Below are 44,882 nucleotides of genomic sequence, written 5' to 3' on the forward strand. Positions count from 1 at the left end.
AAACAGAATCTCGACGACATCTTTGTAGCCCGATATCGTCCCCAAGCTGGTTTTGCCAAAGGAAGGGGTATAAACGTTCAATTGATTCTGGTGACTTTTTCGTCCATCACTCGGGTTGTACTCTTCCTTGTTGACACCCTGAATCGAATAGGTAGCGCCATTAGGAGCAGTAACCTTGCCGCCAAAACCAAACTTATCGACGATAGCCATCTTGTCTCCGGTCAAGCCTAGGGCGTACCAGTAGGAGACCAAGCCCATGGAAGAAATGAGTTCATCGTCTTTCATGACAATACCAAACGGCGCTCCCCGCTTCGACATGTTAAAAAAGTCGGCATTGATCGCTGCTACAGCTCCGGTTTCACGCGCCATTTGTGTAACCGTCTGCCTGTCTGTCAGCTTGCCTTTCGTCCCGTATACCGGTTTGACCTCAACGTAAGGATTATTCATGTCAACCTTGGTCACCATGATCGTGACGACTTGGTTGGCAAATGATTTCGTATATTTCTGCAAAGTGGTCCCCTCACCAATTGGGGTTTGCCACATCATATTCAATGCACTGGTCTCCGCTCTGGCGTGTGCGACATTGGTCGCAAACGGCACAAACGGAACAAAAGCTCCCCAGGCCATGGTCGTGGCCGTGAGCAGCGTCACTATCCTTTGCGCTCTCATGTTGGTAACTCCTCTCCGTATTCCAAACTCTATCTTTTTTCCATCTAAGCCAAGCAACTAAATATTAGACGCAAAAAATCATGGATAGTTTCGCCAATTCTCTCGATTCCCCATTAGAAAAACATACCAAATCGTCAGTCTTCGAAACCAAAAAAATTCCCGTTACCAACAAGAAACCCGCCCGGTTTTGACGAACGGTACCTGGCGGGTTTTCCTAGCTGTATGTTACTGACCTGGTTGGAAAGGCTCTGGCTGTTCAGCTCGCAAACCAAAATGATAGAGGATTGCTTCTACGATACGACGGGAAGCCTCGCCATCCCCGTACGGGTTGACAGCGTGCGCCATTGCATCGTAAGCCGCTTGGTTGGTCAGCAATTCTTTTGCCATTGCATAAACTTGCTCTTCGTCAGTTCCCACGAGCTTCAACGTGCCTGCTTCAATCCCCTCAGGACGTTCTGTCGTATCGCGCAGAACCAGGACTGGTACGCCAAGAGACGGCGCTTCCTCCTGCACCCCGCCAGAATCGGTCAGGATGAGATGGGCACGACGAGCGAAGTTGTGGAAATCAAGGGCATCCAATGGTTCGATCAACGAAATGCGATCGTGGTTTCCGAGAATCTCCTGCGCTACTTCTTGTACAGCAGGATTCAAGTGAACCGGATACACAACAGCAATCTCAGGATGCTCGTCCACTAGTCTTCGAACTGCACGGAAAATACGGCGCATCGGCTCGCCCAAATTTTCGCGGCGGTGTGCCGTCATCAGCACCAGCTTCTGACCAGCTACGCGATCAAGTACCGGATGCGTGTAATCCTCGCGAACCGTTGTTTTCAGCGCGTCAATTGCTGTGTTTCCTGTCACGTAGATGCTCTCTTCCGGCTTTGCTTCGCGACGAAGATTGTCAGCCGATCCATCGGTCGGAGAGAAGTGCAGGTCAGCCATTACACCTGTCAACTGACGGTTCATCTCTTCCGGGAACGGCGAGTACTTGTCCCATGTGCGCAAGCCCGCTTCCACGTGTCCGATCGCGACTTGATTATAAAAAGCAGCCAGACTCGCCACAAAAGTGGTTGTCGTATCCCCGTGTACGAGGACAATGTCCGGTTTTACTTCCTTCATCGTTTCATCCAGGCTCTCCAATGCGCGAGTGGTCACACCCACCAGCGTTTGGCGATCCTTCATGATGTTCAAATCAATGTCTGGTTGAATATCAAAAATGTCCAAAACCTGATCGAGCATTTGACGATGTTGGGCCGTCACGCAAACGACCGATTCGATCTGTTCACTGTGCTTGTTCAATTCATGGACAAGCGGCGCCATTTTGATCGCTTCTGGACGTGTTCCGAATACCGTCATTACTTTTACAGTTTTCATACGTTTTTCCCTCTCCGACTACTTCGTGCCGTACAAGCGGTCACCCGCATCGCCCAATCCTGGCACGATGTATCCATGGTCGTTTAAATATTCATCAACAGCTGCTACGTAAATATCTACATCAGGATGCTCGTCCTGAACCAGCTTGATGCCTTCTGGAGCAGCAATGAGGCACATCAGCTTCAAGTTTTTCGCTCCACGTTTTTTCAAAGCAGTAAGAGCAGCAACAGCAGAGCCCCCAGTCGCCAGCATTGGGTCAGTTACGATCAACTCACGCTCAGCAACATCGGATGGCAGCTTCACATAATACTCAACAGGCTGTAGGGTTTCCGGATCACGGTAAAGACCTACGTGTCCTACTTTGGCAGCAGGGATCAGCCTCATCAGGCCATCCACCATACCAAGACCAGCGCGCAGAATCGGTACCAGCCCTACTTTTTTACCAGCAATTACGTTCGACTGACAGGTAGCCACTGGCGTTTCGATGGTGGTTTGCTCCAACGGCATATCACGAGTAATTTCATAGCCCATCAGAGTCGTCACTTCATCTACCAGTTCGCGAAATTCCTTGGTCCCTGTATTCTTGTCACGAATATACGTAACTTTATGCTGAATCAGCGGATGGTCAAACACATATACACGGCTCATGTCATTTCCTCCGTTTCCCTATCAATGCATCCTTTCTATAATAGCGGGTGAGAGTGGCGCCGTCAATTTGCCTAATCTTCGTACTTTTTCGCATCCTCGATCCCTAGGTACAGCCGGGAAGTGGAAAAAAAGCAGACCCGAATGGGAAAATTTCCACTGGGTCTGCTTCTCGTTGGCTTGCTTAGATATTCAATCCTTCGTACATCGGGAAACGTTGGCACAAAGCTGCCACACGTTGGCGTGCTTCTTCGTGCTTCGCAGCATCCTCTGGGTTTTTCAATGTCAGAGCGATAATTGCTGCTACTTCTTTCATCGCTTCCTCATCAAAACCGCGGCTCGTTACTGCTGGCGTACCCATGCGCACACCACTTGTAACAAACGGGCTTTGTGTATCGTAAGGAATGGTATTTTTGTTTGTGGTAATGCTTACTTCGTCCAACAAATGCTCAGCTACTTTACCTGTCAGGCCGATTTTGCTTACATCAACCAATACGAGGTGGTTATCCGTTCCGCCGGAAACGAGCGTCAGACCTTCAGCAGTCAAGCTTTCCGCAAATGCACGTGCATTCTTGATGATGCGAGCTGCGTAATCCTTGAACTCTGGTTGCAGGTTTTCGCCGAAGGCAACCGCTTTTGCTGCGATGACGTGCATCAACGGACCACCCTGAACGCCTGGGAATACGGATTTGTCGATGCCTTTCGCGAATTCTTCCTTGCACAAAATCAAACCGCCACGTGGTCCACGCAGAGTCTTGTGCGTCGTAGAAGTAACGAAATGCGCGTGTGGTACTGGGTTTGGATGCAGACCTGCCGCAACCAGACCAGCGATATGCGCCATATCCACCATAAAGTACGCGCCCACTTCATCTGCGATCTCACGGAACTTGGCAAAATCAATCGTACGCGGATAGGCACTCGCACCGCAAACGATCAGTTTTGGCTTGTGCTCCAACGCTTTTGCACGAACAACTTCATAGTTGATCAGGTGCGTATCTTCGTCTACACCGTAATCAACGAAATTGTACAGAGTACCGGAGAAGTTTACTGCACTACCATGCGTCAAGTGACCACCGTGGGACAGGTTCATTCCCAACACAGTGTCGCCTGGCTGAAGAATGGTGAAGTATACAGCCATGTTCGCCTGAGCACCGGAGTGTGGTTGTACGTTTGCATGCTCAGCGCCAAAAATTTCTTTTACGCGGTCGCGCGCGATGTTTTCCACGATATCCACATACTCGCAACCACCGTAATAGCGGCGACCTGGATATCCTTCTGCGTATTTATTTGTCAAAACGGTTCCCATTGCTTCCATAACTGCGCGGCTTACGAAGTTCTCAGAAGCAATCAGCTCAATCTTGTCGCGTTGTCTTCCGAGCTCCAGTTGAACGGCTTCCATGACTTGCGGGTCTTGATTACGCAAAAAATCTAGCATAATAGTTTCTCCTCCTTAAAAGTTCGTGATCATAAAGTGGGCTTGTCCCACATTCTTTTTACGTGCTTGTTCAAAAAGTCGGCTTTTTGAACTACCTCTTTTACGTGCAGCTTTCATTCGACGATGTCTTCTCATACACGGCACGCGGTCCGCCAATCAGCTTAGGACGCGTACGCGCTGCCGTAACATGGGCTTGTCCAACGAGACGCAGTGTTGGACGCACCGGTACTGCCACATGCTTCAGATGCATGCCGATCAGCGTATGGCCGATATCAATGCCTGCGTGCGCGCGAATGTGCTCCACAACGGCTGCATCCGTGAACTGTGTAAACGCATGCGCAGCCATAGAGCCTCCAGCAGTCGGAACGGGAACAACCGAGACCTCTTCCAGTCCGTATCGCAATGCAACATCACGCTCGACGACCAGAGCCCTGTTCAAATGTTCACAACATTGGAAGGCAACAGCAAAGCCGCGCTTTTCTACAACAGATTGAATCCCACGATACAGAGCTTTCGCTACATCTTGGCTGCCAGCTTTACCGATATGCTCCCCGAGCACCTCGCTGGTACTGCACCCAATCACCATGAGTTGCCCGGCTTTCAGCTCTGCCATATCAGCTACTTCTTCGACAATGTCACTGATTTGTTTTTCGATAGCGGATAAATCCACTTACTTCACTCCCGCATGCTTCGCTTCAATTTGGGAAATCTTTTCCACACGACGCTCGTGGCGACCACCTTGAAACTCTGTTTCCAACCAAATTTTCACGATATCAAGCGCAAGACCCGGTCCAATGACACGCTCACCCATCGCCAACACATTGGTGTTGTTATGCTCACGGGTAGCGCGTGCAGAAAACGTATCATGCACAAGTGCACAACGGATGCCTGGAACCTTGTTGGCTGCGATCGACATGCCGATACCTGTTCCGCAAACGAGAATGCCTCGATCAAACTCCCCCGCTGCCACCTTTTCCGCTACTGGCAAAGCATAATCGGGATAATCAACCGATTCCTCGCAGGTGCAGCCGAAGTCTTCCGTCTGGATGTTCATGGAGGCCAGCAGAGTCTTGATCTCCTCTTTTAGCTTGTATCCACCGTGATCAGCAGCAAGTGCTACTTTCATCTGTCATCCCTCGCTTGTCTCATAATCTTCGTCTAGTATACATCAAAAAACAATAAGTAAAAAGTGAACATTTTTATCAAATGACTAAAAATCGTTCGTACTCTCGCAAAAAACAAGGCCCTGGCTATATACCAGCACCCTATTCATCCAATGATTTACGAAGACCTGGGTCCTTGAGCATCAATGAGAGCCTTTCCAGTGACTCTTCGATTTCTTCGGCACACCTGCGATAATCCATCAGTGATCCCCCATACGGATCAGCAATATCACTAAAGCCTTCTATCCCAACGAACTCCTGCAGGGTATGCACCTTTTCAGCCGCTGAGGGGAAATACGTCAGGATCGCTCGCTTGTGACCGTGCGTCATCGTCAAAATGACATCAGACCATTCAATCAACCCTTCGTCTACCTTGCTGGCCTTATGATCGTGGGCAACTCCTCGTTCTTCTAATACTTGTTTGGCGTGCAAGGAGGCATCCTGACCGGCAAATGCCGCCACTCCTGCTGAGCGTATCTCAAGCCCCTGTCCATCTGTCTTCGAACGGAACATCGCTTCTGCCATTGGGCTTCGGCACGTATTTCCCGTACAGACGAAAAGTATCCGTTTCACGTATCGTTCCTCCTCTCCTATTAATTAGTCCGGTTATATCATAAATTTTAACCCAAAACCAAACAAAATAAGTCCACCTACTAATTCGCTATAATCCCCAAGCCACCCTCCCACACTCCTGCCTAACAATAAACCGAAGTAGGACATGGTGGCACCCATTATTCCAAAAAGGGAGATGGCCAAAATTCTATTGACCTCGATCAAGCCGAACGAGAAACCGACGGTGAAAGCATCCAGACTGACACTTAATGCGAAGAGCATAAGTCCGAACCCTTTTGTCTTCAATACACTTTTTTGATCCCCTTGGACGAAGCCATTCCATAGCATATGCAAGCCGATGATCATCAGGACACCGCCGCCAATAAACACGGCTATATCTCCAACCAAATCGGACAAGTACGCTCCAACAACAATCCCGATGATCGGCATCATAATGTGAAACAGTCCGATGGTGATACTCACTTTGATAATCTCTCGTAACCGAATCCCAACCATCCCTACGCCAATTCCCAACGAAAAGGCATCCATACTTAAGGCGAAAGCAATAATGAGCAACGTCAAAAATTGCCCCCATTGAAATAACACCTGGTCCAAGCAGCTCCCCTCCCGTCTCTTCACCTTATGCGGACAAGGGGGAGTTTAGGACAGGTTTACACGGACAAGACTCGGCCTCCAGCAGCCTTTTCCAAGCGATTCATTACGGCCATACCCAACCCGTTTCGCGGGAAAGTCTCACCGACTATATACTGCACCTCTTGATCGTCGAATTCTCGCAGCACAGCATAAAGCTGTTGGGCAACCATTTCCAGATCCGCTTGTGATCCGACCACAAGAACGACATCTGCCGCCGCGTGACTTTGCCAAAAAGGAGCTGTTTCTTCCGTTGCCAGCACACCCGTTTTTTGACCGTGCTGCTTCGCCTGTTGCAGCATGTCTTCCATTTTCGCCCGAACTTTTTCACTCTCTCCTGACACGAGCCACATTTCGCCTTCAGGAGCGTAATGCGTATATTTCATCCCTGGAGAGCGTGGTGCCTCGGCTGCTCCCACTTGAAAAGAAGGGTCGAGCTCCACGTAGCCAATCACTGGTTCCATTTGCTCCCGTGTAATGCCGCCTGGGCGCAGAATCATGGGCGGGTCCTGCGTAACATCAATAACCGTAGATTCTACCCCAACACCTGTTGCCCCACCATCGACCACACCTGCTACGCGTCCATCCAAGTCAGCCAATACATGCGCCGCTGTCGTTGGACTCGGACGTCCAGAGCGATTGGCACTTGGAGCTGCAATCGGTACCCCCGCTTCCTTGATCAAAGCCAAGGCAATCGGATGATCAGGCATGCGAACCCCGACTGATTCCAGACCTGCCGTTACCAGCGAAGCTACTTGATCGGTTTTTGGCAAAATCACCGTCAACGGTCCAGGCCAAAACGCCTCCATCAGCTTTTTCCCTTTCTCCGGAACCTCACTTGCTACTGTGGACAACTGGTCCCACGCCCCAATATGTACAATCAGCGGATTATCGCTGGGTCTGCCTTTTGCTGTAAATATTTTTTCCACTGCTTCATTTGATAATGCATTCGCTCCCAAGCCGTAAACCGTCTCCGTGGGAAACGCGACAACTGCCCCTTCTCGAAGAAAACGGGCTGCATCCACAATCTGTGCACAACTATGCTGATTTTCCACATCGTTATCCACAGACCAGGCTTTTGTCACAAAATTCATTTCCATCGTTAAAAAATCCTTTCTCTAGCTCGTTTCTTGGTAAGGAGTGCCTTAAGTATAGATGTGCACCAAAAAGTTTTCAACAGGCTGTGGGTAACTTGTGAATAACTTTTCTGAACAGCGTGGAAAAGAGAACATTGTTACCTTTTTTTAACTTCATCCGTCTCAACCGTGTAGTAGAATGAACACGAAAACAAAACAATAACTTTCCCTTTATCGAAAGGACCGTGAATGATATGTCATCTTTTAAATCCTTAGCTTCCAGCCTGCTTGGCACAGCTGTATTGTTAACAGCTGTCGCTGCTCCAGTATTTGCAGCACCAGCTACACCTGCAACCTCCACAAAGCCTGCTGTACAAGCGCCAAAGCCACAAGCTAACGGTGTCGTGTTCACACCAAAAACCATTACGGTCGATACGAAAGAATTTCAAGGTAAAGTATCCATCCCAGTGATTAGCGGGATGAAGGATAAAGCTTTTGAAGCAAAACTGAACGCTACTCTGCTGAAAGAAGCACAAACAGGCTTGGCGGAAGGACAAAAAGCCGGCAAAGAAGATGCAGCAGAAGCGAAAAAGAACGGATGGGAACCACGCCCTCATGCGCTCGACATCTCCTATGAGGTATACAATGCTGGTAATCTCGTTTCTTTCTCCGTACAGACGTACATTTATACAGGCGGAGCACATGGCATGACGGATGTTTCGTATTACAACATCGATAATCAAGCCAAATCAAAACAATTGAAGCTGGCTGACCTGTTCCAGTCTGGCCATGACTACCGTACCATTTTCAATCAAATCATTTTGCAACAAATAAAAGAAGAAACCGAGGCGGATGGCTTTAATCCTTACGATGGATTCGAAAGCATCAGAGAGGATCAAGGCTTCTCCTTTAAAGATGGCAACCTGATGATCCATTTTAGTCAATACGAAATTGCCGCCTATGCAGCGGGAATGCCAGAGTTCGCGATCCCTGCTCAGCGTTACCAAGATTTGTTGAAGTCTGAGATTCGTGAGGCTTTGTTCAAAAAGTAATAGAGCCATTCAAAACGACACCTGCACATGCGGCGGGTGTCGTTTTTTATGTCCAGCTTAGGAGAGCCAGCTCTCGATTTTTTCCCATAAGTAAAATCTCACTTCTACTTCAGGAGCAGAGGCAGTTGTTTCTTCTACTTTTTCTATCTCTTCGGACTTTTCTACCTCTACTTTTGTTTGTTCAGCGTCCACTTTATTTGATTCGGAATGTTGCCCTACTTCGTTCTCTTCTAGGGGTGCAACCGCTACTTGCTTTCTATCAAGTCGATCGTAGTTTTCATCTTCCTCGGATACAGCTGCTGTCGGTTGCTCTGATTCTTCAGGCTCTGGAGTTGGCTCTGCTTGTACAGCGTCACCATTGGACATGTCAATAAAGCAGAGCGGTGGGAACAGGACACACCACCAGTTTTGGCCTTTTGCCTCTCCAATTTGTACACGGACTGCTCGGTAATTACCTGCAGGATACACATAAGAGCCGTACAGCTTCGTCGGAAAAGGGACTTCGCCGAAATCGACTACAGCTTTATACGAAAAACCGCGTTCCTTGATCGTCTTGTCTACGACTTGTTGCAGGACAGGCAATTGTGATTGAATCACTTGCTCTGCTTCCTCCAAAGTCTCGATATCGTCCGCCCATGTATTCATTTGAGCGATAATGGCATCTCTGACTTCGCGCTTCAACCATTGGTCTTGGACAGAATCGCTGTTCGAAATAATACGCAAGCGAACGGATTCCTGAGGGATCGGCCCATTATCCAACACATTGGCCGAAGTAAGCTGCCCCTCCCAGCTCATCATAAGCACAAACAGGCTAAATGCCATCAATAACATCCGTTTCATTGTTATCCGTCTCCCTCTATACTGATCTTCTCTCTTTAGCAATCAGTATGGACGGATTCACACGATTTCAAACATTCATTCCATATGTAAAAAAGGCGAGACGAGCAAGTGCTATCGTCTCACTCCGATAACGACCCGCTCGATCCCCGCCAAATCCGGAACAATCTCTACCTCATCCATGACACCGGATGCCCTCATCAATGCCGCTACATCCCCAGCCTGATAAATGCCTACCTCAAACGCTGCGACCGCTCTTTCTTTCAATAGATTCGGCAGCGCCTCACACAGTCGACGGTAGCAATCCAGACCATCTTCACCGCCATCCAAAGCCAAGCGAGGTTCATGTACGCGTACTTCATCGTCCAGCTCCTCGACATCGCGACTCGGGATATAAGGTGGATTGGACACGAGGATGTCTACCTTTTCGCCTGTTTCCAAAAGCGGTTGCACCAAATCCCCTTGTAGAAAGCGGACATCTGCACCAAGACGACTTGCATTTTCCCGTGCGATTGCCGTTGCCTCAGGAGACAGGTCCACCGTAGTCACGTGCCATTGCGGTTTTTCTAACGCGAGCGTAATGCAGATGGCTCCGCTCCCTGTGCCGATATCCACCACCGCTAGCTCTTCCCGCTCAGGCCAGAGCTTTGCTGCAGCAGCCATCACTTGCTCCACCAGGATTTCTGTTTCCGGTCTTGGGATCAGCACACCTGGTCGTACCGTAAAAGGACGACCGTAAAACTCCTGTTCGCCAAACATATATTGCAGTGGCTCGTTACTCGCCCGGCGCACGCACAGTCCGTCCAGCTTCACCAATGTTTCTGCATCGATTGAATCCGTCATCGCCATTAAAAAGCGCGTCCGATCCCAGTCGAGACAATGACGAATCATTAGCTCCGCTTCGAACAAAGGATCCTTTGTCCCTTTTTCCCGCAAAAAGGAAGAAGCCCGTAATAGGGCTTCTCGAATCGTCGTGACATCAGACCAATCAAGCTGAGTGTGCATGGCTTTTCAAAAGCTCCGTTTGTTCATGCAGGATCAGGTTGTCGATCACTTCATCCAATTCGCCTTCCAATACCGATTCCAGTCGGTGCAGGGTCAGACCGATGCGGTGGTCGGTCACGCGGCTTTGTGGATAGTTGTAAGTGCGGATGCGCTCGCTTCGGTCACCAGTACCCACCAAGCTTTTGCGCGTAGCATCTGCTTCCGCATTTTGTTGTTGCATGTAGAAATCATACAGACGTGCGCGCAATACACGCAGCGCCTTGTCTTTGTTGGAATGCTGGGATTTCTCGTCCTGACAAGAAACCATGATCCCTGTAGGAATATGCGTTACGCGAACCGCAGACTTGGTCGTGTTAACGCTCTGACCGCCCGCACCACTGGAGCAGAACGTATCGATGCGGATATCTTTTTCGTGTACTTCCACTTCCACGTCTTCTGCTTCTGGCAGAACCAGTACAGTCGCAGTAGAAGTATGGATGCGTCCACCGGACTCAGTAGCCGGGATGCGTTGCACACGATGCGCGCCGCTTTCGAATTTCATTTTGCTGTAAGCACCGCGGCCAGACAGCGAGAAGACAATTTCTTTGTATCCACCGATATCGGTTGGGCTTGCCTCCAGCACTTCAATTTTAAAAGCGTTGCGCTCCGCAAAGCGAGTGTACATACGGAAAAGCACCGCTGCAAACAGTGCAGCTTCATCGCCGCCCGCAGCACCGCGGATTTCCACAATGACGTTTTTCTCATCGTTCGGGTCTTTTGGAAGCAACAGGATCTTCAAGCGATCTTCCAGTTGTTCCTTGCGTGATGACAATTCATTGAGCTCGAGCTTGACCATTTCACGCATCTCGTCATCCAGTTTTTCTTCGAGCATCGCTTTGGCGTCATCGATTTGACTCACCACTGATTTATATTCACGGTATGTCGTTACCGTCTCTTCCAACGAAGATTGTTCCTTAGACAGTTCACGCAAGCGTTTTGTATCACTAATGACGTCGGGGTCACATAGGAGATTCGTTACTTCTTCAAAACGCTCTTCGACTGCAGATAAGCGTGTAAACATTTTTATTTCACCCCATCGCAAAGAATAATAGCCTTTTGGCGCAGGCGAAGCCTTGGTAGCATGTATGTTAGATATGAATTGCGATAAAATGCTATCTACCATAAAAACGGTTATAACAGATAAATTATAGGAGGAATGTCGCAAGAAGTCAAAGCGCATTATTACTGGAAATGTTTTACCGATGCCAAACAGGCTCGGCTATGCCGAGCCTTGCTACATACGTCCTGCTCACCTGTCAGCGATGGTAACCGTCATGCGAGGTTAAGTGAAAATCGTAGTTTGGAATTCTTTCTCGTAGAAGTGAAATCACCTGCTGCTCGATGGTACGCGCTTGATTCGCAGTGATGTTATGCACAAGGTCAAGAGTAACATATGCATTGGCATCGCTGAGTGTGATGCGTGCATTTTCCACACCTTTCACCGACATAGCGGTCCTCTCCATATTCGTCACTTCGACTGGCGTATTGCGCACATTCGTTTGACCAGTAACCATGTTCGGGTTTTGATTGCGCCCCATTAGCGAGTCGCGATCAGCAGCAACAGGGGTACGGCCTTGCAGCGTATTTCCGCTTTGATCCCCTCTGATCTTCATATTGTGCTGCGTATTCCTCATATCCGTACGATAGCCCTGTTGCTTAGCCGTATTTCCACCGCAGCCGACGGTGAGAGCAGAAGTCAGTGTCACCACGCCCAGTATGACCAACGCGCTTCGCCAAATAGGCTGTGTCCGCATGAAAAAGCCACCTCCTGTTTTGCTTAGTCTGCGCATCGCCTCTTGGGCTCATGCACGGGACAAACAGGGGGTGGCTTCTGCTTTCTTTATTCGACAACTGGAGGCGTATAGTAATGCTTGCGACAGACGCTGCTGTACGTATCATTTCCAGCAATTTCAATCGTCTCGCCAGCGTAGACGGGTTGTCCATTTTTGAACTTGAGAATATGCGTCGCCTTTTTATTGCAGTAAACACAGACGGTTTTAATCTCTTCTACCTTGTCAGCCTCGCACAACAGGGCGGCGCTGCCAGGGAAGAGCTCATTCTTGAAGTTTTTCAACAAGCCATAAACGATTACAGGGATGCCCAGCTTGTCTACAATCCTGACGAGCTGATCCACATGGTGGCGGCTGATGAACTGAGCCTCGTCAACCAACACGCAATGCGGCTTGACTGACTCTGCCTCTACGATTTGATACAGATCGGTCTCTTCGCTAATCGGAATCGCTTCTCGGCTAATCCCAACACGCGAAGCAACTTTTCCCACGCCATAGCGATCATCCACTGCTGGAGTAAACACTACTACTTTTTTCCCCGATTGCTCGTAGTTGTGGGCAACGGTCAATAATTGAATGGATTTGGAAGCATTCATCGCTCCATACCGAAAATATAGTTGTGCCACGTCTCTATCTCCCTTTGCCTAAAAGTCATTACTCAGTCTTTTGATGGCGGTCTTTTGCCTCTTGAAACAAGGCCATGGCCAGCTTTCTTCTTTGTGCATGGTCCACACAAGGAATCGGATAGTCGAAGCCAATCTTACAGCCTGCTTGCTCTTGGATATGCTCCGGCATGTCCCACGGTTTATGAATATATTGTAGAGGTACTTCACGCAATACGGGAAGATATTTTTTGACGAAAATGCCGTCTGGATCAAACTTTTCCCCTTGTGTGACAGGATGAAAGATCCGAAAATACGGTTGCGCATCGGTACCAGTCGAAGCACTCCACTGCCAGCCCCCGATGTTTGCCGCTTCATCGAAATCGATCAACTGCTGTGCAAAATAGGCCATTCCCCAACGCCAATCCACGAGCAAATCCTTTGTCAAAAAAGAAGCGGTAATCATCCGCAGCCGATTGTGCATCCAACCCGTCTCATTCAACTGCTTCATGGCAGCGTCGACAATCGGGTAGCCCGTCTCCCCATGACACCACTGGGTAAATAGGTCCTTCCTATTTTCCCAAGCGACCGTTTCAAATTGTGGCAGGTAGGCATGGTCAATCGTGTGCGGATGGAAATAAAGCACCTGCTGATAAAATTCTCTCCAAATGAGTTCCGTAAGAAAAGCTTCGATCGAGGTAACCTGCTCACCCCGCGCGGAAGCAAGCACTTCCTGTACGCTATGATACACCGTTCGTATAGACAGCGTACCTGCGTTTAGGGCAAAAGACAGCCGGGAGGTCGCATTTACCCCTGGCATGTCGCGTTGTTCTTTATACGTATAAATGTCTCCATCTAAAAATTGCTGCAATCGTTTACGTGCCGCCAGCTCCCCGAACTGCTCCATTTCCCACTCGGGGCCGATCGGTCGTTTCCGTCCAAACGCTTCCATAGTAGGAACTGGCTCACTCGCCAACTCCTTCAACCGCTCAAATAGATTCCATCTTGTCGGCTGAGAGAACGGTCTATCTTTGGCCAGCGTCTGCCAAACGCGGCGATAAGGTGTAAAAACGGCATACGGTGTCCGCTGCTTCGTCATAATTTCCCCGGGCTCATGCAAAACCAGATCCTTGCATGTATGTACAAACACGCCTAGACGGCTCAACACTTCAGACACGAGCTCGTCTCGCTTGCGAGCCTCTGGCGTATAATCCCGATTGAAAAACAACTTTTCTGCACCCGTCTCTTGCGCTAATTGACAGAGCACTTGCTGTGGGTTGCCGTGGCGAATCAAGAGGCGTCCTCCCAGTTGAGCCAAAGTATCGCCGAGTGCAGCTATCGCGGCAAAACTCGCATGTAGTCGCTTATCTCCTACAACCGCAGAACGACAAAGCGAATCCTCCACTATATAAACAGGAATAATCGGATCGCCTGTGAGCATAGCTGCGTGCAGAGCAGCATGGTCATGCAAGCGCAGATCCCGACGGAACCAGACGATAGCAGTCATCGTTTGTCCTCCCGAAAAAATTAGTGCCAGAAAAAGACAAAACCAGGCAGATTGCTCTACCTGGTTGTTCCCATACATTCTGATTATTACAGATTGTATTTGCGTTTGAAACGGTCTACACGGCCGCCTGCATCAACGAATTTTTGTTTTCCTGTGAAGAAAGGATGGCAGTTGGAGCAGATCTCCACTTTCAACGCTTGTTTCACGGAACCGGATTCAAATTCGTTACCGCATGCGCAGCTAACTGTAACTACGTTGTACTTAGGATGAATGTTTTGTTTCATCTCTTCTACACCTCTTTCCGCCCTGAATCGTTTGCCGAAACAGAGTTATATAAACACATATCAGATAGTAGCATGAAACACTGCCGAAATGCAACTGGTTGGCCGATTACGCCATGTTTTTCCTGCGCTGGAGTTGATCTGGAGGAATATGTGTAAACGAACCGATTACAACATCGGGCAGTTCCTGCTGATAAATTTCGATGGCTTGCTTCATACCGAATACTTCGCCTTGCGCTTTTGGAATCATCGCCAGATAACTCTCTGGATCGATATTCAGATTCCGCAGCTGAATCAGCTTAATGCCTGTTCTGCGGATGAACTCGATCATCGCTTCCATTTCCTCTTCGCGGTCAAATACACCAGGGAAGCACAGGTAGTTAATGGACGTATACACACCCTTGGATGCAGCGTACTCAGCAGAACGCGCTACATTTTCCAACGTGTAGTTGCGCGGGCGGTAGTAAGCATTATAGTGTTCGTCAATCGCACTGATAATACTCACGCGCATCAGATCAAGACCAGCATCGACAATGCCTTTGATGTGATCCGTCAAGCCCGCATTCGTATTGATGTTGATAAAGCCCATGTCTGTCGTTTCCCGTACGCGACGCATAGCAGGAACAATGATGGAAGCCATCGTAGAAGGCTCACCCTCACAACCCTGTCCAAAGCTGATGATGCTCTCCGGTGTCTTCAGATGGTGCAGCATGACTTCCACCAGCTCGTCCTCTGTCGGCTTGAAATTCATCCGCGTCTGTGGAGAAGGGAATCCACTGTCATCTGGTTGCTCGGAAATACAGCCGTAGCAACCGGCATTACAGGTATAGGAAACAGGCAAGCTGCCTTCCCAGCGGTTGAAAAAGTTATTGGAGGCCGTTAAGCATTCGTATTCCAACGCACAGTGGGACAAGTGGTTCAAAATGCGGTTTTGCGGAAACGTCTCCAACGTCTTTGCCACTCGCTGGCGCAGTTCATCCATCGGGAAGTTCAACGGGTCCCATTTGTAAATATCGTCACTCGCCCGACCCGTTACCCAGAAACGGTTATCCTTCCAGACAACTGCGGAGTAGCCGAACAATGGTAGCTTGCTTTCCTTGTTCGTTTTCACGTAACCTGGCAGCAAGAGCCTTGTAATTCCTTGTGGCACAAGTGCGCCTACTGCTGTACAGCCATCCAACTTAACCATTTCCCCTGTGTCAGGGTCCATTCCGATCGGCTCGGTGTCCGGCAAACTAACCAACGTCGATCCTTCTGGGAGTGGGATCAGTTCTTCTTCCAGAATTTCTGTCAATATATCTCCGTTACGAGCCACTGCAAAAAGACCTGGGTGGTCGTATACATTGCCTTTTTCATCTGCGTAAACTAAATACATGGGAAAATCGCCTCGCTTCTTTGCTTTGCCCATTGTATCGCATTGAAAAAGCAATGTAAATTGTATAGGGTTACCTGCCAAGATAGGGAAGTGGATTGATCGGCACATCATCCTGTCGCACTTCAAAGTGCAAATGGTAGCCCGTAGAATTACCTGTTTGCCCCATGTATCCCAATATCTCACCCGCTTCTACGTTTTGACCAGGTGACACCAGCAACAGACGCATATGGGCATAAAAGGTTTGCAAACCATCGCCGTGATCAATCACGACCATCCGCCCGTACCCTGACCGGTTGGCGCCTGCCTCCACAACAACTCCTGCCCTCGCTGCCAAGATCGGGGTCTTTGATTCCTGTTCATTCCACAAATCCACACCCTTGTGTGTTTTTCCCCAACGCGCTCCAAATCCGCTTGTAATCGTAGCTTCTCTGACAGGCCAACTTAGACCGGCGCGAATCCTCGTGATGACTTGCCGACTTGCCGCTTGAACGGCACTTCGCTTCTGCTGAGGATCGTTGCCCAACATCGGATTGCCTTTAGCGATGGGGACATACACGACCTGTCCTACATACAGGTTGTCCGACAGCCATTTTAGCAGCGGATTTCGTTCGATTAACGATTCCCGACTCACACCGTACCGCCTTGCTATGTAATCCAGTGTTTCTCCGCGTTTCACCATATGTCCGACTTCATCACGCTTGATGATTAGCTTCATGCCCACGCTTAAAAGATGGGGGTTCGTAATGCTATTAGCCTCTACCAGATTTTTTAAAGAAAGACCGTAGCGCTGGGCAATACCGGATAGCGTATCTCCTTGCCGAACAGCGTACATCACTGAATTTCCTTTTGTCGCTGGTGCAGGTGAAGCCAGACTGGCATAGGGATTAAACGCTTGAAATAGCGCCTGCTCCACGACTGCTTTTTTTGCTTCCATCTGTGACTCCACCGGAGCGCTAACTTGCACGTACTCCACAAAGCATCTCCTCCTTCTTTTCCAGCTCCCTTCCTAACGGTATGCCAACGCCACAAAAAAAATGACGGTGAGTCATCATGAACTCACCGTCGTGCTAGCCGCTTTCCCTCTGCCCTGTTGCTTAGACTCAAGGGTTTGCAAAAATTCTTCGTTTGTTTTTGTATCTGCCAACTTTTTAATAAAGGAGTCGACAAACTCATTTGTTTCATTCATGTTCTTCCGGATCATCCACAGCTTATCCAGCTCTTCTTTGGTGAGCAAAAGCTCTTCGCGACGCGTACCCGAACGGCGGATATCGATCGCCGGGAAAATTCTGCGCTCCGCCAGCTTGCGATCCAAATGAAGCTCCATGTTTCCGGTTCCTTTGAACTCCTCATAGATCACATCGTCCATACGTGAGCCGGTCTCAACCAAAGCAGTCGCCAAAATGGTCAAGCTGCCGCCTTCTTCAATGTTCCGCGCAGAACCAAAAAAGCGCTTCGGACGATGGAAGGCTGCCGGATCAATACCACCGGACAATGTTCGACCACTTGGAGGAATAACCAAGTTGTAAGCACGAGCGAGACGTGTAATGGAATCCAGCAGGATCACCACGTCTTTTTTGTGCTCAACCAATCGCTTTGCACGCTCCAAGACAAGCTCAGCAACTTTGATGTGATTCTCAGGCAACTCGTCAAAAGTCGAGGCAACCACCTCTCCTTTGACAGATCGCTGCATATCCGTCACCTCTTCCGGACGCTCATCAATGAGCAAGACAAACAAGTGGATATCCGGGCGGCTTTCGGTAATGCTGTTGGCAATCTCTTTGATCAGCATGGTTTTCCCCGCTTTTGGCGGAGCCACAATCAATCCACGCTGACCCAGTCCAACAGGAGAGAGAAGATCCATCAGGCGAGTGGAAACACGTGCAGGAGCTGTCTCCAGTACAAGCTTGGTTTGAGGATACAACGGTGTCAATGCGGGGAAATGAAGACGCTCTGCGGCTGTCTCAGGGTCTTCTCCGTTCACTGCCTCTACTTGAAGGAGTCCAAAGTAACGTTCATTCTCCTTCGGTGGTCTTGCTTTTCCTGATACCACATCCCCCATCCGCAGATCAAAACGGCGAATCTGCGATTGGGAGATGTAGATATCTTCCGAGCTAGGGAGATAGTTAATGGGGCGGAGGAAGCCGTATCCCTCCGGCAATATTTCGAGAACCCCCTCCATAAACATGAGACCATCCCGCTCCGCCCGTGCTCGAAGAATCGCGAAAATCAATTCCTTCTTCTTCAGCTGGGAGTAGTACGGAATATGGTATTCCTTGGCCAGCTTATAGAGATCGGTCAGCTTCTTTTCTTCTAGTTCAGAAAGTAACATACATCCACCACTCTTTATTTACTCTTAAAAAACCTAGCTCAACATATAAATGCGAAAATTGTTTTCTTACAAACCGTTACTCGAATTGCGTTCTAAGCGGTGGTTCCCTTCAATGAAACGTACCGTTCCGGTTTTCGCACGCATAACAACGGAATTAGTCGTCGCACGAGTTCCTTGGAAGCGAACCCCTTTGAGCAACTCGCCATCCGTCACACCTGTCGCTGCAAAAATGGCGTCATCACCTTTCACCAAGTCGTCCATGAATAGGACTTGATGAGGGTTAGTCAATCCCATTTTAACACAGCGTTTAATCTCTTCTTCATTTTGCGGCAAGAGCTTACCCTGGATTTCTCCCCCGAGGCATTTCAGGGCAACTGCTGCCAGAACACCTTCCGGAGCTCCTCCAGAACCGAACAAAATGTCTACACCTGTATCAGGGAATGCAGTGTTGATCGCAGCGGCTACGTCTCCGTCTGAGATGAGTCGAATACGCGCGCCTGCCTCACGAATTTCGTGGATCACCTTAGAGTGACGATCACGGTCAAGCACAATAGCGACCAAATCGCTGATATCTTTCCCCTGTGCCTGCGCTACCGCTTTCAGGTTATCACGAACCGGTGCGTTGATATCGACTTTGCCGACTGCTTTAGGCCCTACTGCCATTTTCTCCATATACATGTCAGGAGCATGCAACAAATTTCCTCGGTCTGCAATGGCAATGACCGAAATCGCTCCCCATGTACCTTTTGCGAGGATATTTGTTCCCTCCAAAGGGTCAACAGCCACATCGACTGCCGGAGCCACTCCCTGGCCCAGACGCTCACCGATGTACAGCATTGGCGCTTCGTCCATTTCGCCCTCACCAATTACTACGACGCCATCCATCGGCACTTTCATAAATTCATTGCGCATTGCGGTCGTTGCCGCATCATCAGCCTCATCTTTTTTTCCGAGACCCATCCAACTGGCAGAAGCCAAAGCAGCGGCTTCAGTCACACGTACCAGTTCAAGTGTTAAACTGCGTTCCATTCTGGAAGACTCCTCTCCTGGTGATTGGTTAACGCTGGTGGTTTTCCATGCTCTGCAGACCTACCCGAGTAATATCGGCTCCCAAGGCTTGCAGCTTGCCCACCAAGTTTTCGTAGCCACGATCTATATGTTCGAGTCCTTCTAATTCTGTCGTGCCGTTCGTTGCCAAACCGGCAATGAACAGAGCTGCTCCCGCACGCAAATCCGAAGCTACCACTTTGGCACCATTCAGTTTGCTTCCGCCTTCGATGACAGCGGATCTTCCTTCAATCTTTAAGGAAGCTCCCATACGGCGCAGTTCATCTACATGACGAAAACGCGAGCTGTAAATATTGTCCGTCACGATGCTTGAGCCTTTGGCAAGAGTCAGCAAGGTCGTGATCGGCTGCTGGAGATCCGTTGGAAATCCCGGATACGGACTCGTTTTCACGTCGATTGATCGATAAGAATCATGTCCGATGACTTGGATACTGTCATCCTCTTCTACCACTTGCGCACCGATTTCGCGCAGCTTGGCCGTTACAGACTCCAAATGCTTTGGAATGACATTCTCCACCATCACATTGCCGTTGGTAGCTGCTGCCGCAATCATGTACGTCCCCGCTTCGATCCGATCGGGGATAATCGTATGACGGCATCCGCGCAAGCGTTCTACGCCTTGAATGCGGATCATGTCCGTTCCGGCGCCTTTGATGTTTGCTCCCATATTATTGAGCAAGGTTGCTACATCGACGATCTCAGGCTCACGGGCAGCGTTTTCAATAATGGTCACACCGTCTGCTTTGGCAGCAGCCAGCATGATGTTAATGGTGGCACCAACACTGACCAGATCGAGATAGATTCGCGCACCCTGCAAGCGTCCATTTTGGGCACGGATAGTCATGACGCCGTTTTTGTTCTCCACCTCGGCGCCCATCGCTTCAAAGCCTTTGATATGCAAATCTACTGGACGCGGGCCCAAATCACAGCCACCCGGCAAGCCAACCTGGGCTTCACCGAACTTGGCGAGCAAGGCTCCCCACAAATAGTACGAGGCACGGAGCTTTTTGATGCGACCATTTGGCATGAGCATCAGCCTCATACTACGTCCGTCGATTTCCATCCAATCTTCTTCGAACAGCACGTCAGCTCCCATTTCCCGCAAGAGCTCGTGATAGATACCTACATCCTGAATACGGGGGAGATTCTCAATAACAACGGGTCCATCTGCCAGCAACGCTGCTGGGATGAGTGCGACTGCGCTGTTTTTTGCTCCGCTGATGGTCACCGTCCCCGTGAGCGGTTTTCCACCGTTGATGATCAGCTTATCCATGCTTTGCTCTCCTCAGGCGTAATCGGGAAAGAAGCACCTTCCCCAATGGAAAAGGTGCTTGGACTTTCAACACGTGTCCTTATTTTTGCATACTTGCCCAGTCAGCGAGGAATTTCTCCAAGCCACTATCTGTCAGTGGATGGGCAATGAGTTGTTTAAATACTTTCGCTGGAATGGTAGCGAAGTGAGAACCACGGCGTGCTGCCTCCGTTACGTGAACAGGGTGGCGCACAGATGCCGCAATGATCTCGGTGTCGATACCGTGAACAGAAAAGATTTCAGCAATATCTTCGATCAATTGCATGCCATCTTGACCAATATCATCCAGGCGTCCCAAGAACGGAGACACGAAGCTCGCACCTGCGCGCGCAGCCAAAAGTGCCTGGTTCGCGGAGAACACCAGTGTTACGTTTGTTCTGATTTTGCGTTTAGCAAAATACTTGGTTGCCTTCAAACCTTCTGCGGTCATTGGCAGCTTGATGACGATGTTTTTCGAAAGAGCAGCGAGCTTATCTCCCTCTTCGATCATGCCTTTTGCATCTGTACTGATGACTTCGGCACTGATCGGACCGTCAACAATATCGAGAATTTCTTTCAGGGTTTCTACAAAATCGCGTCCTTCTTTGGCAACCAGAGACGGATTTGTCGTTACGCCCGCCAGAACTCCCCATTCGTGAATCTCGCGGATTTCTTCAACGTTTGCTGTATCAATCAAAAAACGCATGATTATCCTCCCAGTTACGCGCGGTTGCTACTTCCGAACAAGCGCATTTTTCCTTTTACTACTTCCTTGATCGCATCGCGAGCAGGGCTCAGGTATTTGCGTGGATCGATCTCATTCGGCTTGGCAGCTAGCACTTTGCGAACTGTTTCCGTGCATGCGACTTGGCTTTCTGTATTTACATTGATTTTTCCTACGCCCAAACGGATGGATTCGATGATCGCTTCGTCTGGTACGCCGGAACCACCGTGAAGAACGATCGGCGCTCCAATGTTGCTCGCTACTTTTTCGATAATGTCGTAGCGGATTTTTGGAACTCCTTTGTACATACCGTGTGCTGTACCTACAGCAATCGCTACATAGTCTACTTTTGTTTCTTCCCAGAAGCGGATTGCTTCCTCAGGATTTGCCAGGGTAGCATCTTCCTCGTCAACAGACAGGTCGTCTTCTACCCCACCGATGGTACCGAGTTCACCTTCTACCGATACGCCAACAGCGTGAGCAGCCTCAACAACCTGTTTGGTCAGGCGAAGGTTATCTTCAAACGAATGATGGGAACCATCGAACATAACAGAAGAGAACCCAGCGCGAATGCACTTCATTACCATGTCGAAATTGCTACCATGGTCAAGATGCAATGCTACAGGGACTCCTGCGCGTTCAGCAGCCACTTTTGCAATCGCTACTGTATAATCGATCCCCATGTATTTCAGTGCACCCTCAGAAACACCAAAGATCACAGGCGATTTTTCTTCCATCGCAGCTTCAGTAATCGCTTGAGTAAACTCCAGATTGTTCAGGTTAAATTGTCCGACGGCGTATTTATGCTTTTTGACGTCTTCGGTAAAAGCGGTCATAGGTACCAGTGGCATTTTGTAAATCCTCCTCTAGCAGACTTCAGTCATGTGGCTTATTATACCACAGACAAGCATTTGTTAACAGGGACGCTTGTACCCTGACCTTAGCAGTCAGTTCTTAACAAGCTAATTGCTGATGCACTGCCATTCGTAGTTCATCGATATCAAACGGCTTTGTAAAATGAGTCAATGCTCCCAGTTGTGTTGCTTCTTTGATCATGTCCAGCTCTCCGTAAGCTGTCATCATGATGACTTTGATTTCCTGATTGATTTTCTTGATGTGTTTCAAGATCTCAATACCATCCATCCCAGGGATCTTCATGTCGAGGATAACCAAATCTGGCGATTCTTTTTCCACGATTTCCAATGCCATTTTCCCGTTTGCTGCCTGAAAGGTCTTGTACCCTTCTTTTCCCAGCACCTCATACAGTAAAATGCGAATCCCATACTGGTCATCCACAACCAGTACCTTTTTATCTTGCTTGTCGAACATTCTGATTCCCCCCTGACGAATGCGTTTTCTTAATTATTATGGGTTCGCCTAAAATCAGGAAACTCCTTCACCTTTTTTGCTGAACGTCTGCTTAAAATTTCCCATAGGCCTCATTTCGAGTATAATGGGAAAAACCAATTTCCCCTACACACAAGGAGCCAGATACTTACTATGGATGCTCTGTGGCTGATTTGCTTGTTAACATTTATTATCCATACGACAGAGACACTTACCTACGGAATCCGTTTTGCAGGGGTACAAACGGGCAGGATTGCTGTAGCGATGTCTCTGGTCGGGATCGTATTGCTCCTCTCCCGTACTTCCAACCTGATTCAAGGACCATTCACTGGGGGATTGATGGATCAAGCTGCGATCGAGCATATTGACCCTAGCACACAATTGCACGTGATTATTGCAGCGTCCTCGCTCGGAACCTTGGCGGCTATCGTACTGTTTCCCACTTTCGTCCAAATATCGAAACGAATGATCTCGCACTTGGAGTTAGCGGGCTCGATTCCGCAAATGATTCGCACGGCAGTTACTGTTGAAACCATCCGACGTGTTCACCATCATGTCCGGATTCCTAGCTGGCAAGCCATCTCTCGTTTTCGAATCAAAGGCATTCCCAAACGATTACTGTTATTAAATGCATTGGGGACAGCTATCTACACAAGCAGCGTACTGTCCGTGTTATACGCGACATTACTAGCCCCGGATTACAAAGCAACCGTTTTGATGTCTTCTGGATTAATCAACGGATTTGCCACGATTTTCATGACGATTCTGGTAGACCCGCAAATTGCCCTTCTGACAGAAAAAGCAATGCAAGGGAAAACCACGCAGCAATCGATTCGCGACATGTACCTGTGGCTGATGTTCTCACGTTTTATCGGAACGATTTTGGCTCAATTCCTGCTCATTCCGGCCGCCTACTGGGTAGCCTGGCTATCGCCCTTGTTCCATTGATCTGCTTTTTGAAAGCACAAAACGCACCTGCGACTTTACATCGCGGGTGCGTCTTTTATTTATGGAACTATGTTATTTGTTCAGGGAAGCCTTCACGAAGTCACGGAACAATGGCTGTGGACGGTTCGGACGGGATGTGAACTCTGGGTGGAACTGTGTCGCTACATACCATGGATGTTCTGGAACTTCCACGATTTCAACCAGTCGACCATCTGGAGTTGTACCCGCAAAACGCAAGCCCATTTGCGCCAATTGATCACGATATTCGTTGTTCACTTCATAGCGATGACGATGACGTTCATAAACCAGGGTACTTCCGTATGCAGCCTCAGTCAGCGTACCTTCTTCTACTTTGGTTGGACCGAGACCCAGACGCATTGTACCGCCCTTGTCCTCGATATCTTTTTGCTCTGGCAAGAGGTCAATAACCGGATATGCTGTATTCGGGTTGATCTCGGAGCTGTTTGCGCCATCCATACCCGCTACGTGGCGAGCGAACTCGATCACAGCGATTTGCATACCCAAGCAAATTCCGAGGAATGGTACTTTATTTTCACGAGCATAGCGTGTAGCGATGATTTTACCTTCGATACCACGATCGCCAAAGCCGCCTGGTACGAGGATACCATTTACATCACCGAGTAGTTCGCCAACATTTTCTGGCGTAACTTCTTCCGCGTGTACCCATTTGATTTCTACTTTGGAATCGTTCGCATAGCCACCATGGTACAGCGCTTCTGCTACGGACAAGTACGCATCATGCAATTCTACATATTTTCCAACGATTGCAATGGTAGTCGTTTTGGACAGGTTTTTGATTTTCGATACGAGCGATTTCCACTCTGTCATATCCGCTTCTTGGCAATTCAGACCCAAGTGACGGCATACGTAATCGTCCAACCCTTGTGCTTGCAATTGCAGTGGTACATCGTAAAGGCTATCCGCGTCTATACATTCCACTACCGCGTTTTTATCGATATCACAGAACAGAGCCAACTTGTCTTTCATTTCTTGCGTCATCGGTTGCTCGGTACGTGTCACGATCACATTTGGTTGAATACCCAAGCTGCGCAGTTCTTTCACGCTGTGTTGCGTAGGCTTGGTTTTCATTTCACCTGCTGCCTTGATATATGGTACCAGGGTTACGTGAATGTACATGACGTTTTCACGACCGATGTCACTTTTGATCTGGCGGATGGATTCAAGGAATGGCAAGCTCTCGATATCCCCAACAGTTCCACCGATCTCGGTAATCACTACATCTGCCCCGGTTTCGCGACCTGCACGGAAAATGCGATCTTTGATTTCGTTCGTGATGTGAGGAATAACTTGAACGGTTCCTCCCAAATAGTCGCCACGGCGTTCTTTGGCAATGACAGTCGAGTAAATTCTACCAGTTGTCATATTGGAGTTAGCGCTCAGGTTGATATCGATAAAGCGCTCATAGTGGCCCAGGTCCAGGTCTGTTTCCGCACCATCGTCCGTTACGAAAACTTCCCCGTGTTGATACGGACTCATCGTTCCCGGGTCAACGTTGATGTATGGGTCACACTTCTGGATGGTTACCTTTAGACCCCTATTTTTCAAGAGTCGGCCCAGAGAAGCCGCTGTAATTCCTTTTCCCAACGAGGATACAACCCCGCCTGTCACAAAAATATACTTCGTCATCGTTAACGTCCCCTCTTTCCCTCACCCTTAAGTTGTTATAAAAATCGAATGAAGACGGCTCCAAAAAAAAAGAAAAACAAAAGCGAGTCCTATCCCGTAAAGAAATGGGGTAGGGGCACTTTTGTTTTATAGTTTCCCATATTTGATCCTTCTTCATGTGAAGCCCAAGGAGTATTTTATCTGTCCCTTAAGCGGAAGTCAAGGACCTATTTATCGTCTTCCTCGTCGAGCTCGTCGTCAGATTCCTCTTCCGCAAGCTCTTCGTCCTCTTCGAACATCTCATCTTCTTCGTCTTCGAGTTCTTCCTCATCGATTTCTCCATCGATTTCTTCTTCTTCGATTTCAGAGTCTTCGTCGACGAATTCCTCTTCGTCCTCAAAGATGACAACATCGTCGTCCTCGAATTCTTCGACACCTTCGTCTTCGGAATCGTAATCGTCGAAGTCGTCTTCCGTGACGATTTTCTTCTTCTTCGTTCCGCCACCCTCTTGGGTTTCTTCCACGGTGTCGGTTGGGTACCAGCGTTTCAATCCCCATACGTTGTCACCGAGGCACACGAAACGGCCATCAATGTTAATTTCTGTGTATACTTGCGCGATGATTGCCATGAGTTGTTCATCAGTCAGCTTGCGCACTGCAACCAGTTCATTCATCAGCTCGCGGAAGTTGTAAGTGCGGTTAGTTTCACGCAAAATTTCATACGCAATGTCAACTAACGCCATCTCGCTCAGTTTCTCGGAATCCATATGAGCAAACAATTGACTCACTCAGGGCACGTCCTTTCCATATAAAAACGATTGATTTGAATACTGACCCGGTGCCCTGTTCGGGGGACGCAGGTTTGTATAAGTCATTCATAAATGATGTCAAAATCCCTAATTACACAACGTACAACATACGAAGGCTAACATACAGTATTCCTTATTTTAGCCGAAAATGCAAGGCTTTCAAACAAGCGAGACTCTTTTTATTAGGTAATGGTCGTAAATTTCCTTAATAATGAACTCACCCCTATACACCCACTGATTAAACAGTTGGGGGCTAAGATAAGTGCTAGCAAACGACCAATAAGACAAGGACCACCTCGTAACAAAGAAGTGGTCCTTGTGTGATTTTCGAATCTTTCCACGTACCCTAGGATTTCTTTTAAGCCAATTACTCTGTTGCTACATATTTCTGCGGTATTGGCCGCCCACTTCATACAAGGCACCACTGATTTGTCCAAGCGATGCTACTTTGACCGTCTCCATCAGCTCGGCAAAGATGTTCTCTCCCGCCATAGCCACTTCTTGCAGACGCCGCAGCGCAGCCGCAGACACATCCTTGTGGCGCTCCTGGAATGCCCGGAGATTAATGATTTGCTGTTCTTTTTCCTCTTCGGTCGCCCGAGCCAATTCAATCTCGTAATCGTCCTCAGATGCATTCGGATTAATGAACGTGTTTACCCCAATAATCGGAAGCTCGCCCGTATGCTTTTTCATTTCGTAATACATGGACTCGTCTTGAATTTTGCCGCGCTGGTATTGAGTCTCCATCGCCCCCAGCACACCTCCGCGAGAACTGATCCGCTCGAACTCTTGCATAACTGACTCTTCTACCAGATCAGTCAACTCATCGATGATGAATGCCCCTTGAAGTGGGTTCTCATTTTTCGCGAGTCCCATTTCCTTGTTGATGATCATCTGAATCGCCATTGCCCGTCGCACAGAGTTCTCTGTCGGGGTCGTAATCGCTTCGTCGTAGGCATTCGTATGGAGAGAATTACAGTTGTCGTAAATGGCAATCAAGGCCTGCAAGGTCGTTCTGATATCGTTGAAATCCATCTCCTGCGCGTGCAAGGAACGGCCGGACGTCTGGATGTGGTACTTCAGCTTTTGGCTGCGGTCATTTGCACCATAACGATTTTTCATCACGGTTGCCCAAATCCGGCGAGCCACACGTCCAATCACGGTGTATTCCGGATCGAGACCATTAGAGAAGAAGAAGGACAGGTTCGGCGCAAAGTCATCGATGTTCATGCCGCGGCTTAAATAGTACTCGACATAGGTAAATCCGTTAGATAGCGTAAACGCAAGCTGCGTAATCGGATTCGCCCCTGCCTCCGCGATATGATAGCCGGAAATGGACACAGAGTAGTAGTTCCGCACTTTCTGGTCGATAAAATACTGCTGGATATCCCCCATCATCCGCAAGGCAAATTCCGTCGAGAAGATACACGTGTTTTGCCCCTGATCCTCTTTCAAAATATCTGCCTGAACAGTTCCGCGAACAGTCGACAGCGTGTACGCTCTGATTTGTTTTGCTTCGTCCTCGGTAGGCTGACGCCCTTCTTTTTGAACAAAAGCATTCAGTTGCTGCTCGATCGCCGTATTCATGAACATGGCCAAAATCATAGGTGCAGGACCGTTGATCGTCATGGACACAGAAGTGCTAGGTGCACAAAGGTCAAAGCCAGCGTACAGCTTTTTCATGTCATCCAGGGTGCAAATGCTGACCCCACTCGTACCGATTTTCCCGTAAATGTCCGGGCGGTAGTCAGGGTCCTCACCATACAGTGTAACCGAGTCAAAAGCCGTACTGAGTCGCTTCGCTTCATCATTTTGAGACAGGAAGTGGAAGCGTCTGTTCGTCCGCTCTGGAGTACCTTCGCCTGCAAATTGTCGCTTGGGATCTTCGCCCTCGCGTTTAAACGGAAATACTCCTGCGGTATACGGGAATTCACCTGGAACATTTTCTTTTAATGACCACTTTAAAATTTCGCCCCAATCCTCGTAATCAGGGACGGCTACTTTTGAAATGCGTGTACCCGACAACGATTCGCTGAACAGCTTGGTAACCAGTTCCTTGTCGCGAATTTTCGTGACGAATTGATCCTTCCGATACGCTTCCTTGAGCTTGGGCCAATTTTCCAGGATGCGTCGGCACTCCGGATGCAGCTTTTCTTCAAAGAGAACGATTTGTTTATCAAGCACCGCCACCAGCTCGGCAGCCGCCGAATCTCCCGAGGCCAGCACTGTCTCCTTTGCACCCTGCAACTGGAACAGCTTGCGTGCAATCAACGACTGCTCTTCGGCATAGGCACGGTATTGGCGGACGGTGTTGGCAATGTCTTGCAAATAATTGATTCTCTCTGTCGGAATCAACGAAGTTTTATGAATCTTTACAGGAGTCGTATCCAAATTCTCTACAGACCAGTCAACGCTAGTCTTTTCTACAATTCGATGCATCAAGGCAGCAAACAACACATTCGTTCCCGGATCGTTAAACTGACTCGCAATCGTACCATACACAGGAACCTTCTCATCTGGCAACTCAAAAAGCTGGTGATTGCGTCGATATTGCTTGCGAACCTCGCGAAGAGCGTCCTCTGAGCCTTTACGCTCAAATTTGTTGATCGCGATCACATCAGCAAAGTCGAGCATATCAATCTTTTCCAACTGAGATGGTGCCCCGAATTCACTCGTCATGACGTACATGGAGACGTCGCACACTTCTGTGACCTGCGCATCCCCCTGACCAATCCCGCTCGTTTCCACAATAATCAGATCAAAATGGGCAGAACGCGTTACTTGAATCGCGTCTTTTAAGGCAGCAGACAGCTCCATGCCCGATTTGCGGGTGGCGAGACTGCGCATATAAACACGCGGTGTCGAATTGGCATTCATGCGGATGCGGTCACCAAGTAACGCTCCGCCTGATTTTTGCTTGGATGGATCGACAGACAAGATCGCGACCGTCTTCTCGGGATAAGTGCGAATAAATCGACGAACAAGCTCATCAGTTAATGAGCTTTTTCCTGCTCCACCCGTACCTGTAATCCCTAATACCGGAATGGCTGAATCGGCTTCCACTAAACTTTCACGGAGAGGTTCTGTCCATTCACGCTGGTCCACTGCATACTCTGCAACGGAAATAAGCCGGGCAATCGCCTGATGGTTTTGCTCACGCAAGCCTGCTACTTCTTCCTCCAGCTGCTTAACGGTTGGGAAATCGCTACGTCTGATCATGTCGTTGATCATGCCCTGCAAGCCCAATCGTCTGCCGTCATCTGGCGAATAAATTTTACAGACTCCGTACTCTTCCAATTCCCGAATCTCGCGTGGAACGATAACGCCGCCACCGCCGCCAAAAACACGGATATGCTCTGCTCCCCGCTCGCGTAATAGATCAATTACGTATTTGAAATACTCCACATGACCGCCTTGGTAGGAGCTGATGGCAATCCCTTGCACATCCTCCTGAACAGCGGCTGTTACAATATCATCAACAGAGCGGTTGTGTCCGAGATGGATGACCTCTACTCCCGACGATTGTAAAATACGGCGCATGATATTAATCGAGGCGTCGTGACCGTCATACAGACTGGCTGCGGTCACAAAGCGAACCTTGTTTTGCGGACGATACACTTCTGTTTCCATCGTTCCACTCTCCTTTTAATTAAGTTTAAAAAGGAGGAAAAACAGGGCCAAGCAGATCAAGGCGCGGTCGACGCGAGGTATGCTTGGCACTCTATGTTTCCCAGACTTTTTAAACTCTCCTCTTAATCGGAGACACTGATATCGCGAAGCAGAAGCGCGATCTGCTTCTCTGTGTACTCCTCAATGGTATAGTGCTTTTTCAATGCCCAGCGGCGGAATACCCACATTTCGCCCAGTACCATGATATTGTCCGCCATCAGCTTGACGTTCTTTTCGTCAATGTGCAGCGAACCATCGGCAATCCCTTTTTCCAGGATTTCGACGAAAATATGCGAAATGGCTTCTTCACGCCCCAACACGTAGCGGAGTGTTTCTTTTGGCAATGATTTGGCTTCCTGATAAATAAGCAAAACGCGGTCGCTCATCTGATCCATCACGCGGATCAGGCTCTTTAGTGCTATCTTCAATGTTTTCAAGCCAGTTCCGTTGAAGTTGATCGCTTCACGCAAGCGCGTCTCCATCTCCGCATGAATGGCATCACAAACAAGATAGAGCACGTCTTCTTTTGACTCAATATACTCGTACAACGTACCAATACTAAATCCAGACGCTCGGGCAATCTCCCTTGTCGTCGTTTTATGAAAACCTTTATTAATGAAGAGATGAACGGCAGCCTCAATAATCTGCTCTCGTCTTCTCTCGATCAGTTTTGGGTCCTTTACTAGGGACGGTATCGCTTTTCTCTTGTCAGACACTCCAAAATCCACCTTTCCAACCGACTGAGCGTTTGGTCAGACGCCTCATAGAAAAGAAGGCGCAAACACTCTACTTTTGTATCATTCGCAGATCATTATACGCGAGTAAGAGCACAAAGCCAAACTTTTCTTTTCTATGTGTGTCATCGTGTTGGAAGACTGGACAGTTTCCTACTCTTTTAGCAGGAAATTACTGATCACGACACGTTGGATTTCATTGGTTCCTTCATAGATTTGTGTAATTTTGGCATCGCGCATGAAGCGCTCCACAGGATACTCCCGCGTGTAGCCGTAACCCCCGAAAACTTGAACAGCCTCGGTTGTTACTTCCATTGCTGTATCTCCTGCAAAAACTTTGGACATCGCAGATGCTTTGCCATATGGAAGACCTTGATCCTCCAACCACGCTGCTTGGTAAGTGAGCAAACGGGATGCCTCGATCTTGGTAGCCATGTCTGCCAGCTTGAACTGGATTGCCTGCAAGGAAGCGATTGGTTTGCCGAACTGATTGCGTTCTTTAGCATAGTTCCGCGCATGCTCGTAGGCACCTTGTGCAATGCCCAATGCTTGAGCGGCGATACCGTTTCTTCCACCGTCCAACGTCATCATCGCGATTTTGAAGCCTTGGCCTTCTTCGCCCAGCCTATTTTCTACTGGCACGCGCACATCTTCAAAATTGACTGCAAGTGTTGGCGAGGAACGGATACCCAGCTTCTTCTCCTTTTTCCCCATTGTGAAGCCGTCCATGCCTTTTTCTACGATGAAAGCCGTGATGCCTTTATGGTTCAACTCTGGTTGGGTGACCGCGAATACGATGTAGATTTCTGCTTCGCCCGCATTGGTAATGAAAATTTTGGTGCCATTTAAAATGTAGTGATCACCATCGCGTACGGCTGTTGTCCGCATTCCCGCAGAGTCAGAGCCAGATCCCGCCTCGGTCAAACAGTACGCGCCCATCTTCTTGCCTTCTGCTAATGGACGCAAAAACTTTTGTTTTTGCTCCTCTGTCCCGAATTTGTAAATCGGCCAGCTCGCCAAGGAAACATGTGCGGACAGTGTCACACCGATGGAGGCATCCACACGGGAGAGTTCTTCCACTGCAATGACGTAGCTCAGGTAATCTGCACCTGCTCCGCCGTATTGTTCCGACCAAGGAATGCCTGTCAGTCCAAGCTCAGCCATTTGCTCAAATATGGAACGATCAAAACACTCTTCTTCGTCGCGCTCGGCTGCTGTCGGAGCTACTTGATTCTCTGCAAAGTCGCGAATCATTTTGCGCATCATTTCATGTTCTTCCGTCAGTTGGAAATTCATATGGATCACTCCCCCATGTCTTTTTCATCTGTCTATTTAATCAGCAAGCAAATGCTTGGCGATAACGATTCGTTGAATTTCGTTGGTGCCCTCATAGATTTGCGTTACTTTCGCATCCCGGAATAGACGTTCAACCGGATATTCTCGAGTGTAGCCATATCCGCCAAAGATTTGTACGGCTTCTGTGGCGAGCTCCATCGCGGAGTCTGTGGCAAAACGCTTTGCCATCGAGGCTTCCATCCCACAAGAAATACCTTGGCTGCGCAGCCACGCCGCTCGGTATACTAGCAACCGGGCAACTTCTGCTTTCGTCGCCATGTCAGCCAGCTTGAAGGCAATGGCTTGCTGCTTGGCAATCGGTTGTCCGAACTGCTTACGTTCCCGCGCGTACTCTGTCGCATACTCTACTGCCGCCTCGGCAATCCCGAGTGCCTGTGCCGCAATCCCGATTCGACCGGAATCCAGATTCGCCATCGCGATACAGAAGCCTTCCCCTTCTTGACCCAACAGGTTGGCAGCCGGTACACGCGCATTGTCGAATATGAGCTCTGTCGTATAGGAACCGTGCAGTCCCATCTTCTTTTCTTTTTTCCCAACCGTGAAGCCCGGTGTATCCTTGTCTACGATGAAGGCCGATATTCCCTTGGTTCCTTTTGTAGAGTCGGTTACGGCAAATGCGATATACGTATCTGCCTCCCCACCGTTTGTGATGAACACCTTGTTTCCGTTTAAGATGTACTCATCGCCTTTTTTCACAGCTGTGGTTCGGATACTGCTCGCATCAGAACCTGCATGCGGCTCGGTCAAGGCAAAAGCCCCGAGGTATTCCCCACTCGCAAGCTTGGTCACGTATTTGCGTTTTTGCTCCTCGGTACCGAAGTAGAGAATCGGGTTCGTCCCGACGGAGGTATGCACGGACAAAATGACGCCTACTGTCGCACTCACTTTGGAAATCTCGTGAATGGCCAAAATGTAGGAAATAAAATCCGCCCCTGCTCCTCCCCACTCTTCGGCGATCGGAATGCCCATGAGCCCCATCTCGCCCATCTTTTTCAGGATCTGACGCGGGAACTGGTCCGTCTCTTCCATCACAGGGATGAAAGGTGCGATCTCTTTCTGGGCAAAGTCTCGCACCATGCGGCGCATCATCTCTTGCTCTTCATTCAATCGAAAATCCATGTCCGTCCTACCTTTCTGCAAAGTTCCTCTCTAGCAAAAGTTCAAAAAGTCGTCATTACTTCGTGATCAAAAGACGAATTTTTGAACTACCTTGCCTAGTTGTACACGTAGAAACCACGACCGGATTTTTTGCCTAGCCATCCTGCTTTGACGTACTTGCGCAGCAACGGGCATGGGCGGTATTTCGAATCACCGAACCCTTCGTGCAGTACCTCCATAATGTAGAGGCAAGTGTCCAGCCCGATGAAATCAGCCAACTGAAGCGGCCCCATCGGATGGTTCATACCCAGCTTCATGACTTCATCGATCGCTTCCGGTGTTGCAACTCCCTCGTACACACAATAAATCGCTTCATTCAGCATTGGCATCAGTACCCGATTGGACACAAACCCAGGGAAATCGTTTACGCTCACGGGCACCTTGCTCATTTGTTTGGACAAATCTTCTGTCAGCTGATAAACCTCATCGGATGTTTGCAGGCCGCGGATGATCTCAACCAGCTTCATCACAGGAACGGGGTTCATGAAGTGCATGCCGATTACTTTTTCCGGGCGCTTCGTCACTGCCGCGATCTCGGTAATCGGCAGCGAGGATGTATTGCTAGCGAGCACCGTATGCGGCGGACATACCTCGTCCAGCTTGGAAAAAATTTGCGTTTTGACCGCCATGTTTTCCGTCACCGCTTCTACCACAAAATCTGCATCAGATGCATCAACCAGATCGGTAGACAGCGTCAAACGTCCGAGAATGGCTTCCTTTTCCGCTTCGCTGAGCTTGCCTTTTTCCACGTTGCGCGACAAGTTTTTCGTAATCGTAGCAAGACCGCGTTCCACAAACGCCTGCTGAACGTCGTTCAAATAAACACGAAAGCCAGCCTGCGCTGCTACCTGGGCAATCCCACTGCCCATCTGTCCTGCCCCGATGACCATAATCGTTTGTACGTTCATGCAAAAAGGCCTCCCTTACTCTACTTTAATCAAGATAGCGTCACCCTGTGCGGCACCACTGCAAATTGCCGCGATCCCTAAGCCGCCGCCTCGTCTTTTTAATTCATAGGCGAGGTGCATAATAATCCGAGCACCACTCGCGCCAATCGGGTGTCCGAACGCAATCGCTCCCCCGTTTACATTCACTTTCTCTGCGTCCCAGCCAACGATTTTGCCACTTGTCAAAATCACCGCAGCAAACGCTTCGTTCACCTCGAATAAATCGATGTCAGAAAGAGCTACTCCTGTCTTCTCCAGAAGCTTGTTAATGGCAAGCCCCGGAGTTGTCGCGATATAAGGTGCATCTGCGCCGACCTCGGCGTGACCAAGAATCGTCGCAAGCGGCTTGATACCCAGTTGCTGCGCTTTTGCATCCGACATCAACACCATCGCTGCTGCTCCGTCGTTGATTCCTGGAGCATTGCCTGCCGTGATCGTCCCGTCCTTTTTGTACACAGGAGGCAGCTTCGCCAATCCTTCCTCGGTGGTATCTGGACGTGGTCCTTCATCCACGATTACTTGCAGCGGCTCCCCTTTTCTTTGCGGAATGGAAACCGATACTAGCTCTTCGGCAAAAAGTCCTTTTTCCATCGCTTGAGCAGCTCTCTGCTGACTGCGCAGTGCCCATGCATCCTGCTCTTCTCGCGTAATCCCGTTCTCTTCTGCCACATTGCTGCCGTGCACAGCCATCGCCACTTGATGAAACGGGCAAGTGAGGCCGTCATACATCATGAGATCGCGAACCGTCGCATCTCCCATCCTCATCCCGTTGCGTGCATCCGGCAGAGCGTACGGTGCGTTGCTCATGCTCTCCATGCCGCCAGCGACGATGATTTCTCCATCTCCTGCGCGAATGATCTGGTCCCCCAACGTCACTGCACGCATCCCGGACGCACATACCTTGTTAATCGTCTCGCTCGCTACATTCCATGGCAAACCAGCCTTACGAGCCGCCTGGCGTGAGGGTACCTGACCCGCACCTGCCTGCAAGACCATACCCATGATTACTTCGTCCACCTGATCGCCGGAAATGCCAGCGCGCTCTACCGCTTCCTTGATTACAATGGAACCGAGCTCTACTGCCGATAGCGCTTTCAAAGCTCCACCAAACTTACCAAATGGGGTACGCACTGCCCCTACAATGACCGTTTTCATCGAATGACCTCCATTCGGATGATGTTTCACATCAACAAAGACTAAACCGATCGAGCGTTCGTTCATTTTGCATACTTTTATTTTGCCGTCTTCCGTACGAATAGTCAATCAATAATGAAAAAAAGAGCAGCCTGACTTTTGGGAGAGTCAGGCTGTTGTTGCTACTGCTACGGTCTCCATCTTACTTTCCAGATGCCCTGGTCATCTTGCCGCATAATATATCCGGTTTTATCGGGGCCACTATCCTTGTACTCAATCCAGACAATTGTTTCGTCGTCTTTATGTTCAACCCACATTTTGCTCCCCAGCTCCATCATTTTTTTATTACTTCTCCAGAAATTTCGTTCTCCAACTGGATCTTTCTTCACTTCTTTCAAATATTGCTCGAATGTCGGCTTCTCCACGCCTTCATCCACGATACGCAAGGCGTACTGCATTTCGAGCTGTCCATCTTGCACTGCTCTTACATAGAGCTTCACGATGTCAATCGGAGACAGCCCACGTAATAGCTCATCCTTTTTCTCATACATGTAATTGAAATAGCGATCTTCTTCCTCCGGCTTTAAATCGAATATGGACGAAGCGGCAGGACTCCCGGTACCGCCTTGGCTCAAATCCACAATATCTTCTTGGATGGTCCCGTTGCTGTTCAGTTTGAGAAGATAGACGTCTTTGCCTTGGACATAGCTTACGGTATACCAATGAAGCTTTTTATCCTTCCATCCAACTAACATCTCCAAGCCCACGTCTCTTTTTAGCAGAGCCTCCGTCTCGATCATTGTCCAGTCTTTTCGCTGATATCCTTCTTTTGCGAGAATCGAATAGCCCCAGTACTCTTCTGTGCCATCGTCCCCGCTTCCGCCATAATTGTCTACAACTGTGTAAGGGAACGAAATCTTGGCTTTGATTTGGTCTTGTGTCATCCCAACACGCAAGACATCGATGATCTCATCTACCGTTCCCATAATCACCTGATCATCAGAAGCTGGGTGAGCCTTTGGATCGGGCTTTTGATGGGTACCTGGCTCAGCAGACGTTCCGTTCGGCGTATGTGTACTCGTGCTTTCCTTTTGCAGCAAATAAGGGGCAAACCCAATGACAAGCACAACCGCAACAAGTGCTGCGCTTACAGGGTAGATGAAACGAAACCTTTTCTTGCCTTTCTTCTCGATATTCATGCGAATCCGCTCCTCCAAGCCAGTCGTATCGTCCATTCCGCGCAACAGTGTCCGGTCAGCCGTTTCCTTGAATTCCTCCAGCAATTTATCCAGGTTCATTCGATCCCCTCCTTTTCCAGGAGCGCTTTGAGCTTCTGGCGTGCGCGGTGCATTTTCGTATAAATCGCTCCTGCGGACGTGTCCAAAATGACCGCGATCTCCTCTACGGACAACTCCTCGTAGTAGTGAAGGACAATCAATTGACGATAGCTATGCGGCAGCTTCATGACGAGATGGGCAAAACGGGCGCGAAGGTCATTTTGCAAGACGGCCGACTCTGCTCCCTCGACTACCTCTATGTCCACTTCCGGTTTGAAGAACAGGTGCCGGAACGACCACGAGCGCAGATGTTTTTTCGCTTCGTTGACGGCAATTCGGTACACCCATGTTTGCATCGAGCTCTCTTGGCGGAATTTCCCCAAGTTTTTGTAAGCTATCAGGAACACTTCCTGTGTGATATCCTCAGCCAAGCTGCGGTCCTTGACCATCAAATACACGAGGCGCAGCACCTTTTTCAAATAGTGCCGGATCAATTCATCAAATAATGCCTCTTTTGTTTTGGTTAAGCCTTTCTCTGCAAGCTCCAGCTTCCTCACTCCCTTCCCATTCCTTTAGATTCAGCTGGCTCCTCTATCTTACAGTTTTTTGCAAAAAAATAATGCGCAAGCCTCGTCGCTTGATCAGTACGAGACTTGCGCATGGTATGAACCTAGATGGCGTCTGCGAGAATTTCCGCGACGTCGCGTGTTTTGACGTGATCTTCCTGCTCTTTGGTCTTAATTCCGTCGTTCATCATCGTCAGGCAGTATGGGCATGCACTGGCGATTTCCGTCGGTTTGACCTCCAGAGCTTGCTCCGTACGTGTAACGTTCACACGAGAGCCCTCATGTTCCTCCATCCACATCAAGCCGCCGCCCGCTCCACAGCACATACTGTCGCAGCCGCTGCGCTTCATCTCGACCACCTCTACACCAGGAATGGCTTCGAGAATTACACGTGGCTTGTCGTAAATTTCGTTGTAGCGGCCCAGGTAGCAGGAATCGTGGTAGGTGATGCGTTCCTTGACTTCCCTGGTTGGCTTCAATTTGCCTTCCTTCACCCACTCCGCCAACAGCTCGGAGTGGTGGTACACCTCTGCATTCAATCCAAACTCCGGATATTCGTTCTTAAACGTATTGAACGCGTGCGGGTCGCAGGTGACGATTTTTTTCACTTCATACGCTTCAAACAAGGCAATATTTTCTTGGGCGAGCTGCTGGAACAAGAACTCGTTACCAATACGGCGGGCCGTATCGCCAGAGTTCTTTTCCTCGTTGCCCAAAATGGCGAACTTCACACCCGCTTCGTGCATGAGCTTCACAAATGCCTGCGAGATTTTTTGGCTACGCAAGTCAAATGATCCCATCGAGCCTACCCAGAACAAGTACTCGAATTCTTCGACCTGCTTCACAGTTGGCACCTCGTACTCACCGTTCAGACCTTCAATCCATTTCGTCCGGTCTTTGCGGTTAATTCCCCACGGGTTGCCCTGACGCTCGATATTGTTCAAGGCGCGCTGCGCTTCTGCTGGCATGCTGCCTTCTGTCATGACCAAGTAGCGGCGCATATCGATGATTTTATCTACGTGCTCGTTCATCACCGGGCATTGGTCTTCACAGTTGCGACAGGTCGTACAAGCCCACAGCTCCTGCTCGGTAATGACATCGCCGATCAAGCTTTTCTCATAGACTGCAGTTGCTCCTTCCGCTGTCGCCGCTACTTCAGATGCTTGGATTGCAATCTGGTTGGCAGTCGTCTGCGAAAAGGCGAAGTTAGGCATCCATGGTGTACGCGATGTCACCGACGCACCTTTTTCGGTCAAATGGTCGCGCATTTTCGTAATCAAATCCATTGGGGAGAGCATTTTTCCCGTTCCAGAGGCCGGGCACATATTCGTGCAGCGACCACACTCCACACAAGCGTACAGGTCGATGAGCTGCGTTTGCGTAAAATCCTCGATTTTGCCGACACCAAATTCTTCCTGCGTCTCGTCCTCGAAGTTGATGCTGGTCAGCTTACCTGGCGGGTCCAGCTTCTTGAACCACACGTTGACAGGAGCAAACAGCAAATGCGCGTGCTTGGACTGCGGCACATACACCGCGAAACCGAGCAGGATGATCAGATGTAGCCACCAGAAAACGTAAAAGCCTACCACTGCACCAGTTGTCCCTACTCCAATCGCAGAGAGTACGATCGCGAAAACAGATGAGATCGGAGCGAACGCCGATGGCTCATGTCCGAGCCAAATTTGTTCAAAAGCGAGCGAGAACAGCACAGTCGCCATCAGGGAGGAAATCAGCAAGAGGACGATCCCCGATTTGAAGCCGCGCTTCAGACGCTTGAGCTTTTCGATATAGCGGCGGTAAAAAGCGTAGCCGACCGCAGCCAAAATGAGAAACGTGGTGATCTCTTGCATGACAGAGAAGTATTTGTGGGCGCTACCAAAAGGAAGCTCGTAGCCTTTCGAAAGCCCTTTGATAACCAGCTCGATGGCTCCGAATTGCAGGGTGATAAAGCCGTAAAACATCACAACGTGCATCACGCCGCTCTTTTTGTCCTTCAACAGCTTCTTGTGGAAAATGACGTTGTCCAGCATCAGATTGATGCGTGCCCCAAAGTCATTTTTCACATCCGGCTTTTTCCCCAGCTTGATAAACAAGTATCTGCTGTACACGACATGCCCGGCTAAATACAGCCCGTAAGCGAGAACCAGGAAAAAGGCGATCAAATTAATGAGTGCCAGCATGTTTTCTACTCCCCTCTATTGCGAGTTTGTCTTTGGACGTGAAAATCGTTTTTTTCTATCTTATCAGAATCATGGAAATAAATGAATGAGTATTCAGTCAGTTCGTTTATTTTTTTCGAAAAATGCAACGATACTGAGCGACCGCTCATAATGAGTACAACTCGATCTTATCACACAAGTTGCGAATCATCCATCCTCTTCGAAGAGTTGGAAATATTCTTACGAAAAAAAAGAAACAGCTACCTTCATACGGGTAGCTGTTGATCATGTTTATTTTCCTGAGGCTTCCTTCGTCTCGGCAGTAGGTTGGTCTTTCTTGGCCTTTTGCTCTGACCGTACATCTGCGAGTGATTTGACCTTGGTTGCTTTGATGCGCTTGTTACGCGGCAGATCAGTCGGCTCCAGATTGTCTACCTCGTCTTGCATGAGTGCTGCGATACCAACCGCTTTGCCTTTTGCAGCCTTGCAGTATTCGCAGTTTTCCTCGTCGTGCTCGTGGTATTGCTTCGGCTCTGGATAGGACGTGATAACGCCTTCAAAATTACGCAGCACAACTTTATCAGATGCTTGCGAGATGATGTAGTTCGGACTAACTGGAATTTTGCCTCCGCCGTGTGGAGCGTCTACTACAAAGGTCGGAACTGCATAGCCGGAAGTATGGCCGCGCAGGTGCTCAATGATTTCGATCCCTTTGCTGACAGGCGCGCGGAAGTGTCCGATTCCCTCTGACAGGTCGCATTGATAGATGTAATACGGGCGAACGCGGATTTTGACCAGGTCCTGCACCAGCTTTTTCATCGTATTCGCACAATCGTTGATACCAGCCAAAATAACTGCTTGGTTGCCGAGCGGAACACCAGCGTTGGCGAGCATTTCGCAAGCTAGCTTCGCTTCCGGTGTAATTTCTTTCGGATGGTTAAAGTGTGTATTGAGCCAAACTGGATGGTATTTTTTCAGGATATTGCACAGGTTTTCGGTAATGCGCTGCGGGAATACAACGGGTGCACGCGTACCGATCCGAATAATTTCAACATGCGGGATGTCGCGCAGGCTGCTGATGATGTATTCCAATACACGGTCATTGATCAACAAACCGTCTCCACCGGAGAGCAGTACATCGCGGACTTCTGGTCTTGAGCGGATGTAATCGATACAGGCATCCAGCTGTTTCTTTGGTACGCCCATACCGATCTGGCCGGAAAAGCGACGGCGCGTACAGTAACGGCAATACATGGAGCATTGGTTCGTCACCAGGAAAAGCACGCGATCTGGATAACGATGTGTCAGACCAGGTACAGGAGAATCGGTATCCTCGTGGAGTGGGTCTTCCATGTCGTATTTGGTACGAACCATCTCAGAGGACAAAGGTACAGACTGCATGCGAACCGGATCGCTTGGATCGTCTGGATCCATCAGATGAGCATAGTACGGTGTGATATTGAGTGGAATGGTTTGCGTAGAAATACGTACGCCCTCTTCCTCTTCCGGTGTCAGGTTGATTACCTGCTTCAAATCATCGACCGTCTTGATGGTGTGCGTAAGCTGCCACATCCAGTCATTCCATTGCTCGTCCGTGACATCCTTCCAAAGTTCTATCGAACGCCAATCGCGTTTTGTCGCTACTGTCATGTGCATCCCGTCTCCCCTCGTCTTATGGTGAACCTCTTCGTTTCACTCAACCAACAAGAGATGCAAGTGCCATGCCAACAAATCAAAAGATTTAGAAAATAAGGAATAGAGCGTTTCGTGAGCTTCTTATCCATTTGATCCTTCGCGAGTCTGCCGAATTTTCGGCAATCAACAGGGAGGGATCATCCGCTGCGAGAGCTTGTATTGCAGTGTCTGTCTGGGGATGCCCAAGAGTTTGGCAGCACGAAGTACATTGCCGTCCGTTTGCTGCATCGCATCTTTGATCACCTTTTCCTCTACCTCACGCAAAATCTCGGGCAGCGTACAGCCTTCCTTTGATAAAAGTTGTGCCGAAATAGGTGCTTCATTTTTCTCAGACGGCGAGCGTTCCAGCAAATGAGCCGGAAGATGGTCCAACAAAATGATGTCCGACTCCACCATATTCATGGCTGCTTCTATGACATGTTCCAGTTCACGTACGTTTCCCGGCCAATCATACGCAGCAAACAAACTAGCCACTTCACCGCTGATTCCACGCACATTCATACCGAAGATCCCGTTGAACTTTTGCAAGAAATGATCGATCAGCATATCCACATCTTCTCTGCGCTCGCGCAATGGCGGCAGCTCAAAAGAGACGACGTTGATCCGGTAATACAGGTCGGTTCGCATGATTCCTCTCTCCACGAGTGACTGTGGTGCTTCGTTGACTGCGGCGATTACTCGTACATCCACTTTGGTCGACTGGCTCCCGCCGATCCGTCTGATCTGACCGTCCTGGAGGACTCGCAGCAGCTTTGCTTGCAAATCGAGCGGCATGCTGTTCAGTTCATCCAGAAATAGAGTACCACCGTCCGCCAGCTCGAATAACCCTGGCCGATCATCGGCTCCTGTGAAGCTTCCTTTTGTCGTGCCAAACAGCAAGCTTTCGAGCAGCGCGGCGGGCAGTGCGGCACAGTTTTGCGCGATGAATGGCTTACTGCTGCGGACAGACGCATGGTGAATGGATTGGACAAACAGTTCTTTTCCCGTCCCGGTTTCGCCGTATATCAACACGGGAGAAGTTGTACGCGCAGCTTTTCGAGCGCGCTCTTTGAGGCGTTTCATTTTTTCACTCATCGTCAAAATGTCTTCGAAATGGAAAGTCGTTTCATCTACCGAGCGTTTTGTCCGTTTCGGCTTACTAATCTTGGCCTGAAGATCGACCAAGCGCTCCGACAGTTCTTTTAGCTTGCCGATATCCTTCGCCACTTCAACTGCCCCGACTAACCGTTTGCCTACTCTCACGGGGAGTGTCGTGTTGATTGTCTCCACACGCATTCCCTTCCAGTTCTTATATGTCTGTGTCTGGTTGTAGATTGATTCGCCACTATCGATGACACGAAGCAGGGTACTCGACTGTCGATCAAGCGAAGGAAAAACCTCCAACAATGGCTTCCCCAACACCTCTTCTGAGGTCAGCCCATCGAGCTTGGCTGCGACGTGATTGTAGAAAATCGTAATGCCATTAGCATCCACAACGTGAATTCCTTCATCGATAGCGCCCAAGATCGCCTGCAACATTTCTACCGTATCTGACAACGGCATCCTGGCTTTCACTCCTTCCTTCCATCCATGCTGCCAAAAAACCATCACTTCGCCGAATATTCGGCACTTTTACAAGGTTATCGATTACGCGCTACCTGAATGGCAAGCATTGCGGTATACAATAAATGTCCCAATACCCAGATGAAAAATGCTGTCAAACTCATCGCGGATTGACTCAACAGGCTAAATGGGAAAAACGCGACAGAAAAACCGAGCATCCAGTACAGCAAGTATCGTACCGATCGGGCTTTTCTTTCCCGCGGGTAAAAGTGCATGAGAAAAAAGGCGACGATCACACTAATCAGCAGATGAATCAATAGTTCTACAATAGAGGGCAGGTTTTCCATGCCCGGCACATAGCTGACATCAATTAAAACGGGAAAGGTATTGGTATCAAACAAACCATCTCCGAGCGCCAAAAAAGCAGCAAGACCCAGACCGGCTATTAGTCCATTTGTGAGTACAAACATGCTGTATCCCCCTTTCACTTCAGCCGCAAGTAATCCTATTGTACGTGCAAAAAACCGCCCTTGCAAAGGGCGGCTTATTTTCCTAGCTCTATTTTCAGCTCATGCTCACCAGCATACTGCTCATTCATCCATAGCTGGTACGCGATTTCTACCTGTACAGGAACCTCTGCTTCGTAGCGGATTCGCAGTTTGTTTGTATGCGTCTCCATTGCAAACGGACCATAGGGACTTTGATAGGTAGAATGGGTGCTGGCTCCTTTTTCGAATTGCTGTCTGGTTGAAACTCCGCCCTGACGAACCAGCGTAATGGACGTATCTGTTAGCTTCAGTGTCGTGCTTACTTCGCCTACTCCTTCCATCTGCTCTTTGTAGGTCAAGTACCACGCGGATGCTTTTTGTACGCGCTTGCCTTCATAGCTGTGGGTCGTTTCTTCCCAGTTGCCTTCGACATGATGCCGTGCCGTCAATTTCACTTGTATGTCTTGCATGCTGCTTCCACACTCCACTTTCTTTCGCTTCCCATTTATCCCTACATTCTACCCTTCATCGCTCTGGTGTGGCAACCGCCGCCTCCGCTTTGGCATCAGCCAGCAGGTATCTCATGGTAGCAGCAATCCCGATCGCCGCAAGCAACAGCAGACCCGCCAATACCAAGTACCCGATTCCTGCCCCCGTGTAATCGATCATAGCCGTAAATAAACCAATAAGGACCAAACGCATCATCATTCCGATTGAGTTGAAAAAGCTCATCACCCGCCCCATCTGATGCTTCGGCACAACTGTCATATAGAGCGATTGCCGAATCAAGCGCACGGAAGCGTTACTCCACCCGTAAAACGTGTACGCCGCAATTAATGCCCAGCCATACGGCAAAGCAACCATGACAACAATGGCAATCGCGAACAACAACGTATTGACGATCATGGCTACCAGCTGCCCCATCTTGCGAACGACGATCGCAACGAGTAAACCTGCCGCCACGGCCCCCAGTGCATACGTGACTTCACCTAGCGAATAAACCGAGACACCCTCCTGCAGCGTTTGGCTTATGTAAACAGGCTTCAATAAGTTCGTCGCCATAACAGCAATGAAGGGCATGAGTGCCGATATGCCAAACAGCAGGAATCCTTTCTTTTGCCGAATGTACCGCCAGCTTTCCATCAGCTGCCCCGTCCAAGCGACACCCTGGCTTTGCTTCGCTTCTTTTTCCAGCGTGAAGGTATACGTCATGGTAGACAGCAAGGTAAAAGCGAACAAGTAGGTAATCGCATTGAAAATAATCACCACATGCAGCCCGTAGGAGCTAAGCAAAATCCCTGCAAACGCGCCAGCAAGAACAGATGCAGTCTGTCCTTCGATCTCGAGCAGACTATTGATGCTGTTGTAATGCTTGGGCTCAAACGTCTCCTGAACCAGTGCGGACTGCGTCGGGTAATGAATTTGGTACATAAAAGTCGTCGTCAAATAGATAACAATCAGCATCCACTCGGTGTACTCTCCGAAAAAGCCCCAGATCGCAAGCACGCCAAGCACGCCAAATCCGATCAAGTTTTCTACCAGCAGCATTTTTTTGCGGGAATAACGATCGATGAGAGTCCCGATATACGGCCCGATGAAAAACATCAGTACCGCAGAAGTAAACATGGTGGAGCCCAAAAGTTGAGCAGAGCCTGTCGTTTCCACGAGGAACCAAGCAATCCCGATCATCGTCATGCCTTGCCCAAACCCGGAGAACAGATTGGAAAAGAACAGCTTTCGAAATGGTGCGTAGGCAAATACTTCTCTCATGCAGACAACTCCTTTGTAAGAAAACCTCCGTCGACTATTAAATCATCTCACTATTATGATTGTACTGATAATTTCATACTTTGTAAACTAAAATGTTTATTAATTGAATTGAACGTTTACCACCAATAAGAAAAGCCCCCGGTTCTTTTACTGAAGTGCACCCCTTAGAAT

At 49.1% G+C, this 44,882-nt stretch carries 42 protein-coding genes (1 of these 42 only partly in view); 2 read left to right on the plus strand and 40 right to left on the minus strand.

Annotated features, from left to right (window positions below):
- The 9 genes from C7R92_RS26445 to C7R92_RS26485 all read right to left on the minus strand — a co-directional run.
- Nucleotides 1-669, minus strand: the 5' portion of a protein-coding gene (locus tag C7R92_RS26445; protein WP_106836190.1) for a phosphodiester glycosidase family protein. The gene continues 2,496 nt to the left of window position 1, outside the view; 669 of the gene's 3,165 nt are visible here — the first part of the coding sequence; its start codon is at nt 667-669; its stop codon lies beyond the left edge, outside the window.
- A 225-nt stretch (nt 670-894) separates the two neighbouring features.
- Nucleotides 895-2,043, minus strand: a complete 1,149-nt coding sequence (gene wecB, locus C7R92_RS26450) for a non-hydrolyzing UDP-N-acetylglucosamine 2-epimerase (RefSeq protein WP_017252367.1) — start codon at nt 2,041-2,043, stop codon at nt 895-897.
- Between the two features lie 18 nt (nt 2,044-2,061).
- On the minus strand, nt 2,062-2,691 hold the full coding sequence (gene upp, locus C7R92_RS26455) for a uracil phosphoribosyltransferase (RefSeq protein WP_007725492.1): 630 nt from the start codon (nt 2,689-2,691) through the stop codon (nt 2,062-2,064).
- A gap of 181 nt (nt 2,692-2,872) precedes the next feature.
- On the minus strand, nt 2,873-4,123 hold the full coding sequence (locus C7R92_RS26460; RefSeq protein ID WP_007725498.1) for a serine hydroxymethyltransferase: 1,251 nt from the start codon (nt 4,121-4,123) through the stop codon (nt 2,873-2,875).
- A 100-nt stretch (nt 4,124-4,223) separates the two neighbouring features.
- The gene (locus tag C7R92_RS26465; RefSeq protein WP_106836191.1) at nt 4,224-4,793 is read right to left on the minus strand and encodes a TIGR01440 family protein; all 570 of its coding nucleotides are present in this window, start codon (nt 4,791-4,793) and stop codon (nt 4,224-4,226) included.
- Complete coding sequence (rpiB, locus tag C7R92_RS26470) at nt 4,794-5,249, minus strand: ribose 5-phosphate isomerase B (protein ID WP_007725502.1); 456 nt, start codon at nt 5,247-5,249, stop codon at nt 4,794-4,796.
- Between the two features lie 139 nt (nt 5,250-5,388).
- The gene (locus C7R92_RS26475) at nt 5,389-5,859 is read right to left on the minus strand and encodes a low molecular weight protein arginine phosphatase (protein ID WP_106836192.1); all 471 of its coding nucleotides are present in this window, start codon (nt 5,857-5,859) and stop codon (nt 5,389-5,391) included.
- Between the two features lie 33 nt (nt 5,860-5,892).
- Nucleotides 5,893-6,453, minus strand: a complete 561-nt coding sequence (locus tag C7R92_RS26480) for a manganese efflux pump MntP (RefSeq protein WP_017252372.1) — start codon at nt 6,451-6,453, stop codon at nt 5,893-5,895.
- Nucleotides 6,454-6,509: 56 nt separating this feature from the next.
- Nucleotides 6,510-7,589: an L-threonylcarbamoyladenylate synthase gene (locus C7R92_RS26485; protein ID WP_017252373.1), complete on the minus strand. Its 1,080-nt coding sequence runs from the start codon at nt 7,587-7,589 to the stop codon at nt 6,510-6,512.
- Nucleotides 7,590-7,819: 230 nt separating this feature from the next.
- On the opposite strand from C7R92_RS26485, the gene C7R92_RS26490 reads away from it, so the two are divergent.
- Nucleotides 7,820-8,617, plus strand: coding sequence for a DUF3298 and DUF4163 domain-containing protein (locus C7R92_RS26490; RefSeq protein WP_106836193.1), 798 nt, complete (start codon nt 7,820-7,822; stop codon nt 8,615-8,617).
- A gap of 57 nt (nt 8,618-8,674) precedes the next feature.
- Here the strand turns inward: C7R92_RS26490 and spoIIR are convergent, their stop codons facing one another.
- The 15 genes from spoIIR to C7R92_RS26565 form a co-directional block, all read right to left on the minus strand.
- Nucleotides 8,675-9,457, minus strand: coding sequence for a stage II sporulation protein R (spoIIR, locus tag C7R92_RS26495; protein WP_106836194.1), 783 nt, complete (start codon nt 9,455-9,457; stop codon nt 8,675-8,677).
- Nucleotides 9,458-9,568: 111 nt separating this feature from the next.
- Nucleotides 9,569-10,459 (minus strand): peptide chain release factor N(5)-glutamine methyltransferase, encoded by an 891-nt coding sequence (gene prmC, locus C7R92_RS26500; protein WP_106836195.1) that lies wholly within the window; start codon nt 10,457-10,459, stop codon nt 9,569-9,571.
- Nucleotides 10,443-11,519, minus strand: a complete 1,077-nt coding sequence (prfA, locus tag C7R92_RS26505) for a peptide chain release factor 1 (RefSeq protein ID WP_017252377.1) — start codon at nt 11,517-11,519, stop codon at nt 10,443-10,445. Before prfA ends, prmC begins: the two co-directional genes overlap by 17 nt.
- A 235-nt stretch (nt 11,520-11,754) precedes the next feature.
- On the minus strand, nt 11,755-12,252 hold the full coding sequence (locus C7R92_RS26510) for a sporulation protein (protein ID WP_069851030.1): 498 nt from the start codon (nt 12,250-12,252) through the stop codon (nt 11,755-11,757).
- 86 nt (nt 12,253-12,338) lie between these two features.
- On the minus strand, nt 12,339-12,914 hold the full coding sequence (locus C7R92_RS26515; RefSeq protein WP_069851033.1) for a thymidine kinase: 576 nt from the start codon (nt 12,912-12,914) through the stop codon (nt 12,339-12,341).
- Nucleotides 12,915-12,942: 28 nt separating this feature from the next.
- On the minus strand, nt 12,943-14,397 hold the full coding sequence (locus tag C7R92_RS26520) for a cryptochrome/photolyase family protein (protein ID WP_106836196.1): 1,455 nt from the start codon (nt 14,395-14,397) through the stop codon (nt 12,943-12,945).
- A gap of 86 nt (nt 14,398-14,483) precedes the next feature.
- Nucleotides 14,484-14,681 (minus strand): 50S ribosomal protein L31, encoded by a 198-nt coding sequence (gene rpmE / locus C7R92_RS26525; protein WP_017252381.1) that lies wholly within the window; start codon nt 14,679-14,681, stop codon nt 14,484-14,486.
- 106 nt (nt 14,682-14,787) lie between these two features.
- Nucleotides 14,788-16,053 (minus strand): radical SAM family protein, encoded by a 1,266-nt coding sequence (locus C7R92_RS26530; RefSeq protein WP_026043394.1) that lies wholly within the window; start codon nt 16,051-16,053, stop codon nt 14,788-14,790.
- A 70-nt stretch (nt 16,054-16,123) separates the two neighbouring features.
- Nucleotides 16,124-17,026: a M23 family metallopeptidase gene (locus tag C7R92_RS26535; RefSeq protein ID WP_069851039.1), complete on the minus strand. Its 903-nt coding sequence runs from the start codon at nt 17,024-17,026 to the stop codon at nt 16,124-16,126.
- Between the two features lie 75 nt (nt 17,027-17,101).
- Entirely contained in the window at nt 17,102-18,382 is a 1,281-nt protein-coding gene (rho, locus tag C7R92_RS26540; protein WP_017252384.1) for a transcription termination factor Rho, read from the minus strand.
- Between the two features lie 66 nt (nt 18,383-18,448).
- Complete coding sequence (glpX, locus tag C7R92_RS26545; protein ID WP_106836197.1) at nt 18,449-19,411, minus strand: class II fructose-bisphosphatase; 963 nt, start codon at nt 19,409-19,411, stop codon at nt 18,449-18,451.
- 28 nt (nt 19,412-19,439) lie between these two features.
- Entirely contained in the window at nt 19,440-20,723 is a 1,284-nt protein-coding gene (locus tag C7R92_RS26550) for a UDP-N-acetylglucosamine 1-carboxyvinyltransferase (RefSeq protein ID WP_106836198.1), read from the minus strand.
- 79 nt (nt 20,724-20,802) lie between these two features.
- Nucleotides 20,803-21,447 carry a fructose-6-phosphate aldolase gene (gene fsa / locus C7R92_RS26555; RefSeq protein ID WP_017252387.1) on the minus strand — a complete coding sequence of 215 codons (645 nt, stop codon included), beginning with the start codon at nt 21,445-21,447 and terminating at the stop codon, nt 20,803-20,805.
- 14 nt (nt 21,448-21,461) lie between these two features.
- Complete coding sequence (gene fba, locus C7R92_RS26560) at nt 21,462-22,316, minus strand: class II fructose-1,6-bisphosphate aldolase (RefSeq protein ID WP_048035114.1); 855 nt, start codon at nt 22,314-22,316, stop codon at nt 21,462-21,464.
- Between the two features lie 103 nt (nt 22,317-22,419).
- Nucleotides 22,420-22,794, minus strand: a complete 375-nt coding sequence (locus tag C7R92_RS26565) for a response regulator (RefSeq protein ID WP_007725537.1) — start codon at nt 22,792-22,794, stop codon at nt 22,420-22,422.
- Nucleotides 22,795-22,965: 171 nt separating this feature from the next.
- Here C7R92_RS26565 and C7R92_RS26570 point away from each other — a divergent pair, with 171 nt between their 5' ends.
- Nucleotides 22,966-23,760, plus strand: coding sequence for a lipid II flippase Amj family protein (locus C7R92_RS26570; protein WP_106836199.1), 795 nt, complete (start codon nt 22,966-22,968; stop codon nt 23,758-23,760).
- Between the two features lie 72 nt (nt 23,761-23,832).
- Here C7R92_RS26570 and C7R92_RS26575 read toward each other — a convergent pair whose 3' ends face one another.
- The 16 genes from C7R92_RS26575 to C7R92_RS26650 form a co-directional block, all read right to left on the minus strand.
- The gene (locus C7R92_RS26575) at nt 23,833-25,428 is read right to left on the minus strand and encodes a CTP synthase (RefSeq protein WP_106836200.1); all 1,596 of its coding nucleotides are present in this window, start codon (nt 25,426-25,428) and stop codon (nt 23,833-23,835) included.
- A gap of 206 nt (nt 25,429-25,634) precedes the next feature.
- Nucleotides 25,635-26,195 carry a DNA-directed RNA polymerase subunit delta gene (gene rpoE / locus C7R92_RS26580; protein WP_106836201.1) on the minus strand — a complete coding sequence of 187 codons (561 nt, stop codon included), beginning with the start codon at nt 26,193-26,195 and terminating at the stop codon, nt 25,635-25,637.
- Between the two features lie 399 nt (nt 26,196-26,594).
- The gene (icmF, locus tag C7R92_RS26585) at nt 26,595-29,846 is read right to left on the minus strand and encodes a fused isobutyryl-CoA mutase/GTPase IcmF (protein ID WP_106836202.1); all 3,252 of its coding nucleotides are present in this window, start codon (nt 29,844-29,846) and stop codon (nt 26,595-26,597) included.
- A gap of 122 nt (nt 29,847-29,968) precedes the next feature.
- Nucleotides 29,969-30,601, minus strand: coding sequence for a TetR/AcrR family transcriptional regulator (locus C7R92_RS26590; RefSeq protein WP_017252398.1), 633 nt, complete (start codon nt 30,599-30,601; stop codon nt 29,969-29,971).
- A 171-nt stretch (nt 30,602-30,772) separates the two neighbouring features.
- Nucleotides 30,773-31,915 (minus strand): acyl-CoA dehydrogenase, encoded by a 1,143-nt coding sequence (locus C7R92_RS26595; RefSeq protein ID WP_069851059.1) that lies wholly within the window; start codon nt 31,913-31,915, stop codon nt 30,773-30,775.
- 36 nt (nt 31,916-31,951) lie between these two features.
- Nucleotides 31,952-33,094 (minus strand): acyl-CoA dehydrogenase, encoded by a 1,143-nt coding sequence (locus C7R92_RS26600; protein WP_106836203.1) that lies wholly within the window; start codon nt 33,092-33,094, stop codon nt 31,952-31,954.
- A 95-nt stretch (nt 33,095-33,189) separates the two neighbouring features.
- The gene (locus tag C7R92_RS26605; protein WP_106836204.1) at nt 33,190-34,041 is read right to left on the minus strand and encodes a 3-hydroxybutyryl-CoA dehydrogenase; all 852 of its coding nucleotides are present in this window, start codon (nt 34,039-34,041) and stop codon (nt 33,190-33,192) included.
- Between the two features lie 15 nt (nt 34,042-34,056).
- Nucleotides 34,057-35,235, minus strand: a complete 1,179-nt coding sequence (locus C7R92_RS26610; protein WP_106836205.1) for an acetyl-CoA C-acetyltransferase — start codon at nt 35,233-35,235, stop codon at nt 34,057-34,059.
- Nucleotides 35,236-35,402: 167 nt separating this feature from the next.
- Nucleotides 35,403-36,512 (minus strand): hypothetical protein, encoded by a 1,110-nt coding sequence (locus C7R92_RS26615; protein ID WP_106836206.1) that lies wholly within the window; start codon nt 36,510-36,512, stop codon nt 35,403-35,405.
- A complete protein-coding gene (locus C7R92_RS26620; RefSeq protein WP_106836207.1) occupies nt 36,509-37,048 on the minus strand; it encodes a sigma-70 family RNA polymerase sigma factor in 540 nt (179 codons plus the stop codon). The genes C7R92_RS26615 and C7R92_RS26620 overlap by 4 nt, the downstream gene beginning before the upstream one ends.
- Nucleotides 37,049-37,161: 113 nt before the next feature.
- Nucleotides 37,162-39,237 (minus strand): heterodisulfide reductase-related iron-sulfur binding cluster, encoded by a 2,076-nt coding sequence (locus C7R92_RS26625; RefSeq protein WP_106836208.1) that lies wholly within the window; start codon nt 39,235-39,237, stop codon nt 37,162-37,164.
- 270 nt (nt 39,238-39,507) lie between these two features.
- Nucleotides 39,508-40,872: a lysine 2,3-aminomutase gene (gene kamA, locus C7R92_RS26630; protein WP_069851073.1), complete on the minus strand. Its 1,365-nt coding sequence runs from the start codon at nt 40,870-40,872 to the stop codon at nt 39,508-39,510.
- A 162-nt stretch (nt 40,873-41,034) separates the two neighbouring features.
- Nucleotides 41,035-42,453 (minus strand): sigma-54 interaction domain-containing protein, encoded by a 1,419-nt coding sequence (locus tag C7R92_RS26635; protein ID WP_106836209.1) that lies wholly within the window; start codon nt 42,451-42,453, stop codon nt 41,035-41,037.
- Nucleotides 42,454-42,530: 77 nt separating this feature from the next.
- A complete protein-coding gene (locus C7R92_RS26640) occupies nt 42,531-42,923 on the minus strand; it encodes a hypothetical protein (RefSeq protein WP_106836210.1) in 393 nt (130 codons plus the stop codon).
- Between the two features lie 74 nt (nt 42,924-42,997).
- Nucleotides 42,998-43,411 (minus strand): YwiB family protein, encoded by a 414-nt coding sequence (locus C7R92_RS26645; RefSeq protein WP_047069857.1) that lies wholly within the window; start codon nt 43,409-43,411, stop codon nt 42,998-43,000.
- Between the two features lie 55 nt (nt 43,412-43,466).
- A complete protein-coding gene (locus C7R92_RS26650; protein WP_106836211.1) occupies nt 43,467-44,711 on the minus strand; it encodes an MFS transporter in 1,245 nt (414 codons plus the stop codon).
- Nucleotides 44,712-44,882 lie beyond the last annotated feature (171 nt).

It is taken from the genome of Brevibacillus porteri, from assembly GCF_003013475.1.
Classification (GTDB): Bacteria; Bacillota; Bacilli; order Brevibacillales; family Brevibacillaceae; genus Brevibacillus; species Brevibacillus porteri.

Coding starts and splice junctions, on each gene's coding strand:
- C7R92_RS26650 (WP_106836211.1), bottom strand. CDS start 44,711: ATGAGAGAAGTATTTGCCTACGCACCATTTCGAAAGCTGTTCTTTTCC.
- rpiB (WP_007725502.1), bottom strand. CDS start 5,249: ATGAAAGTAGCACTTGCTGCTGATCACGGTGGATACAAGCTAAAAGAG.
- prmC (WP_106836195.1), bottom strand. CDS start 10,459: ATGCACACTCAGCTTGATTGGTCTGATGTCACGACGATTCGAGAAGCC.
- C7R92_RS26575 (WP_106836200.1), bottom strand. CDS start 25,428: ATGACGAAGTATATTTTTGTGACAGGCGGGGTTGTATCCTCGTTGGGA.
- kamA (WP_069851073.1), bottom strand. CDS start 40,872: ATGCACATGACAGTAGCGACAAAACGCGATTGGCGTTCGATAGAACTT.
- C7R92_RS26565 (WP_007725537.1), bottom strand. CDS start 22,794: ATGTTCGACAAGCAAGATAAAAAGGTACTGGTTGTGGATGACCAGTAT.
- prfA (WP_017252377.1), bottom strand. CDS start 11,519: ATGTTTACACGCTTATCTGCAGTCGAAGAGCGTTTTGAAGAAGTAACG.
- C7R92_RS26640 (WP_106836210.1), bottom strand. CDS start 42,923: ATGTTTGTACTCACAAATGGACTAATAGCCGGTCTGGGTCTTGCTGCT.
- fba (WP_048035114.1), bottom strand. CDS start 22,316: ATGCCACTGGTACCTATGACCGCTTTTACCGAAGACGTCAAAAAGCAT.
- C7R92_RS26595 (WP_069851059.1), bottom strand. CDS start 31,915: ATGAATTTCCAACTGACGGAAGAACATGAAATGATGCGCAAAATGATT.
- C7R92_RS26485 (WP_017252373.1), bottom strand. CDS start 7,589: ATGGAAATGAATTTTGTGACAAAAGCCTGGTCTGTGGATAACGATGTG.
- C7R92_RS26570 (WP_106836199.1), top strand. CDS start 22,966: ATGGATGCTCTGTGGCTGATTTGCTTGTTAACATTTATTATCCATACG.
- rho (WP_017252384.1), bottom strand. CDS start 18,382: ATGTTACTTTCTGAACTAGAAGAAAAGAAGCTGACCGATCTCTATAAG.
- rpmE (WP_017252381.1), bottom strand. CDS start 14,681: ATGAAACAAAACATTCATCCTAAGTACAACGTAGTTACAGTTAGCTGC.
- C7R92_RS26625 (WP_106836208.1), bottom strand. CDS start 39,237: ATGCTGGCACTCATTAATTTGATCGCCTTTTTCCTGGTTCTCGCTTAC.
- fsa (WP_017252387.1), bottom strand. CDS start 21,447: ATGCGTTTTTTGATTGATACAGCAAACGTTGAAGAAATCCGCGAGATT.
- glpX (WP_106836197.1), bottom strand. CDS start 19,411: ATGGAACGCAGTTTAACACTTGAACTGGTACGTGTGACTGAAGCCGCT.
- icmF (WP_106836202.1), bottom strand. CDS start 29,846: ATGGAAACAGAAGTGTATCGTCCGCAAAACAAGGTTCGCTTTGTGACC.
- C7R92_RS26635 (WP_106836209.1), bottom strand. CDS start 42,453: ATGCCGTTGTCAGATACGGTAGAAATGTTGCAGGCGATCTTGGGCGCT.
- C7R92_RS26645 (WP_047069857.1), bottom strand. CDS start 43,411: ATGCAAGACATACAAGTGAAATTGACGGCACGGCATCATGTCGAAGGC.
- C7R92_RS26605 (WP_106836204.1), bottom strand. CDS start 34,041: ATGAACGTACAAACGATTATGGTCATCGGGGCAGGACAGATGGGCAGT.
- wecB (WP_017252367.1), bottom strand. CDS start 2,043: ATGAAAACTGTAAAAGTAATGACGGTATTCGGAACACGTCCAGAAGCG.
- C7R92_RS26460 (WP_007725498.1), bottom strand. CDS start 4,123: ATGCTAGATTTTTTGCGTAATCAAGACCCGCAAGTCATGGAAGCCGTT.
- C7R92_RS26510 (WP_069851030.1), bottom strand. CDS start 12,252: ATGCGGACACAGCCTATTTGGCGAAGCGCGTTGGTCATACTGGGCGTG.
- C7R92_RS26530 (WP_026043394.1), bottom strand. CDS start 16,053: ATGTATTTAGTTTACGCAGATGAAAAAGGCAATGTATACGACCACCCA.
- C7R92_RS26520 (WP_106836196.1), bottom strand. CDS start 14,397: ATGACTGCTATCGTCTGGTTCCGTCGGGATCTGCGCTTGCATGACCAT.
- C7R92_RS26550 (WP_106836198.1), bottom strand. CDS start 20,723: ATGGATAAGCTGATCATCAACGGTGGAAAACCGCTCACGGGGACGGTG.
- C7R92_RS26600 (WP_106836203.1), bottom strand. CDS start 33,094: ATGGATTTTCGATTGAATGAAGAGCAAGAGATGATGCGCCGCATGGTG.
- C7R92_RS26490 (WP_106836193.1), top strand. CDS start 7,820: ATGTCATCTTTTAAATCCTTAGCTTCCAGCCTGCTTGGCACAGCTGTA.
- upp (WP_007725492.1), bottom strand. CDS start 2,691: ATGAGCCGTGTATATGTGTTTGACCATCCGCTGATTCAGCATAAAGTT.
- spoIIR (WP_106836194.1), bottom strand. CDS start 9,457: ATGAAACGGATGTTATTGATGGCATTTAGCCTGTTTGTGCTTATGATG.
- C7R92_RS26615 (WP_106836206.1), bottom strand. CDS start 36,512: ATGAACCTGGATAAATTGCTGGAGGAATTCAAGGAAACGGCTGACCGG.
- C7R92_RS26610 (WP_106836205.1), bottom strand. CDS start 35,235: ATGAAAACGGTCATTGTAGGGGCAGTGCGTACCCCATTTGGTAAGTTT.